Annotated in this window: 55 protein-coding genes, 2 tRNA genes and 1 pseudogene (2 of these 58 cut by a window edge); 33 read left to right on the top strand and 25 right to left on the bottom strand. The window is 73.9% G+C overall.

Annotated features, from left to right (window positions below; genetic code table 11):
- Window positions 1-580: the 3' end of a DEAD/DEAH box helicase gene (locus AB0I41_RS05920; RefSeq protein WP_357102290.1), read on the top strand. It extends 725 nt beyond the left edge of the window; 580 of the gene's 1,305 nt are visible here — the last part of the coding sequence; the start codon falls outside the window, past its left edge; it ends in the stop codon at window positions 578-580.
- Between the two features lie 557 nt (window positions 581-1,137).
- Window positions 1,138-1,338, top strand: a complete 201-nt coding sequence (locus AB0I41_RS05915) for a hypothetical protein (RefSeq protein ID WP_357102288.1) — start codon at window positions 1,138-1,140, stop codon at window positions 1,336-1,338.
- Between the two features lie 168 nt (window positions 1,339-1,506).
- Here the strand turns inward: AB0I41_RS05915 and AB0I41_RS05910 are convergent, their stop codons facing one another.
- From AB0I41_RS05910 to AB0I41_RS05900, 3 genes are read right to left on the bottom strand one after another with little or no spacing between them, the layout of a single operon-like run.
- Complete coding sequence (locus tag AB0I41_RS05910) at window positions 1,507-2,391, bottom strand: ABC transporter permease (protein ID WP_357102286.1); 885 nt, start codon at window positions 2,389-2,391, stop codon at window positions 1,507-1,509.
- Window positions 2,381-3,160 (bottom strand): ABC transporter ATP-binding protein, encoded by a 780-nt coding sequence (locus AB0I41_RS05905; RefSeq protein ID WP_357102284.1) that lies wholly within the window; start codon window positions 3,158-3,160, stop codon window positions 2,381-2,383. The genes AB0I41_RS05910 and AB0I41_RS05905 overlap by 11 nt, the downstream gene beginning before the upstream one ends.
- Window positions 3,157-4,215: an ABC transporter substrate-binding protein gene (locus tag AB0I41_RS05900; RefSeq protein ID WP_357102282.1), complete on the bottom strand. Its 1,059-nt coding sequence runs from the start codon at window positions 4,213-4,215 to the stop codon at window positions 3,157-3,159. The genes AB0I41_RS05905 and AB0I41_RS05900 overlap by 4 nt, the downstream gene beginning before the upstream one ends.
- A gap of 206 nt (window positions 4,216-4,421) precedes the next feature.
- On the opposite strand from AB0I41_RS05900, the gene AB0I41_RS05895 reads away from it, so the two are divergent.
- The 3 genes from AB0I41_RS05895 to nudC all read left to right on the top strand — a co-directional run bounded on the left by AB0I41_RS05895 (window position 4,422) and on the right by nudC (window position 8,128).
- On the top strand, window positions 4,422-5,732 hold the full coding sequence (locus tag AB0I41_RS05895) for a pitrilysin family protein (RefSeq protein WP_357102280.1): 1,311 nt from the start codon (window positions 4,422-4,424) through the stop codon (window positions 5,730-5,732).
- 114 nt (window positions 5,733-5,846) lie between these two features.
- Window positions 5,847-7,184 carry a pitrilysin family protein gene (locus tag AB0I41_RS05890; protein ID WP_357102278.1) on the top strand — a complete coding sequence of 446 codons (1,338 nt, stop codon included), beginning with the start codon at window positions 5,847-5,849 and terminating at the stop codon, window positions 7,182-7,184.
- Complete coding sequence (gene nudC / locus AB0I41_RS05885; RefSeq protein ID WP_357102276.1) at window positions 7,181-8,128, top strand: NAD(+) diphosphatase; 948 nt, start codon at window positions 7,181-7,183, stop codon at window positions 8,126-8,128. The genes AB0I41_RS05890 and nudC overlap by 4 nt, the downstream gene beginning before the upstream one ends.
- 154 nt (window positions 8,129-8,282) lie before the next feature.
- On the opposite strand, the gene AB0I41_RS05880 is transcribed toward nudC, so the two are convergent.
- From AB0I41_RS05880 to AB0I41_RS05870, 3 genes are all read right to left on the bottom strand, one after another.
- A complete protein-coding gene (locus AB0I41_RS05880) occupies window positions 8,283-8,558 on the bottom strand; it encodes a hypothetical protein (RefSeq protein WP_357102274.1) in 276 nt (91 codons plus the stop codon).
- A 213-nt stretch (window positions 8,559-8,771) separates the two neighbouring features.
- Entirely contained in the window at window positions 8,772-9,005 is a 234-nt protein-coding gene (locus AB0I41_RS05875; RefSeq protein ID WP_357102272.1) for a DUF397 domain-containing protein, read from the bottom strand.
- A gap of 79 nt (window positions 9,006-9,084) precedes the next feature.
- Window positions 9,085-10,062, bottom strand: coding sequence for a helix-turn-helix transcriptional regulator (locus AB0I41_RS05870; RefSeq protein WP_357102270.1), 978 nt, complete (start codon window positions 10,060-10,062; stop codon window positions 9,085-9,087).
- A 231-nt stretch (window positions 10,063-10,293) separates the two neighbouring features.
- Here AB0I41_RS05870 and AB0I41_RS05865 point away from each other — a divergent pair, with 231 nt between their 5' ends.
- Window positions 10,294-11,568, top strand: coding sequence for an MFS transporter (locus AB0I41_RS05865; protein WP_357102268.1), 1,275 nt, complete (start codon window positions 10,294-10,296; stop codon window positions 11,566-11,568).
- A gap of 106 nt (window positions 11,569-11,674) precedes the next feature.
- On the opposite strand, the gene AB0I41_RS05860 is transcribed toward AB0I41_RS05865, so the two are convergent.
- Window positions 11,675-11,917, bottom strand: coding sequence for a mycoredoxin (locus AB0I41_RS05860; RefSeq protein ID WP_357102266.1), 243 nt, complete (start codon window positions 11,915-11,917; stop codon window positions 11,675-11,677).
- Between the two features lie 93 nt (window positions 11,918-12,010).
- Here AB0I41_RS05860 and AB0I41_RS05855 point away from each other — a divergent pair, with 93 nt between their 5' ends.
- From AB0I41_RS05855 to AB0I41_RS05845, 3 genes are all read left to right on the top strand, one after another.
- Entirely contained in the window at window positions 12,011-14,236 is a 2,226-nt protein-coding gene (locus tag AB0I41_RS05855) for an ATP-dependent DNA helicase UvrD2 (protein ID WP_357102264.1), read from the top strand.
- A 124-nt stretch (window positions 14,237-14,360) separates the two neighbouring features.
- Window positions 14,361-14,615: a hypothetical protein gene (locus AB0I41_RS05850; protein ID WP_357102262.1), complete on the top strand. Its 255-nt coding sequence runs from the start codon at window positions 14,361-14,363 to the stop codon at window positions 14,613-14,615.
- A gap of 131 nt (window positions 14,616-14,746) precedes the next feature.
- Window positions 14,747-15,112 carry a WhiB family transcriptional regulator gene (locus tag AB0I41_RS05845; RefSeq protein WP_357102260.1) on the top strand — a complete coding sequence of 122 codons (366 nt, stop codon included), beginning with the start codon at window positions 14,747-14,749 and terminating at the stop codon, window positions 15,110-15,112.
- Between the two features lie 306 nt (window positions 15,113-15,418).
- Here AB0I41_RS05845 and AB0I41_RS05840 read toward each other — a convergent pair whose 3' ends face one another.
- From AB0I41_RS05840 to AB0I41_RS05830, 3 genes are all read right to left on the bottom strand, one after another.
- Window positions 15,419-16,750: an AarF/ABC1/UbiB kinase family protein gene (locus tag AB0I41_RS05840; RefSeq protein ID WP_357102258.1), complete on the bottom strand. Its 1,332-nt coding sequence runs from the start codon at window positions 16,748-16,750 to the stop codon at window positions 15,419-15,421.
- Window positions 16,751-16,923: 173 nt separating this feature from the next.
- Window positions 16,924-17,985 carry a hypothetical protein gene (locus AB0I41_RS05835; RefSeq protein ID WP_357102256.1) on the bottom strand — a complete coding sequence of 354 codons (1,062 nt, stop codon included), beginning with the start codon at window positions 17,983-17,985 and terminating at the stop codon, window positions 16,924-16,926.
- Window positions 17,986-18,190: 205 nt separating this feature from the next.
- Complete coding sequence (locus AB0I41_RS05830; protein WP_012014940.1) at window positions 18,191-18,358, bottom strand: DUF5679 domain-containing protein; 168 nt, start codon at window positions 18,356-18,358, stop codon at window positions 18,191-18,193.
- Window positions 18,359-18,873: 515 nt separating this feature from the next.
- Between AB0I41_RS05830 and AB0I41_RS05825 the strand changes: the two genes are divergently transcribed.
- Together AB0I41_RS05825 and AB0I41_RS05820 are read left to right on the top strand one after the other, a co-directional pair.
- Window positions 18,874-19,401, top strand: coding sequence for a M48 family metallopeptidase (locus tag AB0I41_RS05825; RefSeq protein ID WP_357102254.1), 528 nt, complete (start codon window positions 18,874-18,876; stop codon window positions 19,399-19,401).
- Window positions 19,402-19,410: 9 nt separating this feature from the next.
- Window positions 19,411-20,013 (top strand): hypothetical protein, encoded by a 603-nt coding sequence (locus tag AB0I41_RS05820; RefSeq protein ID WP_357102252.1) that lies wholly within the window; start codon window positions 19,411-19,413, stop codon window positions 20,011-20,013.
- 187 nt (window positions 20,014-20,200) lie between these two features.
- Here AB0I41_RS05820 and AB0I41_RS05815 read toward each other — a convergent pair whose 3' ends face one another.
- The gene (locus tag AB0I41_RS05815) at window positions 20,201-21,436 is read right to left on the bottom strand and encodes a zinc-dependent metalloprotease (RefSeq protein ID WP_357102250.1); all 1,236 of its coding nucleotides are present in this window, start codon (window positions 21,434-21,436) and stop codon (window positions 20,201-20,203) included.
- Between the two features lie 182 nt (window positions 21,437-21,618).
- Between AB0I41_RS05815 and AB0I41_RS05810 the strand changes: the two genes are divergently transcribed.
- The 7 genes from AB0I41_RS05810 (at window position 21,619) to AB0I41_RS05780 (ending at window position 28,003) form a co-directional block, all read left to right on the top strand.
- Entirely contained in the window at window positions 21,619-22,632 is a 1,014-nt protein-coding gene (locus tag AB0I41_RS05810) for a PDZ domain-containing protein (protein WP_357102248.1), read from the top strand.
- A gap of 117 nt (window positions 22,633-22,749) precedes the next feature.
- Window positions 22,750-25,725 (top strand): UPF0182 family protein, encoded by a 2,976-nt coding sequence (locus tag AB0I41_RS05805; protein WP_357102246.1) that lies wholly within the window; start codon window positions 22,750-22,752, stop codon window positions 25,723-25,725.
- A gap of 156 nt (window positions 25,726-25,881) precedes the next feature.
- A complete protein-coding gene (locus tag AB0I41_RS05800; protein WP_357102244.1) occupies window positions 25,882-26,391 on the top strand; it encodes a SigE family RNA polymerase sigma factor in 510 nt (169 codons plus the stop codon).
- Window positions 26,381-27,310 (top strand): hypothetical protein, encoded by a 930-nt coding sequence (locus AB0I41_RS05795; protein WP_357102242.1) that lies wholly within the window; start codon window positions 26,381-26,383, stop codon window positions 27,308-27,310. Before AB0I41_RS05800 ends, AB0I41_RS05795 begins: the two co-directional genes overlap by 11 nt.
- Before the next feature lie 58 nt (window positions 27,311-27,368).
- A tRNA-Met gene (locus tag AB0I41_RS05790) sits at window positions 27,369-27,445 on the top strand.
- A 120-nt stretch (window positions 27,446-27,565) separates the two neighbouring features.
- Window positions 27,566-27,639 (top strand) — tRNA-Met (locus tag AB0I41_RS05785).
- 118 nt (window positions 27,640-27,757) lie between these two features.
- On the top strand, window positions 27,758-28,003 hold the full coding sequence (locus tag AB0I41_RS05780; protein WP_357102240.1) for a hypothetical protein: 246 nt from the start codon (window positions 27,758-27,760) through the stop codon (window positions 28,001-28,003).
- Between the two features lie 42 nt (window positions 28,004-28,045).
- Here the strand turns inward: AB0I41_RS05780 and AB0I41_RS05775 are convergent, their stop codons facing one another.
- The gene (locus AB0I41_RS05775; RefSeq protein WP_357102238.1) at window positions 28,046-29,377 is read right to left on the bottom strand and encodes an extracellular solute-binding protein; all 1,332 of its coding nucleotides are present in this window, start codon (window positions 29,375-29,377) and stop codon (window positions 28,046-28,048) included.
- A 194-nt stretch (window positions 29,378-29,571) separates the two neighbouring features.
- Here AB0I41_RS05775 and AB0I41_RS05770 point away from each other — a divergent pair, with 194 nt between their 5' ends.
- Window positions 29,572-30,405, top strand: coding sequence for a phosphoribosylaminoimidazolesuccinocarboxamide synthase (locus tag AB0I41_RS05770; protein WP_357102236.1), 834 nt, complete (start codon window positions 29,572-29,574; stop codon window positions 30,403-30,405).
- Here the strand turns inward: AB0I41_RS05770 and glpK are convergent, their stop codons facing one another.
- Window positions 30,406-31,890: a glycerol kinase GlpK gene (gene glpK, locus AB0I41_RS05765; protein WP_357102234.1), complete on the bottom strand. Its 1,485-nt coding sequence runs from the start codon at window positions 31,888-31,890 to the stop codon at window positions 30,406-30,408.
- Window positions 31,891-31,964: 74 nt separating this feature from the next.
- On the opposite strand from glpK, the pseudogene AB0I41_RS05760 reads away from it, so the two are divergent.
- Window positions 31,965-32,201, top strand: a pseudogene (locus AB0I41_RS05760) (ribose-phosphate pyrophosphokinase-like domain-containing protein); the annotation flags it as partial.
- Window positions 32,202-32,329: 128 nt separating this feature from the next.
- Here AB0I41_RS05760 and AB0I41_RS05755 read toward each other — a convergent pair.
- A complete protein-coding gene (locus AB0I41_RS05755; RefSeq protein ID WP_357102232.1) occupies window positions 32,330-32,797 on the bottom strand; it encodes an ATP-binding protein in 468 nt (155 codons plus the stop codon).
- A 119-nt stretch (window positions 32,798-32,916) separates the two neighbouring features.
- Between AB0I41_RS05755 and AB0I41_RS05750 the strand changes: the two genes are divergently transcribed.
- Both AB0I41_RS05750 and AB0I41_RS05745 read left to right on the top strand, forming a co-directional pair.
- Window positions 32,917-34,047, top strand: a complete 1,131-nt coding sequence (locus AB0I41_RS05750; RefSeq protein WP_357102230.1) for a DUF5931 domain-containing protein — start codon at window positions 32,917-32,919, stop codon at window positions 34,045-34,047.
- A gap of 14 nt (window positions 34,048-34,061) precedes the next feature.
- Entirely contained in the window at window positions 34,062-34,709 is a 648-nt protein-coding gene (locus tag AB0I41_RS05745; protein WP_357102436.1) for a response regulator transcription factor, read from the top strand.
- A gap of 9 nt (window positions 34,710-34,718) precedes the next feature.
- On the opposite strand, the gene AB0I41_RS05740 is transcribed toward AB0I41_RS05745, so the two are convergent.
- The 3 genes from AB0I41_RS05740 to AB0I41_RS05730 all read right to left on the bottom strand — a co-directional run bounded on the left by AB0I41_RS05740 (window position 34,719) and on the right by AB0I41_RS05730 (window position 37,163).
- The gene (locus AB0I41_RS05740) at window positions 34,719-35,291 is read right to left on the bottom strand and encodes a DUF5709 domain-containing protein (RefSeq protein ID WP_357102227.1); all 573 of its coding nucleotides are present in this window, start codon (window positions 35,289-35,291) and stop codon (window positions 34,719-34,721) included.
- 73 nt (window positions 35,292-35,364) lie between these two features.
- Entirely contained in the window at window positions 35,365-36,165 is an 801-nt protein-coding gene (locus AB0I41_RS05735) for an ATP-binding protein (protein WP_357102225.1), read from the bottom strand.
- A complete protein-coding gene (locus AB0I41_RS05730; RefSeq protein ID WP_357102223.1) occupies window positions 36,162-37,163 on the bottom strand; it encodes an SDR family oxidoreductase in 1,002 nt (333 codons plus the stop codon). The genes AB0I41_RS05735 and AB0I41_RS05730 overlap by 4 nt, the downstream gene beginning before the upstream one ends.
- 188 nt (window positions 37,164-37,351) lie before the next feature.
- Here AB0I41_RS05730 and AB0I41_RS05725 point away from each other — a divergent pair, with 188 nt between their 5' ends.
- The gene (locus AB0I41_RS05725) at window positions 37,352-38,551 is read left to right on the top strand and encodes a glycosyltransferase (RefSeq protein WP_357102221.1); all 1,200 of its coding nucleotides are present in this window, start codon (window positions 37,352-37,354) and stop codon (window positions 38,549-38,551) included.
- Window positions 38,552-38,560: 9 nt separating this feature from the next.
- Here AB0I41_RS05725 and AB0I41_RS05720 read toward each other — a convergent pair whose 3' ends face one another.
- From AB0I41_RS05720 to aroA, 4 genes are read right to left on the bottom strand one after another with little or no spacing between them, the layout of a single operon-like run.
- Window positions 38,561-39,424, bottom strand: coding sequence for a hypothetical protein (locus AB0I41_RS05720; protein ID WP_357102434.1), 864 nt, complete (start codon window positions 39,422-39,424; stop codon window positions 38,561-38,563).
- Between the two features lie 60 nt (window positions 39,425-39,484).
- The gene (hisN, locus tag AB0I41_RS05715; protein WP_357102219.1) at window positions 39,485-40,303 is read right to left on the bottom strand and encodes a histidinol-phosphatase; all 819 of its coding nucleotides are present in this window, start codon (window positions 40,301-40,303) and stop codon (window positions 39,485-39,487) included.
- A gap of 25 nt (window positions 40,304-40,328) precedes the next feature.
- Window positions 40,329-41,417, bottom strand: coding sequence for a ribosome small subunit-dependent GTPase A (gene rsgA, locus AB0I41_RS05710; RefSeq protein WP_357102432.1), 1,089 nt, complete (start codon window positions 41,415-41,417; stop codon window positions 40,329-40,331).
- An 18-nt stretch (window positions 41,418-41,435) separates the two neighbouring features.
- Window positions 41,436-42,737 (bottom strand): 3-phosphoshikimate 1-carboxyvinyltransferase, encoded by a 1,302-nt coding sequence (gene aroA, locus AB0I41_RS05705; RefSeq protein ID WP_357102217.1) that lies wholly within the window; start codon window positions 42,735-42,737, stop codon window positions 41,436-41,438.
- 102 nt (window positions 42,738-42,839) lie between these two features.
- Between aroA and AB0I41_RS05700 the strand changes: the two genes are divergently transcribed.
- The 5 genes from AB0I41_RS05700 to rsrA all read left to right on the top strand — a co-directional run bounded on the left by AB0I41_RS05700 (window position 42,840) and on the right by rsrA (window position 46,321).
- Entirely contained in the window at window positions 42,840-43,538 is a 699-nt protein-coding gene (locus tag AB0I41_RS05700) for an SOS response-associated peptidase (RefSeq protein ID WP_357102214.1), read from the top strand.
- Window positions 43,539-43,736: 198 nt separating this feature from the next.
- Window positions 43,737-44,129 carry a WhiB family transcriptional regulator gene (locus AB0I41_RS05695; RefSeq protein WP_357102212.1) on the top strand — a complete coding sequence of 131 codons (393 nt, stop codon included), beginning with the start codon at window positions 43,737-43,739 and terminating at the stop codon, window positions 44,127-44,129.
- Between the two features lie 87 nt (window positions 44,130-44,216).
- Window positions 44,217-44,831 carry an alpha/beta family hydrolase gene (locus tag AB0I41_RS05690; protein ID WP_357102210.1) on the top strand — a complete coding sequence of 205 codons (615 nt, stop codon included), beginning with the start codon at window positions 44,217-44,219 and terminating at the stop codon, window positions 44,829-44,831.
- Window positions 44,832-45,213: 382 nt separating this feature from the next.
- Entirely contained in the window at window positions 45,214-46,032 is an 819-nt protein-coding gene (locus AB0I41_RS05685; protein ID WP_357102208.1) for a sigma-70 family RNA polymerase sigma factor, read from the top strand.
- A gap of 1 nt (window position 46,033) precedes the next feature.
- Window positions 46,034-46,321 (top strand): mycothiol system anti-sigma-R factor, encoded by a 288-nt coding sequence (rsrA, locus tag AB0I41_RS05680; RefSeq protein ID WP_357102205.1) that lies wholly within the window; start codon window positions 46,034-46,036, stop codon window positions 46,319-46,321.
- Between the two features lie 111 nt (window positions 46,322-46,432).
- Here rsrA and AB0I41_RS05675 read toward each other — a convergent pair whose 3' ends face one another.
- Window positions 46,433-46,564, bottom strand: a complete 132-nt coding sequence (locus AB0I41_RS05675) for a hypothetical protein (RefSeq protein WP_357102203.1) — start codon at window positions 46,562-46,564, stop codon at window positions 46,433-46,435.
- Window positions 46,565-46,755: 191 nt separating this feature from the next.
- On the opposite strand from AB0I41_RS05675, the gene AB0I41_RS05670 reads away from it, so the two are divergent.
- Window positions 46,756-46,971, top strand: coding sequence for a biotin/lipoyl-binding carrier protein (locus AB0I41_RS05670; protein WP_088973021.1), 216 nt, complete (start codon window positions 46,756-46,758; stop codon window positions 46,969-46,971).
- Complete coding sequence (locus AB0I41_RS05665) at window positions 46,968-47,480, top strand: GNAT family N-acetyltransferase (RefSeq protein ID WP_357102201.1); 513 nt, start codon at window positions 46,968-46,970, stop codon at window positions 47,478-47,480. Before AB0I41_RS05670 ends, AB0I41_RS05665 begins: the two co-directional genes overlap by 4 nt.
- Here the strand turns inward: AB0I41_RS05665 and AB0I41_RS05660 are convergent.
- Complete coding sequence (locus AB0I41_RS05660) at window positions 47,471-48,064, bottom strand: TetR/AcrR family transcriptional regulator (RefSeq protein ID WP_357102429.1); 594 nt, start codon at window positions 48,062-48,064, stop codon at window positions 47,471-47,473. The genes AB0I41_RS05665 and AB0I41_RS05660 overlap by 10 nt on opposite strands.
- Before the next feature lie 106 nt (window positions 48,065-48,170).
- Here AB0I41_RS05660 and AB0I41_RS05655 point away from each other — a divergent pair, with 106 nt between their 5' ends.
- Window positions 48,171-49,760 carry an MDR family MFS transporter gene (locus AB0I41_RS05655; protein ID WP_357102199.1) on the top strand — a complete coding sequence of 530 codons (1,590 nt, stop codon included), beginning with the start codon at window positions 48,171-48,173 and terminating at the stop codon, window positions 49,758-49,760.
- A gap of 53 nt (window positions 49,761-49,813) precedes the next feature.
- On the opposite strand, the gene AB0I41_RS05650 is transcribed toward AB0I41_RS05655, so the two are convergent.
- Window positions 49,814-51,643, bottom strand: a complete 1,830-nt coding sequence (locus AB0I41_RS05650; RefSeq protein ID WP_357102197.1) for a tetratricopeptide repeat protein — start codon at window positions 51,641-51,643, stop codon at window positions 49,814-49,816.
- A 188-nt stretch (window positions 51,644-51,831) separates the two neighbouring features.
- On the opposite strand from AB0I41_RS05650, the gene AB0I41_RS05645 reads away from it, so the two are divergent.
- Both AB0I41_RS05645 and AB0I41_RS05640 read left to right on the top strand, forming a co-directional pair.
- Window positions 51,832-52,863: an SIS domain-containing protein gene (locus tag AB0I41_RS05645; RefSeq protein ID WP_357102427.1), complete on the top strand. Its 1,032-nt coding sequence runs from the start codon at window positions 51,832-51,834 to the stop codon at window positions 52,861-52,863.
- Between the two features lie 25 nt (window positions 52,864-52,888).
- The gene (locus tag AB0I41_RS05640; protein ID WP_357102195.1) at window positions 52,889-54,424 is read left to right on the top strand and encodes a histidine kinase N-terminal domain-containing protein; all 1,536 of its coding nucleotides are present in this window, start codon (window positions 52,889-52,891) and stop codon (window positions 54,422-54,424) included.
- Here the strand turns inward: AB0I41_RS05640 and AB0I41_RS05635 are convergent.
- On the bottom strand, window positions 54,421-55,097 hold the 3' portion of the coding sequence (locus tag AB0I41_RS05635) for a glycosyltransferase family 39 protein (protein WP_357102425.1). It continues 835 nt past the right edge of the window; only the last 677 of its 1,512 coding nucleotides appear in the window; its start codon lies beyond the right edge, outside the window — the gene reads right to left on this strand; its stop codon occupies window positions 54,421-54,423. The two genes, AB0I41_RS05640 and AB0I41_RS05635, sit on opposite strands and share 4 nt — an antisense overlap.

Raw genomic sequence — 55,097 nt, 5'->3', positions numbered from 1 at the left:
CGCCCGCGAGGGCCGCACCATCCTGTTCATGGCCACCAAGCACCGCGCCGACCGGATGGCCCGCCAGCTCCTGGCCAAGGGGGTACGCGCCGCGGCCCTGCACGGCGGCAAGTCGCAGCCGCAGCGCACCCGGATCCTGGAGCAGTTCCGCACCGGCCAGGTGACCGCGCTGGTCGCCACCGACGTGGCGGCCCGGGGCATCCACGTGGACGGGCTGGACATGGTGGTCAACGTGGACCCGCCGACCGAGGCGAAGGACTACCTGCACCGGGGTGGCCGTACCGCCCGGGCGGGGGAGTCCGGCACGGTGGTCACGCTGGTCCTGCCCGAGCAGCGCCGGGACGTCTCCCGGCTGATGAGCGTGGCCGGCATCAAGCCGCAGTCGACCCAGGTGCGCCTCGGCGACGAGGCGCTGGCCCGGGTGACCGGCGCCCGGGAGCCGTCCGGCGTGCCGGTGACCATCGCCGTGCCGCAGCCGACGCCGGCCACGCGTAGCGCCAACGGTGGCGGGGAGGGCGCGCGGTCCGCGCACCGCACGTCGGGCCGCTCCCGCCGCCCGCGTCGCCCGCGTACCGCCTGACCGTTCTGGCCCGCAGCGGCCGCGTACCGCCTGACGGCGGTCGCGCGGCCGCTGCGGCATTTCGTGGCCTGAACGAGGATGTCGTCGCCGCTCTGCCACGACCCGATCGGCGCGTTAGGGCCGCCGGGGTGCGGTCGGGGCAGCGCGCGCACCGCGCCGGATGCCAGGATCAGCCCACCGCGTGGGCCTTGCGGGCGCCCGTGCCTCCCGCCCGGCGGAGGAGAGGTGGCGCGTGGACCCGAGCGGCACCACTGTCGGCCCGGGCACCCGGATGACGGTCGGCCGGCTGGCGCTGGCCGCCGCACTGACCGTGGCCGCCGGCGGCTCTGCGCCGTGGTCCACGCCCGGGTCCGCCGACGGGCCCGGCCCGCCGACTCACCGAAGATGGTCGACGCGGCGGCGCGGGACGGGGACGTTGCGTGAGCGTTCCACCGGCTGAGTCGGCAACCCGGCGAGGTTGGGTCCGATCGGCGACTGTCGCGGGGCCCCTGCCTGGTCGAAGCTTGTCTTTCGGGGAGGACCCGGCCGGGGGGCGGCCGGGCACGGGAGGGGTGACCATGGCGGGCGACGCCGACTCGGGGGCGGTGCGCGAGCTGCTGGTGGTGTTGGCGGTGGCGGGCGCGGGCCTGTTGCTCGCCATGGTCGCGGCGTTCGCGCCCTGGCACCCGAGGCTGGGGCGGCCCGCCCCGGCCGGACTGGTGGAACTGCACGGCCCGGCCGGCTCGACCGACCCGGCCGTGGAGTTGACCGCCAGCTAGGCGGGGCGGCTCCGGCGAGGGGCCGGCACGCGGGGGACCGGGAGGCCGGTCGGGCTCCGGGGGGAGGACTGACCGGCCGTCACCCCACGGCGGAAGGCTTCACGTCGCCGACACTGATCTCTTCGGCTCGCCGGGAGGGCGTAGTCGCTGCACGCGGAGACGTACAGGTTACTGACCGGCCTGGTCCAGCACGCCCCAGCGGCGTCGGATCGCCTTGTCCGCGGCGCCGAAGGCCGCGTCGACCGCCAGGCCGATGACCAGGATCACGATCATGGTGGAGAGCAGCCAGGGCGAGTCCGCCAGCTCCCGGGCGTAGGTGAGCTGCGCGCCGAGCGAGGTCTGCGAGATGCCGACCACGAGCAGCTCACCGGCCATCAGGCTGCGCCAGGAGAAGGCCCAGCCCTGCTTCAGGCCGGCGACGATCGCCGGCAGCGCGGCGGGCGCGATGACGTACCGGTAGAGGTCGAGTCCCCGGGCACCGAGATTGCGGCCGGCGCGCAGCAGCAGCGGCGGCACGTAGTCGACGCCGGCGATCACCCCGTTGGCGATGGACGGCGCGGCCCCGAGCACCACCACGAAGAAGATCGCCTTCTCGCTCAGCTCGAACAGCAGGATGGCCAGCGGGAACCAGGCGATGGACGGCATGGTCTGCAGGGCGGTGATCATCGAGCCGATCGCGGCCCGGAGCACCGTGGACCGGGCCACCGCGAGGCCGACCAGCAGGCCCACCGCGACGGAGAAGACGTACCCGATGGCCGCCCGGCGCAGCGTGATCGCGATGCCCTCCCACAATTGGGCGCCGCTGGCCTGCCGGATCAGCTCCTCGCCCACGACCACCGGCCCGGGCAGGGACCACGGCGGCTTCCAGCCGCTCCAGACCACGACCTGCCAGATGCCGACGGCCAGGGCCAGCGCGGCGAGCTTCGGCCAGGTGGCCGCCCAGAGCCGGGCGCCACGGGAGACCTCCTTCTCCCGGCCGGCGATCTCCAGCGCGTCCAGCCCGGAGATCTCCGCGTCGGTACGCGGCGCCCCGGTCAGGGTGTCACCGGCCATGGCGGCCCACCTCCGTACGAAGTCGGTCGGTGACCTCGGCGGCGATCGACGCGACCTCGGGGGAGTCGATGCGCCGGGGTCGGGGCACGTCCACCTCGGTCGACCAGATGATCCGGCCGGGTCGGCTGCTGAGCAGGATGATCCGGTCGGCGAGCCGGGCCGCCTCGCGGACGTTGTGGGTCACGAAGAGCACGGAGAGCTTCCGCTCGGACCAGATCCGTTCCAGCTCGTCGTGCAGGATGTCCCGGGTCATCGCGTCCAGCGCGCCGAACGGCTCGTCCATCAGCAGGACCGGGGTGTCCAGGGCGAGGGTGCGGGCCAGCGCGACCCGTTGCCGCATCCCGCCGGAGAGTTCGTGCGGACGCTTGCGGCCGAACTCGGCCAGGTGGACGGTGCGCAGCAGTTCCGCCACCCGCTCCCGCCGCTCGGCCCGGGGCAGCCCGCGCAGCTTCAGCGGCACCTCCACGTTGGCCTCGACGGTCAGCCACGGGAAGAGCGCCGGCTCCTGGAACATCAGCCCCGGGCGGGCGTCGCCGGCCAGCGCGATCCGCCCGCCGCTGGCCCGGTCCAGCCCGGCCACCAGGTTGAGCAGGGTGCTCTTGCCGCAGCCGGAGGCGCCGACCAGGCAGACGAACTCGCCGGGCGCGACGTCGAGGCTCACCCCGTCGAGGGCGAGGACGGCGTTCGCCCCACGCCCGTACACCTTGGTCACGCCGGAGAGCGCGACCGCCGTGGTCGCGCTCCCCGGCGCCGTCGTGGTCGACGTCATGGCTGGGCCACCTCGGTCCGGCCCTGCGTCTTGAGCACCTCGTTGAGGTACTTCAGGTCGTAGAGCCCGTCGAGGCTGACCGGCTGGGTCAGCTCCACCGCGACCGCGTGGTCCAGCCCGGTTTTCAGCGAGGAGGCGATGGGGTCGTTGGTGAACTCCAGGGTCGGCCAGGCCTGCTTGATCAGCCTGACGTCCAGCGGCTTGCCGGTGATCTTGCCGATGTGGTCGGAGATGGCCTGCTGGGATTCGTCCGGCCTGGTGTTGACGAACTCGTTCGCGGCGACCTGCCCCTCGACCAGCTTCTTCACCACGTCGGGGTGGGCCTTGAGGAACCTGGTGCTGACGATCAGATTGGTGATGACGAACTTCCGGTCCGGCCAGAGGTCGCGCTCGTCGACGAGGATCTTGCCGCCGGCGTTGACCAGTCGGGAGACGAACGGCTCGGGCACCCAGGCGCCGTCGATCGCGCCGCTGCCGAAGGTCTCCACCGTCTGGGCGTTCTCCTGTGGGGCGACCGTGACGTCGCCACCGCCCTCCTTGGTGCTCCTCAGGCCCTTCTCCTTGAGCCAGTAGCGCAGCGCCACGTCCTGGGTGTTGCCCAACTGCGGGGTGGCGATCTTCTTGCCGCGCAGCTGCTCCACCGAGGTGATCTCCGGCTTGACCACCAGGGCCACGCCGCCGGAGGCGGCGCCGGAGATCACCCGGACCGCCTCGCCCCTGGACTTGGAGAAGGCGTTCACGGTCGGGTTCGGACCGATGTACGTCGCGTCGAGCGCGCCGGAGAAGAGGGCCTCGATGGCGGCCGGGCCGGCGTTGAAGGTCCTGGTCTCCAGCTTGACGTCGGCGCCGAGCTGCTCGGTGAAGATGCCCTTCTCGACGCCGACCACGGCCGGCGCGTGGGTGATGTTGGGGAAGTAACCCAGCCGCAGGGTGACCGGGCCGGAGTCGCCGGCCGCGCTGTCGTCGCCGCACGCCGCCGTGGTCCCCATCGTCGCCACGCCGATGACGGCGAGGGTGGCGAGGGAGACCAACCGACGCAAGGGGGGCCGTCTCATCGTCCATCCAATCCGCAGTATTCCTACTTACTTGGTAGGAAGAGTGGGTCATCGGCCTGCCGGCGTCAAGACCGATCCACGATCCGGGACGAGCGCCCCGGCCGCCGCCCCGCGCCGCGGCCGCCACCGGTCGACGCCCCGCCCGGCGGTGGCCGCTGCGCGGAGGTCGGCGGTGCCGGGAGTGCCGACGCGTTAGGGTCGATCACGTGCCGACGCGCAGAGCCAGAATTCCCGCGACGAAATATCCGGTCGAGCGGTACACCCTCGACAACGGCCTGCGGGTGGTCCTCACCCCCGACCGCAGCGCCCCGGTGATCGGGGTCGCGGTCGTCTACGACGTCGGCATCCGGTCCGAACCCGAGGGGCGTACCGGCTTCGCCCACCTCTTCGAGCACCTGATGTTCCAGGGCTCGGAGAACCTGGAGAAGCTGGCCCACTTCCGGCACGTCCAGGGCGCCGGCGGCACCTTCAACGGCTCCACCCACCTGGACTACACCGACTACTTCGAGACGCTGCCGAGCAACGCCCTGGAGCGGGCGCTCTTCCTGGAGGCCGACCGGATGCGCGGCCCCCGGCTGACCGAGGAGAACCTGCGCAACCAGGTCGACGTGGTCAAGGAGGAGATCCGGGTCAACGTGCTGAACCGGCCGTACGGCGGGTTCCCCTGGCTGACCCTGCCGCCGGTCATGTTCGACACCTTCCCCAACGCGCACGACGGCTACGGCTCCTTCGTCGACCTGGAGTCCGCCACCGTCGCCGACGCCGCCGACTTCTTCCGCCGCTACTACGCCAGCGGCAACGCGGTGCTGGCGGTCAGCGGGGACATCGACGTCGCCGAGGCGACCGCCCTGATCGAGCGGCACTTCGGGGACGTGCCGGCCCGGCCCGCGCCGCGGCGGCCCGACTTCACCGAGCCGGACCTGACCACCGAGCGGCGCGCGTCGTACACCGACCGGCTGGCGCCACTGCCGGCGGTCGCCGGGGCCTGGCGGGTGCCCGACCCGGTGGACGACTTCGCCGGCTACCTGCCGTACGTGGTGCTGGCCGAGGTGCTCACCGACGGCGACGCCTCCCGGCTGGTCGAGCGGCTGGTCCAGCGGGACCGGACGGTCACCGGCCTCGGCGGCTACCTCGGCTTCATGGGCGACCCGTTCGACGTGCGCGACCCGACCGCGCTGCTGCTCCAGGCCCACCTGCCGCCCGGCGGGGACGTGGACAAGGTGCTGCGCACCATCGACGAGGAACTCGACCGGCTGGCCACCGACGGGCTGACCGAGGGCGAGCTGGCGCGTACCCAGGCCCGGATGGCCACCCACCTGCTGCGGGACACCGACGCGGTGCTCGGCCGGGCGCTGCGGATGGCGGTGCTGGAACAGCAGCGCGGCGAACCGGGCCTGCTCAACGAGCTGCCCCGGCTGGTCGGCGAGGTCACCGAGGAGCAGGTCCTGGCCGCCGCCGCCACCCTGCGGCCGGAGCGCCGCGCCGCAATCGAGGTCATTCCCGGAGGTGCCCGGTGAGCGCGAGGAGTGAGCCGGGGTTGCGAGCCCCGCAGTCGCGAACGAAGGTGACCCGGTGAGCGCGAGGAGTGAGCCGGGGTTGCGAGCCCCGCAGTCGCGAACGAAGGTGACCAGGTGACGACGACCGCCCCCGCCACGCCGCGTGCGCTGCCGCCGCTCGGCCCCACCCGCAAGCTCAAGGTGCCGAAGCAGGGCGAGCGGCGGCTGGCCAACGGGCTCACCGTGATCGCGGTACGCCGCCCCGCCGTCCCCCTGGTCGAGCTGCGGCTGTGGATGCCGTTCGGCCGTACCCACCTGGCCCGCGGCGCGATGCTCTCGCAGACCATGCTGTCCGGCACGCAGACCCACACCGCGACCCAGATCGCCGCCGAGCTGCAGAAGGTCGGCGGCGGGCTGTCGGCCGGCATCGACCCGGACCGGCTGATGCTCTCCGGCGCCGGCCTGGTCACCGGCCTCGACCGGATGCTGGAGATCACCGCCGACGTGCTCACCGGCGCGACGTACCCGGCCGAGTGGGTCGACACCGAGCGGGACCGGCTGGTCGACCGGATCCAGGTGGCGCAGAGCCAGCCGGCCCACCTGGCCCGTACGGCCCTGCTCAAACGGATCTACGGCAGCCACCCGTACGCGGTGCAGACCCCGGATCCCGACCAGATCCGCGCGGTACGCCCACCGGCGCTGCGCAAGCTGCACGCCGAGCGGGTGCACCCGGCCGAGGCGGTGCTGGTGCTGGTCGGCGACGTGCGGCCGGAGCGGGCGCTGGACGCCGCCGAGAAGGCGCTGGCGGGGTGGCGCGGCGACAGCCGCGGGGTGGACCTGCCGCCCGCCCCGCCGTTGGAGCCCGGTCCGCTGCTGCTGGTCGACCGGCCCGGCTCGGTGCAGTCCTCGCTGCGCATCGCCCTGCCGGCGGTGCCGCGCACCCACCCGGACCACGCCGCGCTGCAACTGGCCAACCTGGTCTTCGGCGGCTACTTCTCCTCCCGCTGGGTGGAGAACATCCGCGAGGACAAGGGCTACACGTACGGGCCGTACTCGGCGGTCGAGCACTCGGTCGCCGGCTCGGTGCTGGTCGCCGCCGCCGAGGTGGCCACCGAGGTGACCGGCCCGGCGCTGCTGGAGACGACGTACGAGCTGGGCCGGCTCGCCTCGTTGCCGCCCGAGCCCGACGAGCTGGAGCAGGCCCGGCAGTACGCCCTCGGCACCCTCCAGCTCGGCATGTCCACGCAGGTCGGCCTCGCCTCGCTGACCAGCGCGTACGCCGGCAACGGGCTGCGGCTGGACTTCCTGGCCGAGTACGCCGCCCGGCTGGCGAAGGTGAGCCCGGAGGACGTCGCGGAGGTGGCGGCCCGCTACCTCGCGCCGGCGAAGGCGGTCACCGTGGTGCTGGGTGACGCCGACCGGATCGAGGGGCCGCTGGCCGCGCTGACCCCGGTGCGCCGGGAGTCGGCGTGAGCGGTGAGGCCACCCCGCCGCTGGCCCGGGCCACCCTGGACCGGGCGGCGCAGCGGCGTACCGACCCGGACTGGCTGGCGCAGGCCTGGCAGCGGGCCCGGGTGCTGGTGCTCGACTCGTCCCGGGAGGGGATGGCGCTGGTCCGCACCGACGCCAAGCCGCCGGCGCTGGTGCTGCGCGACGCGGCCGAGCTGGGCGCGACCGGGGACGCCGTGCCGCTCTTCCTCGGCGTGGAGCCGGACGGGGTGCCGGTCTTCGCGGTGGATGCGCCGCTGCCCGACCTGCCGGGCACCCGGGCGGTCAGCCTGCGGGAGGTCGGGCACCTGCTCGGCGACCGGGACGCGGGCATCTTCACCACCGCGCTGGCGCTGGTCAACTGGCACCTGGGGCACGGTTGGTCGCCGCGGACGGGGCACCGGACCGAGGTCGACGAGGGCGGCTGGTCCCGGGTGGACGCGCAGGGGCACCGCGCCTGGCCGCGGACCGACCCGGCGATGATCGTGCTGGTGCACGACGCGGTGGACGGTCCGGAGGGGCGCTGCCTGCTCGGCAACAACGCCACCTGGCCGCACACCGCGGGGGAGCGCCGCTTCTCCTGCCTGGCCGGCTACGTCGAGCCGGGCGAGTCGGCCGAGGCGGCCGTGCTGCGCGAGGTCCACGAGGAGGTCGGGGTCGCGGTCGAGCGGATCGCGTACGCGGGCAGCCAGGCCTGGCCGTTCCCCGGCTCGCTGATGCTCGGCTTCCTGGCCGAGGCGGACCCGGGGGAGCCGGTCCGGGTCGACCCGACCGAGATCGCGTACGCCCGCTGGTTCTCCCGGCGCGAGATCGGCGCGGTGCTGGCCGGGCGGGCGGTGGACGCGGGCGACGACGCCCGGGTGATCCTGCCGCCGCCCTCCTCGATCGCCCTCTTCCTGATCCACCGCTGGCTGGACGGGCACTGCTGACCCACTGACCGACACCTCGACGGGCCGGGACGCGGTCCCGGCCCGGGACCGTCGTTGCCGCGGCGGTCCCGGGCCGGGAACACGGACCGTCGTGGCGGATGAGGCGAGGAACGCGGCGGGGGAGCCGGTCCGACCACGGCGGACGTCGATGGTGTCAGGTGTCGGTGATCTCCCACCGCTCCTGCCGGACGGGGGCGGGCTCGTCGAGCGGGAGCACCTTGACCCGTTGCCTGCCCGATCGGACCGCGCCCACGGTGGCCAGGGCCCGGGCGAGCAGCAGCGCGGCGTCGCGGTCCTCGGCGTGCACGATCTGGCGGCGGGGTTCGGGCGTGGTGGTCTCGTCTCGCAGCAGTCCACCGCCGGCCCAGGCGGCGGCGATGTCGTTGTCGGCGGCGGTGCGGATGTCGGTACGAACGATCAGGAAACGCATGGCTGTCTCCGGATGAACCGCGACGGACGAGTACGCTGTGGAACTTCCACGTCACTCTTGCGTCATGTTACGCCCGGACGCCGTCCCAGCAAGTGAAACGCGCCTATCGGTCCGGTCTCGTCCGATCATCCGATGCCTGGTCAGGACGTTCGCGGGGCGGAGACGACGAGGGGCCGCCGGCGTCAGCCGACGGCCCCTCGTCCCGTCAGCGGATCAGTTCAGATCGAACTGTCCGTTCTTCGCGCCGCCGACGAAGCCGAGCCAGCCGGCCCGGTTGAACAGCAGCACCGGCCCGCTCGGGTCCTTGCTGTCACGCAGTGCGACCACTGCCGGGCCGGTCCCCAGTGGCGCCACCTCCACGCAGTTCGAGGTCTGGCTGCGGGTGCTCTTGCGCCACGGGGCGTCGGCGAGCTGCCGGGCGAGGACGGTCTTGCGGATCTCGTTCATGGTTCTGCTCCTGCTCCTGCTCCTGGGACTCCGATGGGGACGAGTGACGCGCCCGGCCCCGACGGAGGTCCGGCGTGGATCACCGGTCCGTCAGGCGCCCGGAGTGTCGCCGGCGTTGGACCGGCGCCGCTGCCGACCCGTGGACCGCCGTGGACGGGGCTGCCGAGTCGGTCAGCCGCCCCGTCGCCTCGAAGAGCCAGGAGAGGGTGTCCGATGCGGAGAGCGCCGCCGTGCACAGCCACTCGAAGACCACTTTATAGCGATTTACCGGGTTTGCCTCGTGTGACATGACGTCGATGAAGCCGCCTTCGATCGCCAGCGTCTCCGGATCCTGCGGATCGGCGAAGCGGTAGAGCGAGAAGGCGGTCGGCGGCAGGTAGAAATCGCCGATCACGGTGTCCCGTTGCAGCAGGTGCAGCGTGACGTTGGGAAGGATGGCCAGCTCGCAGAGCTTCACCAACTGCTCCTGCAGCACCTCCGGCGGCCCGGCCCGCCGGCCCAGCGCGGCCTCCTCCAGCACTGCCGTGTAGCGCGGGCCGTCGACCCGGTCCAGCAGCGACTGGCGGGCGAGCCGGGCGCGTACCTCGGTCTCCGGGTCCTCGCCGGCCTCGGGGTCACCGGTCGCGGTGGCCGCCCGGTCTGCCGAGAGGATCCGCAGCCGGGCGTAGCCGGGGGTCTGGAGCAGCCCCGGCACCAGCACCGGGTTGTACTCGCGGATCTCCGCGCAGCCGGCCTCGATCTCCGCCCAGCCGAGCTGCTGCTGCGTCATCACCGGGTACGACTTGCGCCAGCCGCGCATGTCACCGGCCTCGCGGGTGATCCCGATCAGGTCGTCGCGCAGCTCCGGCTCGGCGCCGTAGAGGTCCAGCAGGAGGCGTACGTCGTCCGGGTCGGGGCGGCTGCGCCCGTTCTCCAGTCGGGACAGCTTGGACGCCGACGCCCAGCCGATCCGCTCGATCACCTGGTCGCCGGTAAGCCCCGCCGCCTCGCGCAGGCGGCGCAGTTCGGTGCCGAGCCTGCGTCGACGCAGGATCGGGCTCGGTACGGCAGGAGGCACGGGTGTCCTCGTCTCACCTCGACCGCCGCGGACGCGACGGTAACTGTATGAAATTCGCCCCCCACGGTCAGTATGGACGGCGCGGCCGGTGCCGGAGGTCCCGGCGAGGGCGTGTCACGAGACAAAAAGAGGACTGTGGAAGGTGTCAGCGGCCCGGGTGACGATGGCCGGGCCGACCGCACCTCCCCACGACGCGTCCGACCGGGCGCCACCCCCGCGGAGGGAAGCCCCATGCGCACCGTCCTGCGCCGCCCCGACTTCCGACTGCTCTTCGGCGCGCTGCTGGCCAGCATGGCCGCCGAGTCCATCCTGCTGCTCGCGCTCGCCATCTGGGTCAAGGACCTGACCGGGTCCGACGGGCTGGCCGGCGCCACCATCTTCGCGATCATCGCCCCGATGACGCTGGCGCCGCTGGTCGGCTGGGTCGTCGACCGCTACCGCCGCCGGCCGTTCTTCGTCGCCGCGAACCTGGGCACCGCCATGCTGCTCACCCCGCTCTTCGCGGTGCGCGACCGGGCCGATGTCTGGATCATCTACGTGGTGGCCGCCCTGTACGGCTTGTCGTATCTCACGCTCAGCGCGACGCTCAGCGGCCTGATCCGGCAGCTGGTGCCGAGCGAGCTGCTCGCCGACGCGAACGGGGCCCTGCAGACCGTGCGGCAGGGGCTGCGCCTCGGCGGCCCGCTCGCCGGGGCGGCCCTCTACGCGGCCGTCGGCGGCTGGCTGCTCGCCACCCTGGCGATGGTCGGGTTCGTCACCGCCGCCGCCGTGGTCGGGCTGCTCCGGGTTGCGGAAGCCGAGCCGGCGGCGGCCGCCCTGCGCTGGCCCGCCGAGCTGGGCGCCGGGCTGCGGCACCTGGCCGGCGAGCCGGCGCTGCGGCGGGCCCTGCTCGGCTACGGGCTGGGCTCGCTGGTGATGGGCTTCAGCGAGTCGCTGATCTTCGCGTACGTCGACCAGGGGCTGGGCCGGGACGCCGCGTTCGTCGGGGTGCTGGTCACCGTGCAGGGGGTGGGTGGGCTGGTGGGCGGCCTGTTCTCACCCGCCGTGGTGCGCCGTACCGGCGAGGTCGGGGCGCTCGCCGCCGGGGTGATCTTCTTCGGCCCGGCCGCGCTGGCGCTGGCCTGGCCGGACCTGCGGCTCGGGGTGCTGGCGCTGCTGCTGGCCGGGCTCTCGCTCCCGTTGACCATGGTGGGGCTCGCCACGCTGATCCAGCGGCGCACCCCGGCGCGGCTGCTGGGCCGGGTCACCGCGGCGTCCGAGGCGCTGGTCAGCGGGCCGCAGGCGTTCTCCATCGGGGCGGGCGCGCTGCTCGTCGGGGTGTTCGACTACCGGCTGCTGTTCGTCCTGGTCGGGGTGGTCACGACCGCCGCCGGCGCCTGGCTCTGGCGTGGCCGCCGCCTCTCCCCACCGTCCGGGATCCCCGCACACCTCCCGTCCCCCCGCCGCCCCCACCCCACCGACCACCTCACCCCCGACCACCTCACCCCCGACCCCACCCGCCCCTGAACCCCCTCCCGAGCACCTCTTTCACGGAAAGAGTGGCTATTCCAGGCGGAACAGCCACTCTTTCCGTGAATCTGCGCGCCGAGAAAGTGCGCGGGCGCGGGCGGGGTCAGGCGGTGAGGGTGGCGAGGTGCTGCTTGACCTGGGTGATGGAGGGGTTGGTCAGGGCGCTGCCGTCGGCGAAGCGGAGCGTGGGGACGGTCTGGTTGCCGCCGTTGACGCTCATCACGAACTCGGCCGCCTGCGGGTCCTGCTCGATGTCGACCACCTCGTACCCGATGCCCTCCCGGTCGAGCTGCGACTTGAGCCGGTGGCAGTAGCCGCACCACGGGGTGGAATACATCGTCAGCATGGTCAGGTCCTCCAAGTGATCACGTCGCCCGGCCTGGCGCTCAGGCCAGGCTAACCGCTGCAACATCACCGGGAGCTGAGATGATTCCTCGCTGTGGTGGTTCACTCAGCGGCGGAACCCGTGCTCGCCGGGCTCGATCCGGAGCAGCGGTCGGCGGTGACCGCCCCGGCCGGCCCGGTCTGCATCCTGGCCGGCGCCGGCACCGGGAAGACCCGCGCGGTGACCTCCCGGATCGCCCACCGCGCGCTCTCCGGGGAGATCTCCCCCCGGCACGTGCTGGCGGTCACCTTCACCGCCCGGGCCGCCGCCGAGATGCGAAGCCGTCTCGCCGCGCTCGGAGTGGCGGGTGTCCAGGCACGCACCTTCCATGCCGCGGCCCTGCGCCAGGTGCGGTACTTCGCGCCCCGGTTGCTGGAGGGGCGCGCCATGCCCGAGCTGCTGGACAGCAAGGTGCGGGTGGTCACCCTGGCCGCCGCCAAGATCGGCCTGCGCGCCGACCGGGCCGCCGCGCGGGACCTCGCCGGTGAGATCGAGTGGGCCAAGTCGTCGCTGGTCGAGCCGGGGGAGTACGTGGTCGCCGCGGCCAGGGCACTGCGCGAGACGCCGTACGAGCCGGCGAAGGTGGCCGACGTCTTCGCCGCGTACGAGCGGCTCAAGCGCGGCAACGGCGTGATCGACTTCGAGGACATGCTGCGCGCCGCGGTGTGGGGGATCGAGGAGCACCGGGACGTCGCCGAGCAGGTGCGCGGCCAGTACCGGCACTTCGTCGTCGACGAGTACCAGGACGTCAACCCGTTGCAGCAGCGGCTGCTGGAGGCCTGGCTCGGCGGCCGGGACGACCTGACCGTGGTGGGCGACGCCAGCCAGACGATCTACTCGTTCACCGGGGCCACCTCGTCGTACCTGGTCGACTTCCCGCGCCGGCACCGCGGCGCGACGGTGCTCCGGCTGGTCCGTGACTACCGCTCCACGCCACAGGTGGTGGGGCTGGCCAACGCGGTGATCTCGCAGGCCCGGGGCGCCGAGGCCCGGCTGCGCCTGGAGCTGCACGGGCAGCGCCCGCCCGGCCCCGAGCCGGAGCTGCGGATCTTCACCGACGAACCGGCCGAGGCCGCCGCGGTCGCGGCCCGCTGCCGGACCCTGGTCGACGGGGGCACCCCGGCGAAGGAGATCGCCGTGCTGTTCCGGACCAACGCGCAGTCCGAGGCGTACGAGAAGGCGCTGACCGAGGCCGGCGTGCCGTACGTGGTGCAGGGGGCGGAGCGGTTCTTCGAGCGGGTCGAGGTGCGCCAGGCGATGGTCGCCCTGCGGGCCGCCACCCGTTCGATCCCGGGGGAGACCCCGCTGCCGACCGCCGTGGTCGAGGCGCTCGCCGCGGTGGGCTGGGCCCCCGACGTGCCCCCGGCCGGCGGGGCCGCGCGGGAACGCTGGGAGGCGCTGGCCGCGCTGGTCCAGCTCGCCGAGGAGTACTACGCGGCGACGTCCGGGGCGAGCGGGAGGAGTGAGCTTGCGAGCCCCGCAGTCGCGAGCGAAGGGCCGGCTCTGCTGCTGCCGATCGGCGAGGCCGCCGCGGTGGAGCGTCCGGTGACCCTGACCGACTTCAACGAGGAGTTGGCCCGCCGGGCCGCCCAGCAGCACGTGCCGACGGTCGACGGGGTGACGTGCGCGTCCCTGCACTCGGCCAAGGGGCTGGAGTGGGACGCGGTCTTCCTGGTCGGGCTCGCCGAGGGCACCCTGCCCACCACGTACGCCCGTACCCCGGAGCAGGTCGAGGAGGAGCGCCGGCTGCTCTACGTCGGGATCACCCGGGCCCGGCAGTGGCTCTGGCTGTCGTACGCCTCGGCCCGCTCGCCGGGTGGGCGGGTCCGGCGGCCGTCCCGGTTCCTGCCCCAGTTGGACCGCTCCGGCGGCGGCGAGCGGGCCGGTGGTGGCGCGGCGAAGCGGACCGCCGCCCGGCGGCCCGCCACCCAGGTGGTCTCCTGCCGGATCTGCGGCGCGACCCTGCTCGCCGGTCCGGACCGCAAGTTGGGCCGCTGCCCGACCTGCCCGTCGGACATCGACGAGGGCCTGTACGAGCGGCTGCGCGACTGGCGGGCCCGGGTGGCCGGCGCGCAGAAGGTCCCGGCGTACGTGGTCTTCACCGACGCCACCCTGACCGCGCTGGCCGAGCGACGTCCCGCGCGGACCGAGGAGCTGATCGCCATCGCCGGCATCGGCCCCCGCAAACTCGGCCTCTACGGCGAGGCGGTGCTGGCGCTGGTGGACGGTGCGGCGGTGGACGACATCGCGCCGGAGAAAACTTTCGAAATCTCGTCGTAAATTCGTTTGCCCTCGCCCCCGGGCGAGGAATAACCTCAGGACACACCTCGCGAGCGGCGCCATTCCGGCTGCTCACGGGGGTCGAGACCGAGTCGGCACGAGGAACGTGAGGGAGGTGGCACCCGTGGAGATCTTCACCTATGAGCGTCCGGCGGCGATGCCAGCTGCCTCCGCTCCGCTGTCGGCTGTCCGGGTGGCCCTTGCCGCCACGCGACCGTCGGTCCCGCAGGTGCACCAGGTCCAGGTTCAGGCCGAGCTGAACCTGGCCGTCGCGCCCGTCGGAGTCGAGGGGACCAGTGGCTTCACGGGCATGGGCATCGGTGTCGCCAAGAAGCGCACGGATGTCCGCGGCGTTCCACCTCGAGGTAGACCGGTCTGATTTCAGACCACCGGCTCACCTCGAGGCCGCGGAACCCGCTCACCGGGATCCGCGGCCTCAGTTTTTTGCCCCGCGGAAGTACGTCGGAATTGCGATCCACGAGATCGAAGTGAGAGAGAGGTGACCGGGCGATGAGTCTGGCGTTGGCCCCGCTCGACGTGAGCGTCGAGGTGGAGGCGAACCTGTCCTGCCGGAAGTTCGACCCCGACCTGTGGTTCTCCGACTCGCCCGCCGAGCTCGAGCTGGCCAAGTCGCTCTGCGGGGACTGCCCGCTGCGCGTCGAGTGCCTGGCCGGTGCGGTGGAGCGGGCCGAGCCCTGGGGCGTCTGGGGCGGCGAGATCTTCGAGCGTGGCGCGGTCGTCCCGCGCAAGCGGCCCCGTGGCCGTCCGCGCAAGGAGGACCTCGCCCGCGACGCGGCGCTCCGGGTCGAGGCCGAGGCGCGACTGGCGGCCAGCGGTGTGGCCACCTCGCGTACCGCGGTCCGGCTGGCTGCCTGACATGTTCCCGATCCGTGTCCGTACCGGCGTCGAGCCGGTTGTCAGAGAGAGATGAACCCGATGCTGCACCTGCCGAATGGAACCGAGATGCAACTACTCCACGAAGCGTTGTCCCGGGCGCGAATGCGCCGGCCTCAGGCCGGTCGTACCACCACGAGCACTGAGGCAACCCGTTCCGCCCGTACCGTCGCGATGAAGAGCCGGAACCAGTCGGCTCGCGAACTGGGCGTTCTGTAACCACCACCAAACCCGCGGGGGCGGTGACCGGAGATCCGGTCACCGCCCCCGCGGTGTTTCGTGGCCTCGTCAGGCCACGGGCGCGAAGCCGGGCAGCCAGCGTTCCAGGATCCCCCGGTACGGCGCCTTCGCGTCCAACTGGCACAGCACCCCGATCGACCCCAGCGTCACCCGGTGGATGAGCAGGTACGACGGCGGCAGGTTGAGCTGCCGGCTCAACTGGAAGGCCGGTGACCGGGGGCTGGCCAGCCGGGTCGCCTCGGACCGCAGCCAGGCCCGGGTGAAGCGGAACTCCTCCTCGGCGACCGGGGCCAGCATCGGCTGGAGGTACTCCAGCAGCGCCTGCGCGTCGACCGGCTCGGTCTGGCTGATGAAACCCTCCTCGCGCAGCCCGGCGACCACCGCGTCGGCGTCGCCGCGCAGCGCCAGCCCGGCCAGCCGGCCGATCGGTTCCGGGGTGCCCTCAGGCATCCGGGCCACCGCGCCGAAGTCGATCACGCCGAGCCGGCCGTCGGGCAGCAACCGGAAGTTGCCGGGATGCGGGTCGGCGTGCAGCAGGCCGGCCCGGGGTGGCGCGGACAGGTGCAGGATGGCCATCAGCCGGCCCGCCTCGTCCCGCTGCTCCTCGGTGCCCTCCCGGATGATGTGCGCCAGCGGCGTTCCCTCGATCCACTCGGTGACCAGCACCCGGGGCGAGGCGGAGAGCACCGCCGGGATGAAGATCTCCGGGTCGTCGGCGTACGCGGCGGCGAAGGCGCGCTGCGACTCGGCCTCCAGCTCGTAGTCCAGCTCCTCGGTGATCCGTTCCCGGAGCTCGGCCAGCAGCGGCTTGACGTCGAGACCCGGCTGGATGGCCCGGAACATCCCGCCCAGCCGGGAGAGCTGCTTGAGGTCGGCGAGCAGCGCGTCACCGGCACCCGGATACTGGATCTTGACGGCCGCCGTCCGCGCCTCGCCGGTCTCCGGGTCCCGCCAGATTGCCTTGTGCACCTGACCGATGCTCGCCGCGGCGGCCGGGGTGTCGTCGAAGGAGACGAACCGGTCCCGCCAGTCCGGCCCGAGCTGCTCGGCGAGCACCTTGTGCACGGTCGCCGCGGGCAGCGGCGGCGCCGCCTCCTGGAGCTTGGTCAACGCCTGCCGGTAGGGGGCGGCGATCTCGTCCGGCAGGGCCGCCTCGAAGACCGACAGCGCCTGGCCGAACTTCATCGCCCCACCCTTGAGCTGCCCGAGGACGCTGAAGAGCTGCTCGGCGGTGCGCTGCTGGATCTCGGCGGAGATGACGTCCGAGGCGAGCCCGGTGACGCGCTTACCCATGCCGAGGACGGTCCGCCCGGCGAAACCGAGCGGCAGAGCGGCGAGCTTGGCGGTCCGGGACACGGCCCGGCGCGGGATGTCGGTCACCCGGTCATTGTTACCGACTGAGTGGGCCGACTGCTGCTCCGAAGCCGGGCTCGACCCCGGCTTCCCCCCTCCGCGCGGCCTTCGTACCCGAGCGTCCCCCCGCTTCGCGCCCGTGCGTCCCGCCGCGTGGCCGGCCGGGCACTGGTTTCGCCGCCGTCAGTGCCCTGCCGCCGTCACCGTCGGCGGCCGGCGCACCCGCAGGAGGGGTGCGGCGGCCAGACCCGGCGCCGGAACCGGCCGGCCGCGCCGATCTCCACGGCGCAGCCGAGCGTCTCCGGGGCGCCGCCGTCGAGGTGGGCCAGCGCCTCGGCGACCGCGTACCCGACGGCGGCCAGCAGGGTGGCGGCGGCGCACGCCTGGTCGGCCGGGTCCGCCGCGAGCTGGGCGGCGAGCCCGGGCCAGCCCGGGTCCCGGTCGGCCCGGTGCAGGTCGAGGCAGTGCAGGCAGGGCCCGACCGGCGGCCGGACCAGCGGCCCGACCACGGGTACGCCCTCGCGCAGGCCGAGCACCAGGTGCGGCTGGCGGCGTTGGGCGTACCCGGCGGCGAGGAGGGCGGCCGGCCGGTCCGTGCCGAGGTGGACCACCAGCTCCACCCGGCCGCGGCGCAGCGGGCGGGTCTGCGTACCGGGGGCGGTCCGGCCGATCGCCGAGCGGAGCGTGGCGGCCAGCGGACGCCCGACGTCGGACGCGGCCAGCCCGGTGCCGACCAGGTCGGCGGAACCGACCGGGCCGGCGAGCTCGGGTGCCACGTGGCCCACCCCGGCCTGCGCCAACGCGACGGCGACCGGGCCACCGAGCCGGCCGGCGCCGGCGACCACCACCCGGGCGGCCCGCCGGCGGCGCAGCACCTGCGCCGGGGTGCCGGGCAGCGCCGCGGCGGCCAGGGCGAGCGCCCCGGCCTCCGCGGCGAGCCGGCTGCGTGCCGGCCCGGCCAGGTCCCGGGGGAGCAGTGTGTGCGCGGGTACGACCAGACCGGCGGCGCGCAGCGCGTCGAGCAGCTCGCGGGCCTCGTCGGGGCCGACCCGGGCGGCCGCGGCGTGGGCCAGGATGCCGCGCTCGCTGCGGCTGCCGTCGAGCAGGTCGAGCAGCCTGGCGGCGCGCGGGTTGGCGACTTCGAGCAGGACGGCGCGGCCCGGGTCGAGGCCGAGTTGCAGGGTGTGCCGGTCGCGCCAGAGCCGGGTCAGGCCGGGCAGCAGCGTCGGGCGGGGGAGGGCCGGGCGGGTTGACGGGCTCATGACAGCGGATCGTGACCGAATCCGCGCCGTCCGCCGATCGTTGTCCACAGGTGGGCGGGCCTTTACCCAGCGCTGTCCACAGAAAATGGCGGGATATCCACAACCGGCGGGTAACTCTGTCGCCCACCCGACAGCTCGGCCGAGGCTGGGACGACGCGGGGGAGGGGTGGCCGGGCGGCCGCCCCTCCCCCGGAACCCGTACGGGTCAGACCTTGGCCTTGCCCAGGATGCGGTTCACTGTTGTGCCGCACACCGGACACTTGCCCTTGGCCATGTTCATCCCGGTCTTCGAGACCTCGACACGCCCCTCGAAGTCCCGCTTCTCCTTGCACTTGACGCAGTAACCGTTGTAGGTCTGGGCCTGGTCGGCCACGGTAGCCCTCCTCGTCTCGTCCGCCGGGCGAGCCGGCCCGGCGGGTCTCCCGGCGGCGGGCCACGCGGGGCGCCGGCGCCGGGTCTTTCTCCGCGGACACCCACGTGACCGCTGGTTGGCGGACCCTACCCAGGTCTGGGCGAATCCATGTCAGCTGTGCATCGACACTGTGAGGAAGTCGACGTCGAGAGTGTGCATGCCGAAATAGGCCGGATTAGTGAGTTTGCCGGGGACACGCCGAGTGAAGCAGCGCAATTACGCCCGAGCGGGGCCCGAGCGAGGCTCCGGACGGTGATCACCTACGGTGGAGGGCGGAGGCGAGCGGAGCAGCCCACCCGGCCACCACGAAGGGTGATCGGGGCAGCCCGACATGGTCATCCACATATTTTTTCGAGACACTCTACGACCAACCGCCATTTTCCGGGCACGTGTCGGGGTGTTGACCCTTGCGGACCCCTGGTCAGTACGCATTAGCTTTCCTTCGTGGCAGGAAACCACGGCTGCGCGGCCCACTGATGGCTGGGGCGCGGAAGCCGGTCGTCGAGGTACGGCGCAGTCAGCGCCGGCGACGTACGGTGTCCGCCTACCGCGACGGGGAGCGGGTCGTGGTGCTGATTCCCGACCAGTTCTCCCGCGCCGAGGAGAGCGAGTGGGTCGACCGGATGCTCGCCCGGCTCGCCGCCCGTGAGGGCCGGCTGGCCCGCTCCGACACCGAGCTGCTCGACCGGGCGCTGCGCCTGATCAACCTCTACCTCCCCGAGCACGGCAGCGACGCCCTCCCGGCCAGCGTCCGCTGGGTCACCAACCAGAACGGCCGGTGGGGCTCCTGCACCCCGGCCGACCGGACCATCCGGATCTCCCACCGCCTCCAGGACATGCCGGACTGGGTGCTCGACTATGTGCTGCTGCACGAGCTGGCGCACCTGATCGTGCCCAGCCACAACGCCGGGTTCTGGGAGCTGGTCGGCCGGTACCCCAGGACCGAGCGGGCCCGCGGCTACCTGGAGGGCGTCGCCGCCGTCTCCGGCGTACCCGTTGGCTAGGGTCGGGGCGTGGTCCGACGTGTGGTGGTGGCGTTGCTCGCTCCGGTGGCCTGGTCGCCGCCCGGAATCGACCCGGTCGGCTGGCGGACCGCGCTGGCCGAGGACGTGGTGGACCTGCTCGCCACCCTGACCGAGGCGGAGACGGCGGTCGCGGTGACGCCGGGAGACCGCTGGCTCGCCGAGGCGGTGGTCTGGCCGGGCACCCCGATCCACGAGGTGCCGGAGCCCAGCGTCAACGCCGCGCTGGCCGCCCTGACCGGGTACGACCAGGCGGCCGTGATCGCTGCCGACGCCCCGGACCTGCCCGGGCTGACCCTCGGCAAGCTGCTTCGGCCGCTCACCAGCCGACCCGTCGCGGTCGCCCCGGTCGAGGGCGCTGAGGTGGGGCTGCTCGGCGTGGCGGCCCGGCTGCCCGTACCCGGCTGGTTGCCGGCGCTGGACCTGGACGCCGCGCTCCCCGCGGACGTGCGCCGGGCGGCGCCGAGCCCGGGCGACGTGGCCGTCACCGCCGCCTGGCGGCGGCTGCGCGGGCCGGTGGACCTGGCCGCGCTGGACCCCGCCGTCGAGGGCTGGGAGACCACCCGCGCCCTGCTCTCGGGGCGCGCCGGTTAGGTCAGGGCACCGCTTTGTCGGCGTGGCCCGTGCCGCTCCCGCTCCGGGCGGAGACCGACGGCAACACCTGCGGCTCGATCCTCGCCCGTGCCCCGACAGGTCCACGCGGTGCCTCGACACCCCGGAGCGCCCCACCTGCCACCGGCCGGGCCGCGTGTGCCGTGCGGCCCGGCCGGTGGGGTGAGGGTCAGGACTTGTCGGTGTCGTCCCCGGAGCCGTCCGAGCGGGGCGGGGTGCCGCCGCCCGGGGCCTGCTCCTCCGGGCCGCCCGGCGCGGTGAAGTCGAAGTTCGCCAGCTCGTCGTCCAGGTCGAGCCGGGCGGTGGCGAAGGCCACCGGGTCGGCGAAGTCGTCGTCCGACGGGAGCAGGTCGGGGTGGCCCCAGACCGCGTCCCGGCCGGAGATGCCCCGGTGCGTGGTGAGCGCGGCCCAGAGCGCGGACGCCTCGCGCAGCCGGCGCGGTCGCAACTCCAGCCCGACCAGCGCGGCGAAGGTCTGCTCGGCCGGCCCGCCGGCGGCCCGGCGACGGCGGAACGCCTCGCCGAGGCGGACCACGTTGGGCAGGCGCTCACCGGCGGCGTTGTCCACCACGTGGCACACCCAGCCCTCGACCAGCGCGAGCACCGTCTCCAGCCGGGCCAGCGACGCCTTCTGCGCCGGGGTGTCCTCCGGGGTGAAGATCCCCTCCAGGGCGATGGCCTGCATCGACTCCGGGTCGGTCGGGTCGACCCGGCCCATCGCCTCCTCGATCGCCTCCCGGTTGACCCGGATGCCGGAGGCGTAGCTCTCCACCGCGGTCAGCACGTGCCCGCGCAGCCACGGAACGTGCTCGAAGAGCCGCTGGTGGGCGGCCTCGCGCAGGGCGACGTAGAGGCGTACCTCGTCCTCGGGCAGCTCCAGGCCCTCGCCGTACGCCCGGATGTTGGCCGGGACGAGCGCGGCGGTGCCGGCCGGGCCCAGCGGCAGGCCGATGTCGCCGGCGGACAGCACCTCGGCGGCGAGCGAGCCGAGCGCCTGGCCGAGCTGCCCGCCGAAGAGCGCCCCGCCCAGGGTGGCCACCATCGACTGCATCGGGCCGAGCTGGGCCCGCGCCTCCGGCGGCACCAGGTCGCCCATCGCGCCGACCATGCGGCTGGCCACCGGGTCGCAGAGCTTGCGCCAGACGTCCAGGGTCTTGTAGATCCACTCGTTGCGGTTCCACGCCACGGAGGTGCGGATGCCGGACGGCAGGGCGGACGCCGGCTCCAGCCAGAGGTCGGCGATCCGCAGCGCCTCCTCCACCGCGTGGCGCTCGTACGGCGACACCGCCGGGTCGCCGGCGGCGGCCAGCTGGCTGGCGGCCACCTGCCGGGCCAGGTCCCAGTTGACCGGCCCGCTGCCCGACGCGGAGAGCAGGTGCTGCAACTGCGACATGAACTGCTGCATCTGCGCGGGATCGTTGGGGTCTGGTGGTTGCCCACCCGGAAGCGCGAAACCGAACGGAATATCAGGCACGACGTCTACGGTACGCGCGCCGCGCCCCAGGTCGCCGCCGCTGGCGTTGCGCTGAGGGCGAAGTCGGCCTCGGCCGACCGGCCGGCACCGCCCCGGTCGGTACGCTCTGCCGCATGAGACGTCGTGGCGTGACCGTCCTCCTCGGTGCTCTGCTCACCACTCTGCTGAGCATCGGCGTGCTCGGCGCGCCCATCCCGTACGTGGTGCTCGGCCCGGGGCCGACCGTGAACACCCTCGGCACCTCCGACGGCAAGGAGGTCATCCAGGTCACCGGCCGGTCGACGTCCACCTCCGCCGGGCAGTTGCGGATGACCACGGTGGGGGTGCAGCCCACCGTCAAGCTGCGCGCGGCGATCGCCGGCTGGCTCTCCCCCGACGAGGCGGTGGTGCCGCGCGAGCTGGTCTACCCGCCGGGCGAGAGCCAGGAGGAGGTGGAGAAGCGCAACGCCGAGGACTTCCAGAACTCGCAAACCAGCGCCGAGACCGCCGCGCTGGTGGAGCTCGGTTACCCGGTGCAGGTGGTGGCCAAGGAGGTCGCCGCGGACGGCCCGTCGGCGGGCCTGCTCAAGGCCGGCGACGTCATCACCACGGTCGACGGCGTGCCGGTGACCACGGCGACGAAGCTGGTGGAGCTGATCCGGGCGAAGGCCGCCGGCACCGCGCTGAGCATCGGCTACACCCGGGACGGCGTGGCCGGCACGGCCACCGTGACCAGCCGCGAGCAGGACGGCCGGCCGCGCATCGGGCTGGTGCCGGAGCAGCGGCAGCCGCACCCGTTCAATCTGAAGATCGACCTGGGCAACATCGGCGGGCCGAGCGCCGGGCTGATGTTCGCCCTCGGCATCGTGGACAAGCTCGAACCGGCCGACCTGACCGGCGGGAAGATCATCGCTGGCACCGGGACCATCGACGACGAGGGCCGGGTCGGTCCGATCGGCGGGATCGCCCAGAAACTCGTCGGGGCGAAGAAGGCGAAGGCGAAGGTCTTCCTGGTACCCGCGGACAACTGCGCCGAGGCGGTCCGCAATCCGCAGCCCGACCTGCCCCTGATCAAGGTCGGCTCGCTCGACGAGGCATTGACGGCGTTGGAGACGTTGCGGGCGGGCGGGCAGCCGACGCGCTGCTGACCCCGGGGGGCGCTCCGGCAGCGCGGCGCGACCTGACCCGACACGTTCAGAAACACCCCGTACTCTGGGTGCCTGTCCGGAGCCGATCACATCGAGCGTGCGGAGCCAACAGTGGTAATGCGCAGCACCCCCCTGCCGAGGATGAGTCGTCGTGGACGCGTCACGGTGGGTGTCCTGGTCGGGGTCTTCGTGCTCTTCACCCTGCTCGGCTGGGGTGTCCAGGCGTGGACGGACTGGCTCTGGTTCGAGGAGGTCCGCTACACCCAGGTCTTCACCGGAGTGCTGGTCACCCGGCTGCTGCTCTTCCTCGCCATCGGGGCGGGGCTGGGCCTCTTCGTCGCCGGCAACCTCTGGCTGGCGTACCGGCTGCGGCCGAAGCTGCGGCCGCACTCGCTGGAGCAGGCCACCCTGGAGCGCTACCGGACGCTGCTCACGCCCCGGATCGGCACCTGGATCAGCCTGGCCGCGGCCGTGCTCGGGCTCTTCGCCGGCCTCTCCGCGCAGAGCCGGTGGAACCAGTGGCTGCTCTTCCGCAACGGCGGCGACTTCGGCGTCAAGGACCCGGAGTTCGGCATCGACGTGGGCTTCTACGTCTTCCAGCTGCCGTTCTGGCGGTACCTGCTCGGCGTCGGCTTCACCGCGGTGGTGCTGGCGCTGCTCGGCGCGCTGGCCCTGCACTACATCTTCGGCGGAGTGCGGCTGCAGGGCGTCGGCGACCGGATGACCAACGCCGCCCGGGCCCACCTCACCACCCTGATCGCCGGCTTCGTCCTGCTCAAGGCCGTCGCGTACGTGCTGGACCGGCGGGCGATGCTGCTGGAGTACAACGAGGGCGCCAAGCTCTACGGCGCCGGCTACGCCGACGTCAACGCGCTGCTGCCGGCCAAGGAGATCCTGGCCTACATCTCGGTGGTGGTGGCGATCGCGATCATCGTGTTCTCCAACGCGGTCATGCGGAACCTGGTCTGGCCCGGCATCTCGCTGGCTCTGCTCGGCGTCTCCGCGGTCGCGATCGGCGGCATCTACCCGTGGGCGGTGCAGACCTTCGAGGTCAAGCCGAGCGCCCGGGACAAGGAGGCGCCGTACATCGAACGCAGCATCGGGGCCACCCGGGCCGCGTTCGGCCTGACGGACACGAAGACCACCGGGTACGCGGCGAACAACCTCACCCCGCCGGCGAGCCTGGTCACCGACACCTCGGTGGTGCCCAACGTCCGGCTGCTCGACCCGCAGCTGGTCTCCGAGACGTACACGCAGCTCCAGCAGGTGCGGGGCTTCTACGACTTCGGCCCGAAGCTGGACATCGACCGGTACTCGGTGGCCAACAAGACCTCCGACTACGTGGTCGGCGTCCGCGAGGTCAACTACGGCGAGCTGACCCAGAACAACTGGATCAACCGGCACACCGTCTTCACCCACGGGTACGGGCTGGTCGCGGCCCCCGCCAACCAGGTGGTCTGCGGCGGTCAGCCGTACTTCGTCTCCGGCTTCCTCGGTGAGAAGGCGCAGGAGGCGTGCTCCTCGCAGGCCGAGCAGATCCCGGCCAGCCAGCCGCGGATCTACTACGGCGAGCGGATGGAGGAGAACGACTACGCGATCGTCGGGCAGACGGACAAGACCAAGAACGCCGAGTTCGACCGGCCCACCCCGACCACCGGCGGCGAGCAGTACTACACCTACACCGGCGAGGGCGGCGTCGAGATCGGTTCGTTCACCCGCCGGCTGCTCTACGCGATCAAGGAGCAGGAGTCGAACTTCCTGCTCTCCGGGGCGGTCAACGACAACTCCCGGCTGCTGTACGTGCGCAACCCGCGGGACCGGGTGGAGAAGGTCGCGCCGTTCCTCACCCTCGACGGCGACCCGTACCCGGCGGTGGTGGGCGGCCGGATCCAGTGGATCGTCGACGCCTACACCACGGCGGCGACCTACCCGTACGCCGAGCGGGTCAACCTCCAGACGGAGACCGCCGACGAGCTGACCAACCGGGGCACGTTCCAGCTGGCCCGGGAGAACGTCAACTACATGCGCAACTCGGTGAAGGCCACCGTCGACGCGTACGACGGCACGGTGCGGCTCTACGAGTTCGACGAGACCGACCCGGTGCTCAAGGCCTGGAACAAGGCGTTCGGCGGGGACCTGGTGCTGCCGAAGACCGCCATCCCGGCGGAGCTGGCCGAGCACTTCCGCTACCCGGCCGACATGTTCAAGGTGCAGCGGAACCTGCTCACCAAGTTCCACGTGACCGACCCCGGCGACTTCTACTCCGGCCAGGACTTCTGGCAGGTGCCGAACGTGCCGGACGCGCCGGACAGCGGGCAGAAGCAGCCGCCGTACTACCTGTTCACCCAGTTCCCCGGGCAGGAGGGGCCGCGCTTCCAGCTCACCGCGGCAGTCACCCCGAACGGGCGGCAGAACCTCGCCGCGCTGATCTCCGGGTCGTACGTCGACGGCCAGCCCAACCTGGAGGTGCTGGAGCTGCCGGACCAGACCCGGATCTCCGGGCCGGTGCAGGTGCACCAGCAGATGACCAACAACGCCAACATCCGGCAGCAGCTCAACCTGCTCTCCTCCAACCAGGCGCAGGTGCAGTACGGCAACCTGCTGTCGCTGCCCTTCGGCGACGGGATGCTGTACGTCGAGCCGGTCTACGTGAAGAGCAACCAGCAGGACGCGTACCCGCTGCTGCAGAAGGTGCTGCTCTCGTACGGCGACGGCGGCTCCTACGTGGCGCTGGCCGACAACATCACCGACGGCATCAAGCAGCTCGTCGACCAGGGCAAGCGGGCCGGGCAGGCCACCCCGCCGCCCACGGGTGGCACGCCACCGCCGACCGGCGGCACCCCGCCCCCGACCGGCGGCACCAACCCGCCGCCGCTCACCGACGAGCTGGCCGCCGCGGCGGACCGGGTGCAGACGGCGATCGCCGAGGTCAAGGCCGCGCAGACGTCCGGCGACTTCGAGCGGTACGGCCGGGCGCTGAAGGCGCTGGACGAGGCGATGAGCGCGTTCCAGCAGGCGCAGCAGGCCGCCGGGCCGGCCCCGGCGCCGAGCGGCAGCCCGTCCGGTTCAGCGGCGGCCACGCCGAGCAACTGAGCCGCGGCGGGGACTCCCCGACGAGCCCGCGATCCGAGGACCCCAGCGGTCCTCCGGTCGCGGGCTTGTCGCTTTTCCGACCGGATGCCCGCAACCGTCCGGCCTCGCCCGCCGTCATGTCAGCAGGTGGGGGAAACGGGGAGGCGTGGTGTGGGCATGAGGGACGCGCAGAGCTTCGACGAGTTCTACCGGAGCACGTCCGCCCGGACGCTCCGGTACGGCCACGCGGTCGCGGGTGACCACGGCGAGGCCCAGGACCTCGTACAGGAGGCGTACGCCCGGGCGTGGCGGCAGTGGGGCGCGCTGGCCACCCACCCGGCGCCGGAGGCGTGGTTGCGGCTGGTGGTCAGCCGCCTGGCCACGGACCGGTTCCGCCGGCTGCGCGGCTGGCGTACGGCGGTGAGCCGCACCGGTCCACCCGAGGACGTACGGCCACCGGGCGAGGACACCGTCCTCCTGGTCGGCGCCCTGCGGCAGTTGCCGGCGAACCAACGGCAGGCGCTGGCCCTGCACTACCTGTTCGACATGCCGGTGGAGGCGATCGCCCGCGAGACGCGGGTGCCCACCGGCACCGTGAAGTCCTGGCTGTCCCGGGGCAGGGCGAGGCTGGCGGAGCTGCTGCCCGGGAACTCGTCCGAGGAGCTGGAGGTCAACGATGTCGCGTGAACTGACCGGTTTCTACCGCTCGCTCGCCGAGGACACCGACCCACGCGGCCTGGCCGCGCCCGACCTGGTGCGCCGGTACGCCGACCGCCGGGCGCGGACCCGGACGGCGGTGGGGGTCCTGGCCGTGGCGGCGCTGGTCGGCGGGACGGCCGTCGGCGCCCAGTTCGTCCTCGCCGCCGCTCCGGACAGCCGGGTCGGGCCGCCCGCCGACACCCCGGCTTCGCCGTCGCCCTCGCCCGCGCCGCCGAGTACGCCGCCGACCCCGTCGGCGACCTCGCCCGGCCCGGTCGGGTCGGCGTCGCGGCAGCCGACGTCGACACCGCCGTCGCGCGGTGGCTCCCCGCCGGCCGCCCGGACGCCGACCTCGATCCCCGATTCGGCCTTCTTCGCGCTGGCGGCGGCGAACGACCATGGCGCGGGGGCGAGGTTTGTCGCCGGTCCGGTGCTGCCCGCGCTCTGCGGGGCGGAGCCGGGCGCGGGCGGAACGGTGCGGCAGCGGGCCCGGTCGCTGACGTTCTGGCTGGCCGGCACGCCGGAGGGGAACGTCCCGGACGGCCACTACCGGCACAGCATCACCAGTTACCGAAACGGTCGGGCGGCCGACGCGCTCGACGAGCTGCGCGAGGCGGTGCGTAACTGCCCCGAGCAGCAGATCGGCTCGGTGACGTCCCGGCAGAAGCTGCTGCCCAGCGGCGGCTACGGCGACGACTCGGTGCTGTTCGAGATGCGCAAGCCCTTGCTGGACGCCAACGACGAGCCGACCGGCGACGAGGAGCTGCGGCTGATCCGGGCGATCCGGGTCGGGAACGTGGTGACGGTGCTCTGGGAGCAGGGCTGGGAGGGCAGCTCCAGCCCGAAGGCGCAGGTCGACGCGGACAGCCGCCGGGCGGTGGCGGCGATCCGGGACTGGTTGCGCTGACTGCGCCCCGGGCCCGTTTTGCGGGCCCGGGCCCCGTAGGCTACGGTTAACGAGTCGACGCGGGGTGGAGCAGCTCGGTAGCTCGCTGGGCTCATAACCCAGAGGTCGCAGGTTCAAATCCTGTCCCCGCTACCACGACGAACGGCCCGAGGATCCGATCCTCGGGCCGTTCGCTTTGTCTCAGCGGGGCCCGTTGCCCGATCCGGGGGCCCCGCTGATCTCGGTCCTGGGGATGCGCTAAGCTTATGGAGCCGACGCGGGGTGGAGCAGCTCGGTAGCTCGCTGGGCTCATAACCCAGAGGTCGCAGGTTCAAATCCTGTCCCCGCTACTCGTTCGAGAGGTCCCGGAGCCCAGCTCCGGGGCCTCTCGCCGTTTCCGCCGACCGGTCCGGGTTTCTCCGCCCGTCCCGCGTGCCCCGGTTGCCCCGCTCGTTCACGATGGGGGGCATGTCATCTTGGAACAGGTGGTGGGGCCGGCTGAGCGCGGTCCTCGGTGCGGTCGTGCTCTCGGTCTTCGTGCCGGTCGCGGCCTGGGCGTCCACTGGTCAGGGCGAGCTGGTGGTGGAGGCCGCGCGGCGCAGGTCCCGGGGCGGCGGCTTCGCGGGCCTGATCTGCTGCCTCGCCGTGGTGGTGGGGATCGTGCTGCTGGTGCTGTGGCTGGTGCGCAACCGCCGCAATCGTCCGCCGCGCTGATCTTGAGGATCCCGGCCGGTGTCGTCCCGGCGTCGGCCGGGGTCACTCGGCCAGCGCCCCCTGCGCCTGCGCCATGAACCTCGACGTCGTGGCCCGCGCCCCCGCCCGGCCCGACCGGACGTCCTGCGCGGCGGCGGCGAGCAGCGTACGCACCCGTCCGTGCCCGCGGGGCGGTGGGGCGGGGGCGGGCCCGACCAGGTCGTTCAGGGTGGTGCCGAGGGCGGCGACACGCTTGACGACCGGATCGCCGAGCCCCTGGGTGACGGCCTGCCGCACGGCGCGGTCGGCCGGCAGCCCCCGCTCGGTGCCGAGGATCCGGCCCACCTCGACGTTGGTGGTCAGGAAGTTGATGACGTCGGCCACCACACCGGGATGCCGGGTGCCGTGGAGGCCGGCCCAGTACATCGAGGCCCGGGCCCACTGGGCGGCCGGCGGCCCGGGGAAGGCAGCCAACGCCAACTCGTCGCTGGTATAGCGCTGGAGCTCGGAAAGCTGGTGCGACCAGGCGAACGAGGCGGCGGTGTGGCCGGTCACCACCAGCTGTCGCGCCGGTTCGTCGCCGTCGGCCCGGTCGACCAGGGCGGCGGCCGGGGTCGCCCGGTCGGTGCGGGCCCGCTGCCACAGTTCGAACCAGTCGACCAGCGCCGCCGAGCTGAAGCCGAGCTGCCGCCCCTGGTAGAACCTGCCGCCCTGGCCGCGCAGCCACAGCCAGAGCGCCCGGTGGTCACCGGACGGGTCCATGGTGCCGGCGGCCCGGCCGCCGCTGGCCCGGGTCACCCGCGCGGCCCAGGCGAGGTAGTCGCCCCATGGCATGATCGTCGGGGCGGGCACCCCGAGCCGGCGCAGCAGGTCCTTGTTGTAGACCACGGCGGCGTGGGTCTGGGCGGCGGCGACGCCGTGGACCCGCCCGTCCACCCTGCCGTAGTCGGCCAGCCCGGGCGGCAGGCCGCCCAGGTCGAGCCGGCCGTCCGCGGCGTACGGGCTGAGGTCCAGGGCGATGCCCCGCTGCGCGTACTCGGTCAGCATGGTGTCGTCGACCTGGAACAGGTCGGGCACGTTGCCGCCGGTGGCCTGGGTGGCGAGCCGGTCGTAGTAGGCGTTGGCGGCCTGCCAGGTCACCCGGAAGGTGACCCGGGGGTTGCGCGAGGAGTAGAGCCGCAGCGCCCGCTCGGTGGCCTGCGCGCGCCGGGTGTTGCCCCACCAGAAGACCGACAGCTCGATCGGCCCGTCGTCGTCGACCCGGGTGGTCGTGTCGTCGCTGCACCCCGCGAGCCCGCCGGTGGCGAACGCCGGCGCCGCCAGGAGCGCGCCGAGCAGCCGCCGCCGGGCCGGGTCGGCGCCGGGCCGGGGGCGCGGGGGGCGGGCAGCGGGCACGGGGCGCTCCTGGTGCACGGGGGGTGAGGGCCGGACCATTCACGCAGGCACCGCGCCCGGGTGTCAACGCCCGGCCGGCCGCGGCGGACGGGACCAGCCGTCCCGGCAACGATCCGGCCCCCGGCCCGGCGGTCCCGGCGACGCCCGGGTGGCCGCACCGGGCGCCGGCGAGACCGCGTGGTGTACTAGGCCGCGTGGAACTTCTGCACTCGGGCAAGGTCAGGGACGTCTACGCCGACGGCGACGACCTGATTCTGGTCGCCTCCGACCGCATCTCGATCTACGACGTGGTGCTGCCGACGCCGATCCCGGACAAGGGCCGACTGCTCACCGCCCTCTCCCTCTGGTGGTTCGAGCAGCTCGCCGACCTGGTGCCGAACCACGTCATCTCCACCACCGACGTGCCCGCCGAGTTCGCCGGCCGGGCGATCCGCTGCCGGCGGCTGGAGATGGTCCCGGTGGAGTGCGTCGCCCGCGGCTACCTGACCGGCGGCGGCCTGAAGGAATACCAGCGCACCGGCGCCGTCTCCGGCGTGGCCCTGCCGCGCGGCCTGGTCGAGGCGTCGATCCTGCCCGAGCCGATCTTCACCCCGTCGACCAAGGCGCCGGTGGGGGAGCACGACGAGCCGATCACCTTCGCAGAGGTGGTGGACAAGGTCGGCCCGGAGACCGCCGAGCGGCTGCGCCGGATCACCATCGACGTCTACCGGCGCGGTGCCGAGCTCGCCGCCGACCGGGGCGTCCTGGTTGCCGACACCAAGATCGAGCTGGGCTGGACGCCGGACGGCACCCTGATGCTCGGCGACGAGCTGCTCACCTCCGACTCGTCCCGGTTCTGGCCGGCCGAGTCGTACCAGCCGGGCCGGGTGCAGTTCTCCTACGACAAGCAGTACGTCCGCGACTGGGCGACCAGCAGCGGCTGGGACAAGCAGGGCCCGGCCCCCGAGGTGCCGGCCGAGGTGGTCGAGGCGACCCGGGCCCGCTACGTCGACGTCTACGAGAAGCTCACCGGCAACCGCTGGGAGTAGTCAGTCCACCCAGTCCAGGCTGCGTGCCACCGCCTTGCGCCACTGCCGCAGCTCGCGCTCCCGGTGCTCGGGCGCCATCTCCGACTCCCACTGCGCATCCGAGCGCCACTGGCCGCGCAGGGTCGCCAGGTCCGGCCAGAAGCCGACCGCCAGGCCGGCCGCGTACGCCGCGCCGAGGCAGGTGGTCTCGGTGATCCGGGAGCGGACCACCGGCACGTCCAGCACGTCGGCGAGGAACTGCATCAGCAGGCCGTTGGCCGTCATCCCGCCGTCCACCCGCAGCCGGCGCAGCGCCACGTCGGAGTCGGCGTTCATCGCGTCGACCACCTCGCGGGTCTGCCAGGCCGACGCCTCCAGCACCGCCCGGGCCAGGTGGCCCTTCGTGATGTAGCCGGTCAGCCCGGCGATCACGCCCCGGGCGTCGCTGCGCCAGTGCGGCGCGAAGAGCCCCGAGAAGGCCGGCACCACATAGCAGCCGCCGTTGTCCTCGACCGTGCGGGCCAGTCCCTCCACCTCGGGCGCGGTGGAGATCAGGCCGAGGCTGTCCCGCAGCCACTGCACCAGCGAGCCGGTGACCGCGATCGCGCCCTCCAGCGCGTACACGGGCGGGTGCCCGTCGATCCGGTAGGCCACCGTGGTCAGCAGGCCGTGTTCGGAGGCGACCGGAGTGGCCCCGGTGTTGAGCAGCAGGAAGCTGCCGGTGCCGTAGGTGCACTTCGCCTCGCCCGGCTGGAAGCAGGTCTGCCCGAACAGGGCCGCCTGCTGGTCGCCGAGGGCGCTGGCCACCGGCACCCCGGCCAGCAGCCCCTCGGCGGTGCCGTACACCTCCGCCGAGCAGCGGATCTCCGGCAGCATCGCCGCCGGCACGCGCATCGCGTCGAGCAGTTCCGGATCCCAGTCCAGGGTCTCCAGGTCCATCAGCATGGTCCGGCTGGCGTTGGTCACGTCGGTGACGTGCCGGCCGGTCAGCTTCCAGATCAGCCAGCTGTCGATCGTGCCGAAGAGCACCTCGCCCCGCTCGGCCCGCTCCCGCAGCCCCGCCACGTTGTCCAGCAGCCAGCGCAGCTTCGGGCCCGCGAAGTAGGTGGCCAGGGTCAGCCCGGTGCGCTTGCGCAGCCGCTGCTCGCCGTACGCCTCGTCCAGCGCGCGCAGCAGCGGCCCGGTCCGGGTGTCCTGCCAGACGATGGCGTTGGCCACCGGGCGGCCGGTGGCCCGGTCCCAGACGACGGTGGTCTCCCGCTGGTTGGTGATGCCGACGGCGGCCAGCCCGTCCGGCCCGGTGCCGGCGGCGTCGAGGGCTTCCCGGACGACCCGCTGGACGTTGTCCCAGATCTCCTCGGGGTCGTGCTCCACCCAGCCGGGCTGCGGGAACAGCTGCCGGTGCTCCCGCTGCGCCGCGGAGACGATTTCTCCGGCCCGATCGAAGACGATGCACCGTGACGACGTGGTGCCCTGATCGATGGCGGCGACGTACTCTCCGGTCATGGCGGCACGCTACCCGGAAGGGCAACGAGCCGTCGCCCACGCGTCGCCCGCCCGACGGCGTCCGTACGATCTCGGAGGTGCAGTTGCAGGCGAACTGCCGGGAGCGCGACGTCTTCCTCATCCAGCCGCTGGTGCCGCCGGTCCAGGAGCACCTGGTCGAGCTGCTGCTCATGATCGACGCGGCGCGGGGCGCGTCCGCCGGCCGCATCACCGTGGTGCTGCCGCACTACGCGCACGCCCGGTCGGACAAGAAGGACGCCCCGCGGATCTCCATCAGCGGGCGGCTCGTCGCCGACCTACTCACCTCCGCCAGGATCGGCACCGTGTTGGTGCAGACGATCTCCAGCACCCCTCCTGCCCGTTGAGCCGCTGGGTGGCCAGCTCGCGCTGCGCGTGCAGGTGGTCGAGGGGGACCCTGCACTCGCCGCAGGTGCGCGGGTCAGTCGACGGCCGGGCCGCCGGCGCGGCGCAGCGCCCGGGTCAGTGCGCTGATCCGTACCGTGGTGCCGGCCGGGCTGGTCTCGACCTCCATGGCGTCGCTGAGCTCCCGGGCCAGCCAGAGCCCCCACCCGCCCGCGGTGTCCGGCGCCGGGCGGCGCTGGTTGCCGAGCCGCTGCACGCTGATGCCCCGGCCGTGGTCGGAGACCTCGCAGACCAGCTCGTCGGCCCCCCGCCACAGCCGTAACCAGCCCTGGCCCCCGCCGTGCCGAACCGCGTTGGTGATCAGCTCGTTGACCGCCAGCACGAAGTCCTCCAGTCGCTGGCCGTCCAGCCCCGCGGCGTGCGCGCAGGAGGCGACCGAGTGTCGCAGCTCGGTCACCTGTGCGTGGTCGAAGGCTTCGGCGATGAGGAGGGAAGATTCGATGGGCACAACCGTACGCGGTGTGGGCGGTTCTGCGTTCGTCATGGCCCTGTCCCGACAGCCCGTCTCGGAGTTTCGCGGCATTTCCACCGTACGTCAGGGTTGTCCGCCCCGCGACCGGCGGCACCACCGGGCCGGACGGCGGCTGTGGCATCGTGACGGCCATGCCGTCGCCGCCGGGTGGTCTCGAGATGCCGCTCTGGCGCTCCATCGCCGTCTTCCGCTTCGCCTCCCTGGGGTACGTCTGCCTGCTGGTGCTCCGCGACGCCGACCGGTACGCCCACCCGCTGGCCGCCGGCGCCGTCCTGGTGGCGATGCTGGCCTGGTCCGGGGTGACCGCCGCCGGCTACGCGCGGCCGGCGAACCGGGACTGGCCGCTGCTCCTGGCCGACCTCGGCGTCGTGCTCGCCATCCTCGCCGCCTCCCCGTGGGTGGTCGGCCGTTCGGCGCTCGCCGCCGGCGTGCCGACCCTGGCCGTGGTCTGGCTGGCCGGGCCGGTGCTGGCCTGGGCGGTCTCCGGCGGGCGGCGGCGCGGCGCGGTGGCGGCGCTGGCCCTCGGCGCGGCGGACCTGGCCAGCCGGGGGCGGTTCGGCCCGTCCTCGCTCACCGGGGCGATCCTGCTGCTGCTCGCCGGGGTGATCGTCGGGCACGTCGCACGGTTGACGGTGACCGCCGAGGAACGGTTGCAGCGGGCGGTGCAGCTGGAGGCGGCCACCCGCGAGCGGGAGCGGCTGGCCCGGGGCATCCACGACTCGGTGCTCCAGGTGCTGGCGCTGGTGCAGCGGCGCGGCGCCCACCTCGACGGCGAGGCCGGTGAGCTGGCCCGGCTCGCCGGCGAGCAGGAGGCGGCGCTGCGCGCGCTGATCGCCGGGGTCGATCCGGCACCGGCCGCCGACGAGGCGGGCGGCATCCTGGACCTGCGTGCCCTGCTCGGCCGGTACGCCTCGGCGGCGGTCTCCGTGTCCGCCCCGGCGACCCCGGTCCCGCTGCCCGCCCCGGTCGCCCGGGAGTTGGCCGCGGCCACCGCGGCGGCGCTGGACAACGTGCGGCGGCACGCCGACGGGCGCGCCTGGGTGCTGATCGAGGACGAGGGGGAGACGGTGACCGTGACGGTGCGCGACGCCGGCCCGGGCATCCCGGAGGGCCGGCTGGTCGAGGCCGCCCGGCAGGGGCGGCTGGGCATGAGCCAGTCCATCCGGGGCCGGATCGCCGACCTCGGCGGCGAGGTGCGGATCGTCTCCGCGCCGGCGGAGGGCACCGAGGTGGAGCTGTTGGTACCGAGGGAGGACGGGTGACCGGGGTGCGGGTGATGGTGGTCGACGACCACCCGATGTGGCGGGAGGGGGTGGCCCGCGATCTCACCGAGGCCGGCCACCGGGTGGTGGCGACCAGCGGCGAGGGGCGGCAGGCGGTCCGGGTGGCCGCCGCGGCCCGGCCCGACGTCGTGGTGCTCGACCTCCAACTGCCCGACATCTCCGGGGTGGAGGTGATCCGGGGCCTGCGGGCGGTGCTGCCCGAGGTGCGGGTGCTGATGCTCTCGGCCAGCGGCGAGCAGCAGAGCGTCCTGGACGCGGTGAAGGCCGGCGCCACCGGCTACCTGGTGAAGTCCGCCGCCCCGGCCGAGTTCCTGGACGCGGTCCGCCGCACCGCCGCCGGGGAGCCGGTCTTCACGCCCGGCCTGGCGGGACTGGTCCTCGGCGAGTACCGCCGGCTGGCCGTCACCGGGGAGGGCGGGGCGCGGCCGGGCCGGGACGACGCGGCACCCCGGCTCACCGAGCGGGAGACCGAGGTGCTGCGTCTGGTGGCCAAGGGGCTGTCGTACAAGCAGATCGCCGAGCGGCTGGGGCTCTCGCACCGCACCGTGCAGAACCACGTCCAGAACACCCTGGGCAAGCTCCAGCTGCACAACCGGGTCGAGCTGACCCGGTACGCGATCGAGCGCGGGCTCGACGAGTGAGTCAATGAGTCAGCGCGACTCCGGCGGCCGGGTCTCGTGGATCGCCAGCTCCTCGGCGGTGGCCCCGCCGCCGGCCGCGCCCGCGTCGTACGCGATCGAGTCGGTCTCCTGGTCGGTGTGCGCCCCCTCGTCCGGTTCGACCAGCCGGCCCACCTGAGCGTCGGCGACCGTGCCGAGCTGCCCGTGGTCGTAGATGGAGACCGGCGAGTGCGGGTCCGAGGTGGGGCCGGGGTCGATCACGTCGGCGTCGAGCTGCGCCTCGGCGGCGGCCTCGTCGCTGTCCGCCTCGGCGGCGATGCCCGGGTCGACCGGTGCGGCCAGCGGGTCGTCGGCGGCGCGCTCGTACTGCTCCCGCTGGAGCTTGTAGTCCAGCGACTCCCCGTCGAGCTGTTCCTCGGCGGTGGTGCCGAAGTGGTCCACCGCGACGGGCGTCCGGTCGCCGGGCAGCTGGGCCGGCTCCGGGCCGTCCGCCTCGCGGCCGGTGAGGACGTCGTCGTTGGCGGTGGAGTCGTCGTCGGCGGTGTCGGGCAGGCCCTCCGCCTCGGGGTCGGAGACGGGGGTCGGGTACTCGTCGTCGCGCATGGCTGATCACTACCCACTGGCGTGCCCCGGGTAACCGGGGCGAGGCTCCGGGATCGGGACAAAAGCGGAGAAGTCAGCCCTGGTACGCGGCTTCGTCCTCGGCGTACAGCACGCACCAGACCACCTTGCCGCCCGGCACCGGGGTGCTGCCCCAGCGTCGGGCCACCGTGTCGATCAACAGCAGGCCACGGCCGCCGGTCGAGGTGAGCGGGGCCAGGCCGGCGTACGCGGGCTGCCGGGGGGAGTGGTCGCGGACCGCGACGTGCAGCGAACTGTCGCGCGGGGCGAGCCGGATCGTCATCGCCGTCCGCGCGTGGGCCACCACGTTGTTGACCATCTCGGTCACCGCGGTGCACCCCGGCTCGGTCAGTTGCGGCACGCCCCAGCGGGCGCAGCCGTCGGCCACCATCTCCCGGGCCTGTCGGGCGGCGCCGACCGTGGGCGCGAGATCCGCGGCGAGCAGCGCCGCCATCGGGGTACGGGCCAGCGCGGCGGTCGCCTCGTCGGCGGTCGCGCACACCGTCAGCCCGGTCGCGTCGGCGCCGGTGACCGTGCCCGCCGGGTCGAGCACCAGCAGATCGGCGGCGGGCCAGTCGGCGACGGTGCGGCGGATCTCGGCCAGCAGCCGCGCGGCGGTGACGCCGGTGGAGCGGAGCAGGGCCACGTCGACGACGATCGGGCCGGGCCGTTCGGTGAGCCGCGCCAGCAGGGCGTCGCGTACCCGGGCGGCGGCGGTGGGCTCCAGCAGGCCGCTCAGCCGCACAATCGCCGACGATTCGTCCGCCTCCACCAGGCATCGCGCGTCCATCGGCCTGATCGACCCATTGGGCACGACGGGGGCGGCGCGCGCCCCCGGCCGCTCGGTGCCACTCATCGCCGCTCCGCCCGCGACCGTCGGGTGATCGCGACGACGGTGCCGACCGCGGTGCCGGCGGCGGCCAGCCCGAACGCGGCGGTCATTCGCACCAGTTGCCGGCGCCGGCCGTGCCAGCCGCCGTCGCGCTGCGCCCGGGCGTCGGCCCGGAAGACGTTCCCGTCGCTGTCCGCCGCGCCGGACGGCCCGAACTGCGTCCGGTGGGTGTACCAGCCCAGGGCCCGCTCGGCCAGCGCCGGCGCGAGCCGCCACTGCAGGCCGATCAGCCGGGCCGCGCCACCGGCGTACGCCTCCCGGCGGGGCCGCCGCAGCAGCCGGACGATCGTCTCGGCCACCATCTCGGGCGGGTAGACCGGCGGCGGCGGGACCAGTTCGCGGCCGGTGTGGTTGCCGGCGTGCCGGAAGAACGGGGTGTCGATGGTGGCCGGCAGCACCGCGCAGATCGAGATGTTGCCCCGGCCGGTGACCCGCAACTCCTGCCGGACCGTGTCGGCCAGCCCGCGGATGCCGTGCTTGGTGGCGTTGTACGCCGACTGGTAGGGCATCGCCACCTCGGCCAGCACCGAGACGTTGTTGATCAGGACCCCGCCGCCGGACAGGCTCAACCAGGGCAGCGCGGCCCGGATGCCGTACGCGGCCCCCAGCAGGTTGACCTCCAGCACCCGGCGGAACTCCGCCACCGGGATCTCGTCGAAGAGTCCGACCGCGCTGACCGCCGCGTTGTTCACCCAGCCGTCGATCCGGCCGAACTCGGCCGCGGCACGGGCGGCCAGTTCCTCGACCGCCACCGGGTCGGTGACGTCCGTGGGCACCACCAGCGCCCGCGCGCCCAGTTCCCGGCAGCGCCGGGCGACCTCCTCCAGGGCGGGCTCGCTGCGGGCGGCGAGGACGACGTCGGTACCCCGGCGGGCCAGCGCGTACGCCGTCGCGGTACCGATGCCGCTGGAGGCACCCGTGATCACCACGACGGCGTCCGAGAGACTGCGGGTGAGCGGCATTCCTCGTCGGTACCCCCGACCGGGGTGCGTCATGCGGCCGGGGCGACACGGATCGCCGCCGCTGTCCGGAACGGCTCGCCGGCGCCTCTCCGACTGCTCCCGATCTGCCAGGTTTCGGCTCGCCGGGGCCGGGTTAATGGGACCCTCTGACCGGAGGACCATCCCTCACGAATCGCATGGAGGTGACCATGCGCGTCGGCCTCGTCTGCGCGCACGCCGGCTCGTCCCGGCGTACGGACGCCCCCGCCGTCGGCACCCACGAGCACATCGCCCGGGTCGCCGCCGAGCTGGCCGGGCGCGGCCACGACGTACGGGTCTACGAGCGCCGGGACGACCCCACCGTGCCCGACGTCGTCGAGGTGGACGGCTACCGCCTCGAACGGGTGCCCGTCGGTCCGGCCACGGTCACCGCCACCGCCGAGCTGGTGCCGTACGTGACGGAGTTCGGCCGCTGGCTGGCCGACCGCTGGTCCGGGGAGTGGACCCCGGAGGTGGTGCACGGGCACTACTGGATCGGCGGCCTCGCCGCCGCCCACGCGGTACGCGAGACGGACATCCCGGTCGTGCAGACCTTCCACTCCCTCGGCGTCGAGCAGCTGCGCCACCTCGGCCGACAGTACGGCGGCCCGGGGGAGCGGATCCCGCTGGAGCGGGCGCTGACCCGGGCGGTGGACATCGCGGTCGCCCAGTGCAACGACGAGGTGGACGAGCTGACCCGGATGGGCCTGCAACGCACCGCGGTGGCGATGGTCCCGGCCGGCGTCGACACCGAGCGGTTCCACCCCGACGGCGAGGCGGCCCCGCGCGACCAGCGGGCCCGCATCCTGTCGGTCGGCGGGCTCTCCCCCGGCCACGGCCAGGAGGACCTGATCCGGGCGATGCGTCTGGTCGGCGACGTCGAGCTGGTCATCGCCGGCGGCCCGCCGCTCGAGCAGCTGGCCGCCCACGCCGAGGCCCGCCGGCTGCGCGAGCTGGCCGAGCGGACCGGCGTCGCCGACCAGGTGAAGCTGGTCGGGGCGGTGCCGCACGACCAGATGGCCACCTGGTACCGCTCGGCCGACGTGGTGGCCTGCACCCCGCACTACTCCTCCGCCGGGCGGGTGTCGCTGGAGGCGATGGCCTGCGGCGTCCCGGTCGTCGGGTACGCGATGGGCGGCATCGCCGACGCCGTGGTCGACGAGGTCACCGGGCGGCTGGTGCCCCCGGGCGACGTCCGCACGCTGGGCGTGACGCTGCGCCGGCTGCTGGCCGACAACGCCGGGCGGTTCGCGTACGGGCACGCGGCGGTGGACCGGGTCCGGTGCAGCTACACCTGGGAGCGCACCGCCAGCGCCCTGGAACGGCTCTACGAACGGGTGGTGCTCCGGCGCAAGCCGGTCGAGGCCTGACCCCGCCCGTCAGACCGGTGGCCGGCCGGAGCCGGCGCCGACCGCGATCCGTTCCCGTCGGCGGGCGACCGCATGGTGGTGCTGCGGTTCGGCGTACCGGGTGAGCCCGATGACCGCGGCGAGGGTGACCAGGAAGCCGACCGCGGCCAGCCACTCCCGACCCGGCCAGATCTTGTCGTTGAGCAGCAGCAGGCCGATGATCGCCGCGGGCACCGCCCCGGCGGCGTCCATCGCGGCGACGGCGGCCGTGGTGGAGCCGCGCTGCATCGCCAGGCCGAGCAGCAACTGCCCGACCAGCGAGTGCGCGATCAGCAGGTAGAGCAGCGGGTCCCGGACGAAGGCCTCGGCCGACGACGCGGACGCCAGCGGCCGGGCGGCCACCGCGGCGGCGGAGAACGCCAGCCCGGCCAGCGAGCCGAGCGCCACCGACCCGGGTGGCCCGTGCAGGCGTACGGCGAAGAAACCGAGCACCGCGATGCCGCCCAGCGCCACCGCCAGCGCGACCAGGCCGGCGGTGCCGAGGGACTTCGAGGGGGCCGGCTGGGCGGAGAGCACCAGCGCGGTGATCCCGCCGAAGAGCAGCGCCAGCAGCGCCATCTCCGCCTTCGGCAGCCGCCACTTGAGCACCACCACGCCCAGCACGGCGGTGACCCCCAGCCCGGCGGCCACGCTGGCCTGCACCAGGAACAGCGGCAGGTCCCGGCGGGCCAGGAAGGCCAGCACGAACCCGGTCACCTGGCAGAGCAGGCCGACCAGGTAGGTGCGGTGACCGGCCAGCCGCAGCAGCAGCCCCGGGTCGAAGGTGTGGTGCACGGTCGTCCGCGCGGCGGCGACCGACTGCAACATGTTGGCGAAGCCGTACGCGACGATCATGGCCGCGAGAAAACACCAACCGGAGGACACCACCTGGCGAGGATAGAGGGTGCCCGGGGGTCAGCGCGCGGTTGGCCGACCCAGCCGGGTGAGGATGTCGGTGTGCAGCAGGCCGTTGCTGGCCACGGCGCTGTTCTCCCCGCAACCGCCGTCGGCGGGGGCGGGACGCCCCGACAGGTCGGTGAAGGCGCCCCCGGCCTCGGTCACGACCGGCACCAGCGCGGCGATGTCCCAGAGGGACAACTCCGGCTCCACCATGACGTCCAGCGCGCCCTCGGCGAGCAGCATGTACCCGTAGAAGTCCCCGTACGCGCGGCTGCGCCAGGTGTCCCGCATGAGCTGGAGCATCGCGTCCAGCCGGCCCGCCTCCTCCCAGCCGGTAAGCGAGGAGTAGCAGAAGCTCGCGTCGGCCAGGTCGGCGACGGCGGAGACCCGGATCGGCGTGCCGGAGGCGGCGTCCGGCCCGGCGTACGCGCCCTCGCCGAGCGCGCCCCACCAGCGGCGGCCCAGCGCGGGGGCGGAGACCAGCCCGACCACCGGGCGGTCGGACTCCAGCAGCGCGATCAGGGTGGCCCAGACCGGGACGCCCCGGACGAAGTTCTTGGTCCCGTCGATCGGGTCGACCACCCAGCGCCGGCCGTCCGGCGCGGCGGCGGGCCGCTCGCCGTACTCCTCGCCGAGCAGCCCGTCGCCGGGCCGCCGGTCGGCCAGCAACGCGCGGATCTCCCGCTCCACGGCGGTGTCCGCGTCGGAGACCGGGGTGAGGTCCGGCTTGGCCTCCACCCGCAGGTCGAGCGCGCGGAAGCGGGCCGTGGAGATGGCATCGGCGGCGTCCGCGAGCTGGTGGGCGAGAGCGATGTCGTCGGCGTACCCGGTCATGCCGGAAACGGTAGCCATGGCGGGGTCAGGATCCGGCGAGCGGGTCGCCCGGATTGCGCTGGTCGGCCTCGCCGCGCGGGTCACCCTCCCCGGAGCGGGAGGCCAGCAAGCGACGGTACGACGCCAGCCGGCGCGGGTCGGCCCTGCCGGCGGCCACCCAGGCGTCCAGCGCGCAGTCCGGCGCGTCGGCGGTGTGCGGGCAGTTCGGCGGGCAGTCCACCGTCGCCTCGACCAGGTCGGGGAAGCCGTGCAGCAGGCTCTCCGCCGAGACGTGGGCGAGCCCGAAGCTGCGTACGCCGGGGGTGTCGACGATCCAGCCCGGGTCGCCGCCGGAGCCCGGCGCGGGTGGCAGCCGCAGCGCCACGGCGCTGGTCGAGGTGTGCCGGCCCCGGCCGATCGCGCTGACCACGCCGACCGCCCGGGCGGCGTCCGGGACCAGGCGGTTGACCAGCGTCGACTTGCCCACCCCGGAGTGCCCGACCAGGACCGAGACCCGGCCGGCGAGCAGCGCCCGCAGCGCGTCGAGGTCGGAGTCCGGACGGACCAGCACGTACGGCAGCTCCAGCTCGGCGTAGTAGCCGAGCACCTGCTCCGGCCCGGCCAGGTCGGCCTTGGTCAGGCAGAGCAGCGGTTCGATGCCGGCGTCGTACGCGGCCACCAGGCAACGGTCGATGAAGCCGGTGCGCGGCGGCGGGTCGGCCAGCGCGCTCACGATCACCAACTGGTCGGCGTTGGCGACCACGACCCGTTCCAGCCGACCCTCGGCGGTGGTCTCGTCGTCGTCGGCGGTGCGTCGCAGCACCGAGCTGCGCTCGGCGATCCGGACGATCCGGGCCAGCGCCCCGGCCGCCCCGGAGGTGTCCCCGACCAGCCCCACCCGGTCGCCGACCACCACCGACTTGCGCCCCAGCTCCCGGGCCCGCATGGCGGTCACGATGGGGTCGTCGGGGTCGGCGCCGGCCAGGACGCAGGTGTAACGGCCCCGGTCGACGGCGATCACGAAGCCGTCGACCGCGTCGGCGTGCCGGGGGCGGGTACGGGTGCGTGGGCGCGAGGACTTCCCGGGCCGGACCCGTACGTCGTCCTCGTCGTACTCCCGCCGTCTGGTCGCCAGGACCGCCCCCTCTACGCCTCAGCTCTTACCGGTCACCATTGCCGACCATAGTGCCGGAAACTCGGGCATGGTCTTCGAGGTGCACGCCACGTCGTCCACCTCGATGCCGGGGACGGCCAGCCCGGCCACTGCGGCGGCGTGCGCCATCCGGTGGTCGGCGTACGTGCGGAAGATCCCTCCCCGCAGCGGGCGCGGCCGGATCTCCAGCCCGTCGGCGGACTCGGTGAGGTCCGCGCCGAGCGAGGTGAACTCGCGCGTCAGGGCGGCGATCCGGTCGGTCTCGTGACCACGGATGTGCCCGATGCCGGTGAACCGGGACGGGGAGTCGGCCAGCATGGCCAGCGCGGTCAGCGCCGGGGTCAGCTCGCTGACGTCGGAGAGGTCGGCCGCCAGGCCGTGCACCGTGCCGGTGCCGCGCACGGTCAGCCCGGCGGTGCCGAGCGTCACCTCGCCGCCCATCCGCTGCAGCAGTGAGCGGAGCTGGTCGACCGGCTGCGCGCTGCTGCGCGGCCAGCCCTGCAACGTTACCTCACCGCCGGTGACCAGGGCGGCGGCGAAGAACGGGACCGCGCCGGAGAGGTCCGGCTCGATCTCCCAGCCGCGCCCGGCCAGCGGGCCGGGCTCGACCACCCAGACGTCCGGGACGCTGTCGTCGACCGCCGCGCCGGCCGCCCGCAGCATCTGCACGGTCATCCGCAGGTGCGGCGCGGAGGGGACCGGCGGGCCCTCGTGGCGGACCACCACGCCCCGGTCGAAGCGTGCCCCGGCGAGCAGCAGGCCGGAGACCAGCTGGCTGGAGGCGGAGGCGTCGATCACCACCTCGCCGCCGGTGACCCGCCCGGTGCCCTGCACCGTCAGCGGCAGGCTGCCGGAGGCCGGGGCCTCGACGCGTACGCCGAGGGAGCGCAGCGCGCCGATCAGCGGGCCGAGCGGGCGGACCCGGGCCTGCAGGTCGCCGTCGAAGGTGACCCGCCCGTCGGCCAGGCCGGCGACCGGCGGCGCGAAGCGCATCACCGTGCCGGCCAGCCCGACGTCGACGTGGGCCGGGCCGACCAGCCGGTGCGGGCGGACCAGCCAGCGCTCGTCGTCGGAGATCGACATGTGCGCGCCCATCGCCCGCAGCCCGCCGGCCATCAGCTCGGTGTCCCGCGCGCGCAGCGGCCCGTGCAGGGTCGACGGACCGCTGGCCAGGGCGCTGAGGATCAGGGCCCGGGCGGTCATCGACTTGGAGCCGGGCAGGCGCAGCGTCGCGGCAACCGGGTCGCTGGCGGTCGGTGCGGTCCACGGCTGCGGCGGCCGGGTCGCGGTCGGATTCCCCACGGTTACATTCTGCCAAGGTCGCCGGCCCGTGGAGCCGGCCGTCGGCCCGACTCCCGGTTGGCGGGACAGCCGGGAAGCCGGCGGGGGGTTAGCGTGTGCGCCATGTGCGGGAGGTACGCCACGACCCGGAGCGCCGGTGACCTGAGCGCGCTGTTCGAGTCGTACGACGACACCGGCGGCCGGCTCGCGCCGGACCACAACGTCGCGCCGACCGACCCGGTGCCGCTGGTCCGCGTGGACGCCGAGAGCGGGCGGGTGCTGTCGGCCGGGCGCTGGGGCCTGGTGCCGCACTGGTCCCGCTCGGCGGCCGGTGCCGCCCGCATGATCAACGCGCGGGCCGAGACGGTCGCCACCAGCCGGGCGTACGCCGACCCGTTCGCCCGCCGGCGCTGCCTGGTCCCCGCCGACGGCTGGTACGAGTGGGTGCGCCGCCCCGCCGGCGGCAAGCAGCCCTACTACATGACCCCGCGGGACGGCTCGGTGCTGGCGTTCGCCGGCATCTGGTCGCGCTGGGAGTCGCTGCTCACCTTCAGCGTGCTCACCACCCCGGCGGTGGGGGAGTTGGCCGAGGTGCACGATCGGATGCCGCTGCTGCTGCCCCGGGATCGCTGGGCGGGCTGGCTCGGGCCGGTCGACGAGCCCGCCACGCTGCTCGCCCCGCCGCCGGCGGACTGGCTCGCCGGTCTGGAGATCCGGCCGGTCGGGCCGGCGGTGGGCGACGTCCGCAACGACGGGCCCGGACTGATCGAGCGGGTGTCGCTCGCCGACGAGCGGGTCGAGGAGGAAATGACGCTGTTCTGAACGCCATTCGCGACATTGTCGCGTACGAATTGCCAGAGTTCCGGGCGAAATTTCGGTCGGAACTTCAGTCATCTTTGTGCAGCCCCTTGTCTCCGTGTCCACGGGTGCGATAGAACACAGCGCCGGCACTGGGAGCGTCTTCGCGCGGTGCGAACGATGCCCGTCGATCTTGCCGGTCCCACGGGGGAGGTGGGTGTGATGACCCGGGCGCGTATGCCCCGACCGCACGAGGTGGCCGCCGCACGACGAGATCCGCGACTGTTGCGGGCGTTGCGCGAACGCCGCCAGGACGAGGCCTGGCGGACCAGAGGGACCTGCCAGAGCGTTGATCCGGAGACCTTCTTTCCGGCGCCCAACGAGCCGGCCGACGCCGCCGTCGCGCTCTGCCGCAGCTGTGACGTGCAGGGGTCGTGCCTGGCCTGGGCGCTGGAGGTCGGCGACTGCCACGGTGTCTGGGGTGGCACCACGCCGCGCGAGCGGCGGGCCATGCTGGTCGCCTGGCGCGGCGAGGTGCAACCGGATCCGGACGCGGCCGACGACGCCGGCCCGCCGGTGCGCGACCGCCTGCTCACGCTGGTGCCGCTGAGCTGAGCTCGCACCCGCGCGCCACGTTCACCGCTCGTCGGCTGAGCCGGCCGGATCGCCCACCCGGGCCACCCGGCGGCGCAGAATGGGCCGGTGCCGCACCGCGACGAGATCGACACCCCACGGGGGCTGGCCCGGGTCGAGATCGACCTGCCGGCCGGTCCGCCGGTCGCCCTGCTCGCGCTCGGGCACGGCGCGGGCGGCGACGTGGACGCCCCCGACCTGCTCGCGGTCCGGGACGCGGCCGTCGGCGCGGCGGTGGCGGTGGCGCGGGTGACCCAGCCGTACCGGGTGGCCGGGCGGCGGGCGCCGGCTCCGGCGGGGCACCTCGACGAGGCGTGGACGGCGGTGGTCGCCGCGCTGCGCGCCCGGCACCCGGACGTGCCGCTGCTGGTCGGTGGCCGTTCCAGCGGCGCCCGGGTGGCCTGCCGCACGGCGGCGGCGGTGGGCGCGGCCGGGGTGGTCGCGCTGGCCTTCCCGCTGCACCCGCCCGGCCGGCCGGAGCGGTCACGGGCGGCCGAGTTGCTCACCGGGCTGCCCACCCTCGTGGTCAACGGCGACCGCGACCCCTTCGGGGTGCCCGCCGCCGACGCCTCGGTACGCGTGGTCGTCCGCCCCGGGGAGCGCCACGACCTGCGCAGGGACCCGGCCGCCGTGGCTGTGGCCGTGCTCGCCTGGCTCCGCGAGCGGGGCTGGGCGCGGGCCTGACCCGTACCCGGATTCCGCCGCCCCGACCGCGCCGCCGCGCCGGACGCCGATTCCGTTGCCATACGCCGGGGGCGCCGCTCGGAGCCGCGCCGGGAGCGACGACGAGGCGATGCCGCGGGAAGGTCGTCGGAGACCACGGCGGCCGCCCCAGCGCTCAGCCGCACGGTGCGGCGGCCGTGACCGGTAGCGGCGCCGGGTCGTTGCATCGGATGGTGCGGGCCGCCCGATCCGGGCGACGGCACCGTCCCTCCCAGGCCCTTCCTGGTCCCAGCGTCGGTCTCCGCCGAGGCCGGGACCAGGAACGGGGGCGGCCGGCGGAATGTCCGGGCCCTGACCGGGCGTTACCACCACCGGACGACACATCTGGCGAGGGGGGTGACCGGTGCCGACCGAGACACGGAGCCGGGAACGGGACGAACGGGAAGCACGCCGGCTCAGGCAGCTGCTGGGCGGACCGGACTGGCCCGCGACGGTGGGTGGCACGGCGGTGGTGAGGGCGGGCACACCCGGCGGAACCGAATCTGCGGGCACGTCCGTACGCGTATCCTCGGCGGGGAAGCATCCGACGCGAGGGGATGTGCGGTTGACCACCGAGAAGACGGACGAGCGCAGGGCCCGCTTCGAGCGGGACGCGATGCCCTTCGTCGACCAGCTCTACGCTGCCGGGTTGCGGATGACCCGCAACCCCGCCGATGCCGAGGACCTGGTCCAGGAGACGTACCTGAAGGCGTACGCCGCCTTCCACCAGTTCGAGCAGGGCACGAACCTGAAGGCCTGGCTCTACCGGATCCTGACCAACACCTACATCAACTCCTACCGCAAGCGGCAGCGCCAGCCCATCCAGGCGCCCACCGACGAGATCACCGACTGGCAGCTCGCCGAGGCCGAGTCGCACACCTCCAGCGGTCTGCGTTCGGCCGAGACCGAGGCGCTGGACCGGCTGCCGGACAGCGACGTCAAGGAGGCCCTCCAGCAGCTGCCGGAGGAGTTCCGCCTGGCGGTCTACCTGACCGACGTCGAGGGGTTCTCCTACAAGGAGGTCGCCGAGATCATGGGCACGCCGATCGGCACCGTGATGTCCCGGCTGCACCGGGGCCGACGTAATCTGCGGAAGCTGCTCGAGCGCTACGCCGCGGAGCGTGGGTTCAGCGCCGCGCAGTCCTCGAAGGGCTCGACCGCCGCTGCCGGCCGGGAGGTGTGACGTGAGCTGTGGAGAGCCGCACGAGACGGACTGCCGTGAGGTCCTCGCTGAGGTCTACCTCTACCTGGACCTGGAGTGCGCCGAGGAACGGCGCACCCTGATCCGCCACCACCTCGACGAGTGCGGGCCGTGCCTGCGCGAGTACGGCCTCGAGCAGGAGGTGAAGGCGCTCGTCGCCCGCTGCTGCGGCAACGAGATCGCCCCCGACCAGCTGCGCGAGCGGCTGCGGGTCCGGCTGACCGAGCTGGTGGTCTTCGAGGCCAGCGAGTCGCGCGAACTGGCCGACTGAGCGTACGCGAAGCAGAACGGTGGCCCGGGTCGATCCGACCCGGGCCACCGTTCTGCCCGGCCAGGTGGGCCGGCGGTGCTGACTGCGACGGCGGGCGCCCGCCGTGCGAGATCAGGAGTTGGGGCGCTTGCCGTGGTTCGCGCCGCTCTTCTTGCGGGCCTTCTTCTTGCGGGCCTTCTTCGCCATGTTGACCTCCTCGTGATGGTCGGATCCCTGCTGCGGCGACCCTCGGCGCCGGTGCACGCACCGGTCCTCCCGGCGCCGGGGTCCGACCCGCTGATGCTAGTGCGGCCGGCACCCGCCATCGTCCGCCGGGGCGGCCGGAACGCGCGGCGTTTCCGGCCCCGGACGCGTCGCCGCCCGCTCCCCGCCCACCGGGCGCCACCGCATGATTGGATACGTCGGCAGGTAATCGCGAGAGGGAGGGCCGGGAGATGGCCGAGGAGATCCGCGCCGAGATGGTGGCCAACGTCTGGAAGGTCGTCGCGTCGGCCGGGGACACCGTGTCCGAGGGGGACACGCTCGTGATCCTGGAGTCGATGAAGATGGAGATCCCCGTCGTCGCCGAGTCCGACGGCGTGGTCAAGCAGCTCGCGGTCAACGAGGGCGACGTCGTGCAGGACGGTGACCTGATCGCGGTGATCGATTGACCGGCCTGCTGGTCCGCCCGGCGGCCCCGACGGACTTCGCCGCGGTCGCCCGGCTGACGGTGGCCGCGTACGAGGCGGACGGGCAGCTCAAGGGCGAGCACGGGTACGCCGAGGTGCTCGCCGACGTGACGAAGCGGGCGGCCAACGGCGAGGTGCTGGTGGCCGTGGACGAGGCGACCGGTGAGGTGCTCGGCTCGGTGACCTTCGTGCTGCCCGGCAGCCCGTACGCCGAGCTCTCCGGTCCCGGCGAGGCGGAGTTCCGGATGCTGGCCGTGGATCCGTCCGCCCAGGGCCGTGGCGCCGGGGCGGCGCTGGCCGGGGCCTGCGTCGACCGGGCCGTCGCGCTGGGCTGCTCGGCCGTGGTGATCTGCGTCCGCAGTGGGTTCGCCGTCCCGGCGCACCGGCTCTACGAGCGGATCGGCTTCGTCCGGACGCCGGAGAAGGACTGGGCGCCCGCGCCCGGGGTGGAGCTGCTGGGCCTGCGACTGGACCTGACCGGTCAGTCCTGATCCACGTCGGGCGCCGGCTCGCTGATCCCGGCGAGCAGCTCGTCGGCGACGTCCAGCGCGATCTTCTTGCGCTCCTCGTCGCTGATGTGCGGGGTACGCACGGCGAACCAGCTGCTGTGCACGGCGAAGAGCGTCAGGGTCGCGCGCAGCTGGGCGGCGGCCGAGTCGTCGCCCCGGCACAGCTCGCCGGCGAGGCCCAGCATCCGCTCGCGCATCTGCTGCCCGGCGGAGAGGCTCTTCAACACGGTCTGGTTCTGCTCGAAGAACCGCATCACCGAGGGCTGCTCGCTGGCGAACATGGTGTCGGCGTACCGGTTGAGCAGCGCGCGCCGGGTGGCCCGGGAGGTCGGCTGCGACCGCGCCCAGTCGATCAGCTCGTCGATCCGCTGCAGGCGGTCCTCGACCAGGCTGTTGACGATCTCGTCCTTGCTCTTGAAGTGGTAGTACAGCGCGGCCTTGGTGACGTTGAGCCGCTCGGCGATCTCCCGGAGCGAGGTCTTCTCGTACCCCTGCTCGGTGAAGAGCTCCAGCGCGACGGCCTGGATGCGCTGACGCGTGCCGCCTGTGCTCTCCCTCACCTGCACCACCCAACTGGCTTGACGGTTTTCCGCTGTCCAACTTACCGTGCGGCTAGTAAGGTAACTAGCCGGGCGGCAAGTAAGTGCGTCACATCTTCGGGGGAGCTTACCCATGAGTCAGGAAAGCCAGACGGCGGCGAGACCCAACGTCAGGGTCGTGCTGTTCGGCCTGATGATCGCGATGATGCTCGCGATGCTCGACAACATGATCGTCAGCACCGCGCTACCGCGGATCGTCGGCGAGTTCGGCGGCGTCAACCACTTCACCTGGGTGGTCACCGCGTACGTGCTGGGCACGACCGTCTCCACCCCGATCTGGGGCAAGCTCGGCGACCTGTACGGGCGCAAGGCGGTCTTCCTGACCTCCGTGGTCATCTTCCTGGTCGGCTCGGCGCTCTGCGGTATGTCCGGCTCGGCGATCCTCGGTGGCGCCAACGACGGCATGGTCGAGCTGATCGCGTTCCGGGCCGTGCAGGGCCTGGGCGCCGGTGGCCTGATGGTCGGCGTGATGGCGATCATCGGTGACCTGGTGCCGCCCCGCGAGCGGGGCCGCTACCAGGGCATGATCGCCGGCATCATGGCCATCGCCATGGTCGCCGGCCCGCTGGTCGGCGGCTTCATCACCGACCACCTCTCCTGGCGCTGGGCGTTCTACGTCAACCTGCCGCTGGGCGGTGTCGCGCTGGTGGTCCTGGCGACCACCATGCACCTGCCGAAGTACCGCACCGAGCACAAGATCGACTGGCTGGGCGCGGCGCTGCTCTCGGTCGGCATCACCTCGATCGTGCTGGTCACCACCTGGGGCGGCAACGAGTACGACTGGGTCTCCCCGCAGATCCTCGGCCTGGCGGTGCTGGCCGCGGTGGCCCTGGTCGCCTTCGCGTTCGTCGAGCGACGGGTCCCCGAGCCGATCCTGCCGCTGGGCCTCTTCGCCAACCGCAACTTCGCGCTGATCTCGGTGATCGGCTTCCTGCTCGGCTTCGCGATGTTCGGCGCGATGAACTTCCTGCCGCTCTACCAGCAGACCGTGCAGGGCGCCACGGCCACCAACAGCGGCCTGCTCCTGCTGCCGCTGATGTTCGGCATGCTGGTGGTCTCGCTGGTCGTCGGCCGGGCGATCACCAGGACCGGCCGGTACCGGATGTTCCCCATCGTCGGCGGCGTGGTGATGGCGGCCGGCATGGTCCTGCTCAGCCGGCTCGATGTGGACACCGGCAAGGCCGAGTCCTCGCTCTACATGATCGTGCTCGGCGTCGGCATGGGCTTCCTCATGCAGACCTCGATGCTGATCGCGCAGAACAGCGTCGAGCAGAAGGACCTGGGCGCGGCCAGCGGTGCGGCCACCTTCTTCCGCTCCATCGGCGGCTCGTTCGGCATCTCCCTCTTCGGCGCCATCTTCGCCAACCGACTCGCCGCCTCGGCCGCCGGCAGCGCGTTCAGCGGCGGCACCGGCGAGGGCCGGGGGATGGACCTGGAGAAGCTCAAGGAACTGCCGGACCAGGCGCGCGAGCTGGTGCTCGGCGGACTCTCCGACGCGATCTCCCACGTCTTCCTCTGGGCGGTCCTCTTCACCATCGCGGTGCCGGTGCTCGCCTGGTTCATCAAGGAGGTCCCGCTGCGGTCGTCCAACGACGCGCCGCCGGCCGGGACCACCCCCGAGGAGCAGGCCGAGACGGCCCTCGGCAAGGCTCCGGTGGCCTGACCCGCTCCGTCGCGGCCGCGTCGTCCCTTCCCGGGTACGGCGCGGCCGCTTGGTCAGGGGCGGCGGAAGAGGGCGGTCAGGCGGGTCCAGACGCGGGCCAGCGCGCCGCGCCGCGCCGGACCGACCGACGTGCCGGCCAGGGTGCGGGCCAGCGCCGTGGTCGCCTCGTCCAGGGCCGGGGTGGCCAGGGCCAGGTGGGCCAGCGAGCTGGCGATCGGCACCGGCCGGTCCCGCGCCACCTCCGCCACGTCGGCGAGCCGTTCGGCCACCACCCGGGCCACGTCGGAACGTACCGAGGGGTCGACCCAGGCAGCGGTGACCAGGGCGAAGAGCGCCGCCTCGGTGATCCAGTCCTCCACGCCCCAGACCAGTTCCACCAGCACCCGGCGTCGGGCCGAGTCCGCCCACGGCTCGTCGGTGCGGTGGTGCAGCAGGCCGAGGCAGGCCCAGACCTGCACGCAGCGCACCCAGAGTGACGGGTCCTGCCCGGTCAGCACCCGGCCCAGCGCGGTGGCGGGCGCCTCGGGCGGATGCACCAGCAGCGCCAGCAGGTCGCCCAGCTCCAGGGTGGCCAGGCTCACCGCCGCGTCGTAGGCGGCCGGCGGGTGTGGCCAGGCGGGGTGCGCGAGGTGGCGTACCCGGTCCGCCGCGTCGGCGGACGGGACCGGCAGGGTGGGCGCGGCGGTGGTGCCGTCGTAGCGCCAGAGCTGGCAGGTGGTGGCCCGGCGGGGTTCCCGCGGGTCCGGGTCGGCCACGCCGGTGACCTCGACGTCGAGGCCCGGCACGGCCGCCGTCACGGTACGCATCGCGCTCGGCGGTTCGACGGCCGCCAGCCGTACCGCCGTGCCGGGCGCGCCGTCGGCGGCCAGCGCGCGGCGGAGCGCGTCGACCATCGCGCCCGCCGCCGGCGTGACCTGCCCCAGCCAGGGCCGGCCCCGGCAGCACTCGGCCAGGTCGCCGTGCTCGTGGCTGTCGTCGGGATGGTCCCGGACGAAGTCGGCGAGCGCGACCAGGTGCGCCACGTCCCCGTCGCGCAGGTAGCGCAGCCGGTGCGCGGTGTGCACGGCACAGTCGAAGGTCGGGTCGCGTTCGAGGGCCCGGTCGATCCACCCCAGCGCCGCGTCCAGCCGGCCGGTGTCGGCCAGGGTGCCGGCGATGTCCGCGTACACGGCGAGGTCGTCGGGATCGTGGCCGACGGCCCGTTCGAGGGCGGCCAGGGCGTCGCGGGTGCGGCCCGCGCTGCGGTACGCGTACCCGAGCCAGACCTCGCCCAGTTTGGACGGTTCCGCGCGTACCCCCCGGCTGGCCCAGGTGACGGCGAGGGCGACCTCGCCGAGGCGTCGGGCCAGCGCGGACGCCGCGCCCAGCAGCAGCGCGTGGCGCGGGTGCGCGGCCACCGCGTTGCGGGCGAGGGCGAGGTACGGCAGCAGCGGCGCCCGGGCGGCCCGGGGCACCGGGTCGGGCACGGCGGCGCAGACCTGCATCAGGATCCGGGCGGCCCGCTCGGGGTCGAGCCGTTCGGCCAGTTCGGGGGCGGTCACCCAGGGCACGCCGGCCCAGTCGACGCCGGGCGCGTGCCCGGTGGCCGCGACCAGCAGGTCGAGCCCCTCGGACGGGCGCCCGGCGGCGGCGAGCAGGTGGGCGCGGGCCACCACCGCGCCGACGAAGACGCGCTGGCCGAGCGGGAAGAGGTCGAGGTCGCCGCCGGAGGCCGCCGCGATGCGGGCCAGCGCCTCGTGCACCTCGGGCAGGGTCGGCGCCTGGACCAGGGCGGCGGCGAGGTGCCCGGCGGCGTGCGGCAGGTCGCCCTCGTCGAGCGCCAACCGGGCGAGCGCGAGCTCCTCCGCGGCGGACAGCACGGGTTCGTCAGGTCCCTCCGACACGTCGGGCCTCTCGCTCGCAGTGGTTCCCGGGGTTGGGCAAGCCTAGGGGATGTGGCGTCGATTCGGTGATCCACTGCGCATTACTGCTCGCACGATTGTTCAGATACGAGCAACGGTGCAAGACTGAGCACGAAACGCGCGGCAACCGCGCAGTGGGAGGAGCTTCCGTGACGCGTCCAGGGGCCGGGATGGCCGCCGACATCGACGAGCAGCCGGCCGGTTACGCCCGGTTGCTCTCCGCCGAGCACACCGGGGCGGTCGCCCGCGTCGCGGCGGTGATCGCGCAGCGGCGGCCCCGGCACGTGGTCTTCACCGCCCGGGGCACCTCCGACCACGCCGCGCTCTACGGGGCGTACCTGACCGAGATCCGACTCGGTCTCCCGGCCGGGCTCGCCTCGCCGAGCGTGGTCACCCTCTACGGGGCCCGCCCCGACCTCTCCGACGCCCTGGTCGTCGGGGTCAGCCAGAGCGGCGGGTCGCCCGACCTCACCGAGGTGCTGCGCGCCGCCCGCGCCGCCGGGGCGCTCACCCTGGCGGTCACCAACGCGCCCGGCTCCCCGCTGGCCGAGGCCGCCGAGCTCTCCGTCGACATCGCCGCCGGGCACGAGCGCGCCGTCGCCGCCACCAAGACGTACACCGCCGAGCTGCTGGCCCTGCTGATGCTCGTCGAGGGCGTCCGCGCCGGCGACGGGGTGCTCCCGGCCGACGAGCGGGCCGCGCTGGACGCCCTGCCCGGGCTGGCCGAGCGCACCCTGGCCGACCCCACCCCGGTCCAGCTCGCGCCGCGCTACCGCTTCGCCGGCCAGCTGGTCACCACCGGCCGGGGGTACGCGTACCCGACCGCCCGGGAGGCCGCGCTGAAGTTGATGGAGACCTCCTACCTGCCCGCGCTCGCGTTCTCCGGCGCCGACCTGCTGCACGGCCCGCTCGCGATGACCGATCCGGACGTGCCGGTGCTGGCCGTGGTCGGCTCCGGTCCGGGCGGCCGGTCCATGGGTGAGGTGCTGCCCCGGCTCGGCGAGCGCCGCGCCGACGTGGTGGTGGTCGGCTCCGCCGAGGTCGAGGGGGCCACCCGGATGGCCGTACCCGAGGTCGACGAGCGGTACGCCCCGCTGCTGGACATCCTGCCCCTGCAACGGCTCGCGATGGCGCTGGCGCTGGCCCGTGGCGAGGACCCGGACGCACCGCGCGGGCTGAAGAAGGTCACCGCGACGAGGTGAGGTCCGGCGTGGCACGCTGTGTGACGTGTCCACGCTGCGCGACCTCGCCGAGGAGCACACCCAGCTCCGGCCGGCCGACATCGACCACCTGCACCGGATCGCGGGGGACTGGCAGCTGCTGTCCGACCTCTCCTTCGCCGACCTGCTGCTCTGGGTGCCGGTGGACGGCGACGGGACGTTCCTCTGCGTCGCCCAGGTCCGCCCGACGACCGCCCCCACCGCGTACCTCGACGACCAGGTGGGGCGGATCGTCGGCGGGCCGGAGGTGGCGCACCTGGAGATCGCCTACCGGCAGGGCCGGATCTGGCGGGAGGGCGACCCGGTCTGGTACGGCGACGTGCCCGCCCGCCACGAGGCGATCCCGGTCCGGCTGCGCGCCGCCGACGGGGAGTCCGGCGAGGTGGTCGCCGTGGTGGGCCGGGACACCAACCTCTCCACCGCCCGTACGCCCAGTCAGCTGGAGCTGAACTACCTCACCACCGCCGACGACCTGGCCCAGATGATCGCCGACGGCACCTTCCCGCCGCCCCGACACCCGGGGGAGACCACCTCGGCGCCCCGGGTCGGCGACGGCCTGGTCCGACTGGACGCCAACGGCAAGGTCACCTACGCCAGCCCGAACGCGCAGTCGGCGTACCGGCGGTTGGGCTTCGCCTCCCACCTGGTGGGGGAGGACCTGGCCAAGCTGCACCGGCGGCTGGCCAGCGACCCGCTGGAGGGGACCGACGCGGCCAACGGCGTGCTCGCCGCGCTACGCGGCGAGGCCCCGCCCCGGCGGGAGATCGACGCTCGGGGCGCCACCATGCTCACCCGGTCGCTGCCGCTGATGCCGGCTGGCGTGCCGATCGGCGCGCTGGTGCTGGTCCGCGACATCACCGAGGTACGCCGCCGGGACCGCGCGCTGATCACCAAGGACGCCACCATCCGGGAGATCCACCACCGGGTGAAGAACAATCTCCAGACCGTCGCCGCGCTGCTGCGTCTCCAGGCCCGCCGGGTCTCCATGCCGGAGGCCCGGGTCGCCCTGGAGGAGTCGGTCCGCCGGGTCGCCTCGATCGCCCTCGTGCACGAGACGCTCTCCATGTCCAGCGACGAGGCGGTCGAGTTCGACGGGATCGTCGACCGGGTGGCCAGCGCGGCCACCGAGGTCGCGGCGACCGAGGTGACCGTCGGCATGCGACGCAAGGGCAGCTTCGGCGTACTGCCCGCCGAGATCGCCACCTCGCTGGTGATGGTCCTCAACGAGCTGTTGCTCAACGCCGTCGAGCACGGCTTTCCATCGGCCGGCGAGGACGGCGCCGCCGGTCCGGAGGGTGCCGCCGCGCCGCTGGTGGTGGTCACCGCGCACCGGTTCCGCAAGCAGTTGCACGTCTCGGTGGCCGACAACGGGCGCGGCCTGCCGGCTGAGTTCGACGCCGAACGCGGCAGCCGGCTGGGCCTGCAGATCGTCCGGGCACTCGTCACCGGGGAGCTGCGTGGCAGCATCGAGCTGCGCCCCGGCGCGGCCGGCGGCACCGAGGCGGTGCTGGTCGTGCCGCTGGCCCGGGGAGAGCGCGGCTAGCCGCGCGTGATGAGCAGGGCGACGGTGAGCCCGGGCCGCTGCCACACCTGGCTGACGGTGAAGCCCGTCCGCAGCGCGTCCCCCTTGCCGCCGGGCACCGCCGCCAGCGGATCGGCCCGCCGGCCGGCGACCACCAGCCACACCCGCCGTACCTCGGCCAGGCACTCGGCCGGCCGGGCGCACTCGGTGGCCCAGAGGTCCGCGCGCCGCCGCTGGTCGCGGACCACCAGCACGTCGCGCGGTCGCGCCGCACCCAGCTGGTACGCCATGCCGAGGTCGAGGAAGAGCCAGCCGTCCCGGGGGTGGAAGACGACGGCGTCGCCAGGCTGCTGGCCGGCCGCGACGATTCGTGCCGCGCCCCGGTAGTCGACCGTCGGCCAGCCGTGCGTCTGCCGCAGCGCCACCTGGTCGGGCAGGCCGAGCAGACCGGCCAGCACCACGATCGCCAGCGCCGCCGGCACCGGTCGTGCCGGTGCCGGTGCCGGTGTCCCGGCCAGCGCCGCGCCGGCGAGCAGGCTCGCGAAGGGCACCGTGAAGACCAGGTAGCGGGGCACCCAGAGGGCCACCACCAGCGCGGGGACGAAAACCAGCAGCACGGGCAGGAGTACGCAGAGCCCGGGCGGCAACGCCCGCCGACCCGCCCGGGCCGCGCCGAGGGCGGCCAGCCCGACCA

This window comes from Micromonospora sp. NPDC050200, from assembly GCF_040656135.1.
Taxonomy (GTDB): Bacteria; Actinomycetota; Actinomycetes; order Mycobacteriales; family Micromonosporaceae; genus Micromonospora.
This window is presented reverse-complemented; position numbering and strand designations above follow the sequence as displayed.

Coding starts and splice junctions, on each gene's coding strand:
- AB0I41_RS05795 (WP_357102242.1), top strand. CDS start 26,381: ATGTCGCGTGAACTGACCGGTTTCTACCGCTCGCTCGCCGAGGACACC.
- AB0I41_RS05845 (WP_357102260.1), top strand. CDS start 14,747: ATGAGTCTGGCGTTGGCCCCGCTCGACGTGAGCGTCGAGGTGGAGGCG.
- AB0I41_RS05730 (WP_357102223.1), bottom strand. CDS start 37,163: ATGCCGCTCACCCGCAGTCTCTCGGACGCCGTCGTGGTGATCACGGGT.
- AB0I41_RS05910 (WP_357102286.1), bottom strand. CDS start 2,391: ATGGCCGGTGACACCCTGACCGGGGCGCCGCGTACCGACGCGGAGATC.
- AB0I41_RS05720 (WP_357102434.1), bottom strand. CDS start 39,424: ATGATCGTCGCGTACGGCTTCGCCAACATGTTGCAGTCGGTCGCCGCC.
- AB0I41_RS05915 (WP_357102288.1), top strand. CDS start 1,138: ATGGCGGGCGACGCCGACTCGGGGGCGGTGCGCGAGCTGCTGGTGGTG.
- AB0I41_RS05835 (WP_357102256.1), bottom strand. CDS start 17,985: ATGAGCCCGTCAACCCGCCCGGCCCTCCCCCGCCCGACGCTGCTGCCC.
- AB0I41_RS05805 (WP_357102246.1), top strand. CDS start 22,750: ATGCGCAGCACCCCCCTGCCGAGGATGAGTCGTCGTGGACGCGTCACG.
- AB0I41_RS05755 (WP_357102232.1), bottom strand. CDS start 32,797: ATGACGAACGCAGAACCGCCCACACCGCGTACGGTTGTGCCCATCGAA.
- AB0I41_RS05695 (WP_357102212.1), top strand. CDS start 43,737: ATGACCCGGGCGCGTATGCCCCGACCGCACGAGGTGGCCGCCGCACGA.
- AB0I41_RS05740 (WP_357102227.1), bottom strand. CDS start 35,291: ATGCGCGACGACGAGTACCCGACCCCCGTCTCCGACCCCGAGGCGGAG.
- AB0I41_RS05865 (WP_357102268.1), top strand. CDS start 10,294: ATGCGCACCGTCCTGCGCCGCCCCGACTTCCGACTGCTCTTCGGCGCG.
- AB0I41_RS05780 (WP_357102240.1), top strand. CDS start 27,758: ATGTCATCTTGGAACAGGTGGTGGGGCCGGCTGAGCGCGGTCCTCGGT.
- AB0I41_RS05825 (WP_357102254.1), top strand. CDS start 18,874: ATGGCTGGGGCGCGGAAGCCGGTCGTCGAGGTACGGCGCAGTCAGCGC.
- AB0I41_RS05750 (WP_357102230.1), top strand. CDS start 32,917: ATGCCGTCGCCGCCGGGTGGTCTCGAGATGCCGCTCTGGCGCTCCATC.
- AB0I41_RS05700 (WP_357102214.1), top strand. CDS start 42,840: ATGTGCGGGAGGTACGCCACGACCCGGAGCGCCGGTGACCTGAGCGCG.
- hisN (WP_357102219.1), bottom strand. CDS start 40,303: ATGACCGGGTACGCCGACGACATCGCTCTCGCCCACCAGCTCGCGGAC.
- AB0I41_RS05905 (WP_357102284.1), bottom strand. CDS start 3,160: ATGACGTCGACCACGACGGCGCCGGGGAGCGCGACCACGGCGGTCGCG.
- AB0I41_RS05880 (WP_357102274.1), bottom strand. CDS start 8,558: ATGCGTTTCCTGATCGTTCGTACCGACATCCGCACCGCCGCCGACAAC.
- glpK (WP_357102234.1), bottom strand. CDS start 31,890: ATGACCGGAGAGTACGTCGCCGCCATCGATCAGGGCACCACGTCGTCA.
- AB0I41_RS05815 (WP_357102250.1), bottom strand. CDS start 21,436: ATGCAGCAGTTCATGTCGCAGTTGCAGCACCTGCTCTCCGCGTCGGGC.
- AB0I41_RS05860 (WP_357102266.1), bottom strand. CDS start 11,917: ATGCTGACGATGTATTCCACCCCGTGGTGCGGCTACTGCCACCGGCTC.
- AB0I41_RS05900 (WP_357102282.1), bottom strand. CDS start 4,215: ATGAGACGGCCCCCCTTGCGTCGGTTGGTCTCCCTCGCCACCCTCGCC.
- AB0I41_RS05655 (WP_357102199.1), top strand. CDS start 48,171: ATGAGTCAGGAAAGCCAGACGGCGGCGAGACCCAACGTCAGGGTCGTG.
- AB0I41_RS05810 (WP_357102248.1), top strand. CDS start 21,619: ATGAGACGTCGTGGCGTGACCGTCCTCCTCGGTGCTCTGCTCACCACT.
- AB0I41_RS05875 (WP_357102272.1), bottom strand. CDS start 9,005: ATGAACGAGATCCGCAAGACCGTCCTCGCCCGGCAGCTCGCCGACGCC.
- AB0I41_RS05745 (WP_357102436.1), top strand. CDS start 34,062: ATGGTGGTCGACGACCACCCGATGTGGCGGGAGGGGGTGGCCCGCGAT.
- AB0I41_RS05670 (WP_088973021.1), top strand. CDS start 46,756: ATGGCCGAGGAGATCCGCGCCGAGATGGTGGCCAACGTCTGGAAGGTC.
- AB0I41_RS05735 (WP_357102225.1), bottom strand. CDS start 36,165: ATGAGTGGCACCGAGCGGCCGGGGGCGCGCGCCGCCCCCGTCGTGCCC.
- AB0I41_RS05725 (WP_357102221.1), top strand. CDS start 37,352: ATGCGCGTCGGCCTCGTCTGCGCGCACGCCGGCTCGTCCCGGCGTACG.
- AB0I41_RS05645 (WP_357102427.1), top strand. CDS start 51,832: ATGGCCGCCGACATCGACGAGCAGCCGGCCGGTTACGCCCGGTTGCTC.
- AB0I41_RS05800 (WP_357102244.1), top strand. CDS start 25,882: ATGAGGGACGCGCAGAGCTTCGACGAGTTCTACCGGAGCACGTCCGCC.